At 72.0% G+C, this 55,131-nt stretch carries 58 protein-coding genes (2 of these 58 running past the window's edge); 26 read left to right on the top strand and 32 right to left on the bottom strand.

The genetic code is table 11. The features are described 5' to 3' along the window. Positions 1–551, bottom strand: the 5' portion of a protein-coding gene (locus NAG42_RS11955; RefSeq protein ID WP_250030285.1) for an LLM class F420-dependent oxidoreductase. The gene continues 319 nt to the left of window position 1, outside the view; only the first 551 of its 870 coding nucleotides appear in the window; it begins with the start codon at positions 549–551; the stop codon falls past the left edge of the window. Positions 552–636: 85 nt separating this feature from the next. On the opposite strand from NAG42_RS11955, the gene NAG42_RS11950 reads away from it, so the two are divergent. Further along, positions 637–3,576 (top strand): FtsX-like permease family protein, encoded by a 2,940-nt coding sequence (locus NAG42_RS11950; protein WP_250030284.1) that lies wholly within the window; start codon positions 637–639, stop codon positions 3,574–3,576. Then, a complete protein-coding gene (locus NAG42_RS11945) occupies positions 3,573–6,572 on the top strand; it encodes an FtsX-like permease family protein (RefSeq protein WP_250030283.1) in 3,000 nt (999 codons plus the stop codon). Before NAG42_RS11950 ends, NAG42_RS11945 begins: the two co-directional genes overlap by 4 nt. Positions 6,573–7,024: 452 nt before the next feature. On the opposite strand, the gene NAG42_RS11940 is transcribed toward NAG42_RS11945, so the two are convergent. After that, positions 7,025–8,062 (bottom strand): hypothetical protein, encoded by a 1,038-nt coding sequence (locus NAG42_RS11940; RefSeq protein WP_250030282.1) that lies wholly within the window; start codon positions 8,060–8,062, stop codon positions 7,025–7,027. Next, on the bottom strand, positions 8,059–8,421 hold the full coding sequence (locus tag NAG42_RS11935; protein ID WP_250030281.1) for a PadR family transcriptional regulator: 363 nt from the start codon (positions 8,419–8,421) through the stop codon (positions 8,059–8,061). Before NAG42_RS11935 ends, NAG42_RS11940 begins: the two co-directional genes overlap by 4 nt. A gap of 89 nt (positions 8,422–8,510) precedes the next feature. On the opposite strand from NAG42_RS11935, the gene NAG42_RS11930 reads away from it, so the two are divergent. Further along, positions 8,511–9,440, top strand: a complete 930-nt coding sequence (locus tag NAG42_RS11930) for an aminoglycoside phosphotransferase family protein (RefSeq protein ID WP_250030280.1) — start codon at positions 8,511–8,513, stop codon at positions 9,438–9,440. A 66-nt stretch (positions 9,441–9,506) separates the two neighbouring features. Here NAG42_RS11930 and NAG42_RS11925 read toward each other — a convergent pair whose 3' ends face one another. Further along, entirely contained in the window at positions 9,507–9,917 is a 411-nt protein-coding gene (locus NAG42_RS11925; RefSeq protein WP_250030279.1) for a DoxX family protein, read from the bottom strand. Positions 9,918–9,990: 73 nt separating this feature from the next. Here NAG42_RS11925 and NAG42_RS44870 point away from each other — a divergent pair, with 73 nt between their 5' ends. Both NAG42_RS44870 and NAG42_RS11915 read left to right on the top strand, forming a co-directional pair. Beyond that, on the top strand, positions 9,991–10,713 hold the full coding sequence (locus NAG42_RS44870; protein WP_250030278.1) for a CPBP family intramembrane glutamic endopeptidase: 723 nt from the start codon (positions 9,991–9,993) through the stop codon (positions 10,711–10,713). Between the two features lie 85 nt (positions 10,714–10,798). After that, entirely contained in the window at positions 10,799–11,308 is a 510-nt protein-coding gene (locus NAG42_RS11915) for a protealysin inhibitor emfourin (protein WP_250030277.1), read from the top strand. A 78-nt stretch (positions 11,309–11,386) separates the two neighbouring features. On the opposite strand, the gene NAG42_RS11910 is transcribed toward NAG42_RS11915, so the two are convergent. The 3 genes from NAG42_RS11910 to NAG42_RS11900 form a co-directional block, all read right to left on the bottom strand. Beyond that, positions 11,387–12,274: a P1 family peptidase gene (locus NAG42_RS11910; protein ID WP_250030276.1), complete on the bottom strand. Its 888-nt coding sequence runs from the start codon at positions 12,272–12,274 to the stop codon at positions 11,387–11,389. A gap of 213 nt (positions 12,275–12,487) precedes the next feature. Further along, the gene (locus tag NAG42_RS11905) at positions 12,488–13,123 is read right to left on the bottom strand and encodes an SRPBCC family protein (RefSeq protein WP_250030275.1); all 636 of its coding nucleotides are present in this window, start codon (positions 13,121–13,123) and stop codon (positions 12,488–12,490) included. Continuing rightward, positions 13,116–13,472, bottom strand: coding sequence for an ArsR/SmtB family transcription factor (locus NAG42_RS11900; RefSeq protein WP_250030274.1), 357 nt, complete (start codon positions 13,470–13,472; stop codon positions 13,116–13,118). Before NAG42_RS11900 ends, NAG42_RS11905 begins: the two co-directional genes overlap by 8 nt. A gap of 84 nt (positions 13,473–13,556) precedes the next feature. On the opposite strand from NAG42_RS11900, the gene NAG42_RS11895 reads away from it, so the two are divergent. From NAG42_RS11895 to NAG42_RS11885, 4 genes are all read left to right on the top strand, one after another. After that, positions 13,557–14,459 carry an alpha/beta fold hydrolase gene (locus NAG42_RS11895; protein ID WP_250030273.1) on the top strand — a complete coding sequence of 301 codons (903 nt, stop codon included), beginning with the start codon at positions 13,557–13,559 and terminating at the stop codon, positions 14,457–14,459. Positions 14,460–14,541: 82 nt separating this feature from the next. Beyond that, positions 14,542–15,927, top strand: coding sequence for an OFA family MFS transporter (locus NAG42_RS11890; protein ID WP_308201143.1), 1,386 nt, complete (start codon positions 14,542–14,544; stop codon positions 15,925–15,927). Continuing rightward, positions 15,924–16,022, top strand: coding sequence for an MFS transporter small subunit (locus NAG42_RS45485; RefSeq protein ID WP_438872391.1), 99 nt, complete (start codon positions 15,924–15,926; stop codon positions 16,020–16,022). Before NAG42_RS11890 ends, NAG42_RS45485 begins: the two co-directional genes overlap by 4 nt. A 73-nt stretch (positions 16,023–16,095) precedes the next feature. Continuing rightward, positions 16,096–16,506 (top strand): hypothetical protein, encoded by a 411-nt coding sequence (locus NAG42_RS11885; protein ID WP_250030271.1) that lies wholly within the window; start codon positions 16,096–16,098, stop codon positions 16,504–16,506. Between the two features lie 3 nt (positions 16,507–16,509). Here the strand turns inward: NAG42_RS11885 and NAG42_RS11880 are convergent, their stop codons facing one another. Beyond that, a complete protein-coding gene (locus tag NAG42_RS11880; protein ID WP_250030270.1) occupies positions 16,510–16,941 on the bottom strand; it encodes a cytidine/deoxycytidylate deaminase family protein in 432 nt (143 codons plus the stop codon). 77 nt (positions 16,942–17,018) lie between these two features. Between NAG42_RS11880 and NAG42_RS11875 the strand changes: the two genes are divergently transcribed. Continuing rightward, a complete protein-coding gene (locus NAG42_RS11875; RefSeq protein WP_250030269.1) occupies positions 17,019–18,152 on the top strand; it encodes an epoxide hydrolase family protein in 1,134 nt (377 codons plus the stop codon). Positions 18,153–18,324: 172 nt separating this feature from the next. Here NAG42_RS11875 and NAG42_RS11870 read toward each other — a convergent pair whose 3' ends face one another. The 4 genes from NAG42_RS11870 to NAG42_RS11855 all read right to left on the bottom strand — a co-directional run bounded on the left by NAG42_RS11870 (position 18,325) and on the right by NAG42_RS11855 (position 22,961). Then, positions 18,325–18,951 carry a threonine ammonia-lyase gene (locus NAG42_RS11870; RefSeq protein WP_308201142.1) on the bottom strand — a complete coding sequence of 209 codons (627 nt, stop codon included), beginning with the start codon at positions 18,949–18,951 and terminating at the stop codon, positions 18,325–18,327. 362 nt (positions 18,952–19,313) lie between these two features. Next, positions 19,314–20,897 carry a hypothetical protein gene (locus NAG42_RS11865; protein ID WP_250030267.1) on the bottom strand — a complete coding sequence of 528 codons (1,584 nt, stop codon included), beginning with the start codon at positions 20,895–20,897 and terminating at the stop codon, positions 19,314–19,316. A gap of 66 nt (positions 20,898–20,963) precedes the next feature. Then, positions 20,964–22,103 carry a hypothetical protein gene (locus NAG42_RS11860; RefSeq protein ID WP_250030266.1) on the bottom strand — a complete coding sequence of 380 codons (1,140 nt, stop codon included), beginning with the start codon at positions 22,101–22,103 and terminating at the stop codon, positions 20,964–20,966. Between the two features lie 228 nt (positions 22,104–22,331). After that, positions 22,332–22,961 carry a TetR/AcrR family transcriptional regulator gene (locus tag NAG42_RS11855; RefSeq protein WP_250030265.1) on the bottom strand — a complete coding sequence of 210 codons (630 nt, stop codon included), beginning with the start codon at positions 22,959–22,961 and terminating at the stop codon, positions 22,332–22,334. A gap of 90 nt (positions 22,962–23,051) precedes the next feature. Here NAG42_RS11855 and NAG42_RS11850 point away from each other — a divergent pair, with 90 nt between their 5' ends. The 3 genes from NAG42_RS11850 to NAG42_RS11840 all read left to right on the top strand — a co-directional run bounded on the left by NAG42_RS11850 (position 23,052) and on the right by NAG42_RS11840 (position 26,072). Further along, positions 23,052–24,029 (top strand): SDR family NAD(P)-dependent oxidoreductase, encoded by a 978-nt coding sequence (locus NAG42_RS11850; protein WP_250030264.1) that lies wholly within the window; start codon positions 23,052–23,054, stop codon positions 24,027–24,029. A gap of 185 nt (positions 24,030–24,214) precedes the next feature. Continuing rightward, the gene (locus tag NAG42_RS11845) at positions 24,215–25,636 is read left to right on the top strand and encodes a tetratricopeptide repeat protein (protein WP_250030263.1); all 1,422 of its coding nucleotides are present in this window, start codon (positions 24,215–24,217) and stop codon (positions 25,634–25,636) included. 151 nt (positions 25,637–25,787) lie between these two features. After that, positions 25,788–26,072 (top strand): hypothetical protein, encoded by a 285-nt coding sequence (locus NAG42_RS11840; RefSeq protein ID WP_250030262.1) that lies wholly within the window; start codon positions 25,788–25,790, stop codon positions 26,070–26,072. A 7-nt stretch (positions 26,073–26,079) separates the two neighbouring features. Here the strand turns inward: NAG42_RS11840 and NAG42_RS11835 are convergent, their stop codons facing one another. The 6 genes from NAG42_RS11835 to NAG42_RS11810 are packed head-to-tail and all read right to left on the bottom strand — an operon-like array spanning position 26,080 to position 28,991. Next, positions 26,080–26,835: a sulfite exporter TauE/SafE family protein gene (locus tag NAG42_RS11835; RefSeq protein WP_250030261.1), complete on the bottom strand. Its 756-nt coding sequence runs from the start codon at positions 26,833–26,835 to the stop codon at positions 26,080–26,082. Further along, complete coding sequence (locus NAG42_RS11830; protein WP_250030260.1) at positions 26,832–27,326, bottom strand: LURP-one-related/scramblase family protein; 495 nt, start codon at positions 27,324–27,326, stop codon at positions 26,832–26,834. The genes NAG42_RS11835 and NAG42_RS11830 overlap by 4 nt, the downstream gene beginning before the upstream one ends. 11 nt (positions 27,327–27,337) lie before the next feature. After that, entirely contained in the window at positions 27,338–27,514 is a 177-nt protein-coding gene (locus NAG42_RS11825; RefSeq protein ID WP_250030259.1) for a glycosyl hydrolase-related protein, read from the bottom strand. Beyond that, positions 27,511–28,047: a glycoside hydrolase family 38 C-terminal domain-containing protein gene (locus NAG42_RS11820; protein WP_250030258.1), complete on the bottom strand. Its 537-nt coding sequence runs from the start codon at positions 28,045–28,047 to the stop codon at positions 27,511–27,513. The genes NAG42_RS11825 and NAG42_RS11820 overlap by 4 nt, the downstream gene beginning before the upstream one ends. A 15-nt stretch (positions 28,048–28,062) precedes the next feature. Further along, positions 28,063–28,815: a glycoside hydrolase family 38 N-terminal domain-containing protein gene (locus tag NAG42_RS11815; RefSeq protein WP_250030257.1), complete on the bottom strand. Its 753-nt coding sequence runs from the start codon at positions 28,813–28,815 to the stop codon at positions 28,063–28,065. Then, positions 28,812–28,991: a hypothetical protein gene (locus NAG42_RS11810; RefSeq protein WP_250030256.1), complete on the bottom strand. Its 180-nt coding sequence runs from the start codon at positions 28,989–28,991 to the stop codon at positions 28,812–28,814. The genes NAG42_RS11815 and NAG42_RS11810 overlap by 4 nt, the downstream gene beginning before the upstream one ends. A 182-nt stretch (positions 28,992–29,173) precedes the next feature. Between NAG42_RS11810 and NAG42_RS11805 the strand changes: the two genes are divergently transcribed. Next, positions 29,174–29,746, top strand: coding sequence for an NADPH-dependent FMN reductase (locus NAG42_RS11805; protein ID WP_250030255.1), 573 nt, complete (start codon positions 29,174–29,176; stop codon positions 29,744–29,746). Here the strand turns inward: NAG42_RS11805 and NAG42_RS11800 are convergent. After that, positions 29,721–31,574 (bottom strand): AfsR/SARP family transcriptional regulator, encoded by a 1,854-nt coding sequence (locus NAG42_RS11800; protein WP_250030254.1) that lies wholly within the window; start codon positions 31,572–31,574, stop codon positions 29,721–29,723. The two genes, NAG42_RS11805 and NAG42_RS11800, sit on opposite strands and share 26 nt — an antisense overlap. Before the next feature lie 50 nt (positions 31,575–31,624). On the opposite strand from NAG42_RS11800, the gene NAG42_RS11795 reads away from it, so the two are divergent. The 4 genes from NAG42_RS11795 (at position 31,625) to NAG42_RS11780 (ending at position 35,336) form a co-directional block, all read left to right on the top strand. After that, positions 31,625–32,482 carry an alpha/beta fold hydrolase gene (locus tag NAG42_RS11795; RefSeq protein WP_250030253.1) on the top strand — a complete coding sequence of 286 codons (858 nt, stop codon included), beginning with the start codon at positions 31,625–31,627 and terminating at the stop codon, positions 32,480–32,482. 28 nt (positions 32,483–32,510) lie between these two features. After that, positions 32,511–33,011 carry an RICIN domain-containing protein gene (locus NAG42_RS11790; RefSeq protein WP_250030252.1) on the top strand — a complete coding sequence of 167 codons (501 nt, stop codon included), beginning with the start codon at positions 32,511–32,513 and terminating at the stop codon, positions 33,009–33,011. 68 nt (positions 33,012–33,079) lie between these two features. After that, positions 33,080–34,342 carry a hypothetical protein gene (locus tag NAG42_RS11785; RefSeq protein WP_250030251.1) on the top strand — a complete coding sequence of 421 codons (1,263 nt, stop codon included), beginning with the start codon at positions 33,080–33,082 and terminating at the stop codon, positions 34,340–34,342. Between the two features lie 7 nt (positions 34,343–34,349). Further along, complete coding sequence (locus NAG42_RS11780; RefSeq protein ID WP_250030250.1) at positions 34,350–35,336, top strand: TIGR03617 family F420-dependent LLM class oxidoreductase; 987 nt, start codon at positions 34,350–34,352, stop codon at positions 35,334–35,336. On the opposite strand, the gene NAG42_RS11775 is transcribed toward NAG42_RS11780, so the two are convergent. Next, positions 35,308–36,222, bottom strand: a complete 915-nt coding sequence (locus tag NAG42_RS11775; protein ID WP_250030249.1) for an alpha/beta hydrolase family protein — start codon at positions 36,220–36,222, stop codon at positions 35,308–35,310. The genes NAG42_RS11780 and NAG42_RS11775 overlap by 29 nt on opposite strands. Before the next feature lie 71 nt (positions 36,223–36,293). Next, positions 36,294–36,590, bottom strand: coding sequence for a DUF427 domain-containing protein (locus NAG42_RS44865; RefSeq protein ID WP_250030248.1), 297 nt, complete (start codon positions 36,588–36,590; stop codon positions 36,294–36,296). A 356-nt stretch (positions 36,591–36,946) separates the two neighbouring features. Here NAG42_RS44865 and NAG42_RS11765 point away from each other — a divergent pair, with 356 nt between their 5' ends. The 4 genes from NAG42_RS11765 to NAG42_RS11750 all read left to right on the top strand — a co-directional run bounded on the left by NAG42_RS11765 (position 36,947) and on the right by NAG42_RS11750 (position 39,081). Beyond that, positions 36,947–37,309 carry a hypothetical protein gene (locus NAG42_RS11765; RefSeq protein WP_250030247.1) on the top strand — a complete coding sequence of 121 codons (363 nt, stop codon included), beginning with the start codon at positions 36,947–36,949 and terminating at the stop codon, positions 37,307–37,309. 73 nt (positions 37,310–37,382) lie between these two features. Then, a complete protein-coding gene (locus tag NAG42_RS11760; protein ID WP_250030246.1) occupies positions 37,383–37,850 on the top strand; it encodes an aminoacyl-tRNA deacylase in 468 nt (155 codons plus the stop codon). A gap of 30 nt (positions 37,851–37,880) precedes the next feature. Further along, positions 37,881–38,231 (top strand): UBP-type zinc finger domain-containing protein, encoded by a 351-nt coding sequence (locus NAG42_RS44860; protein WP_250030245.1) that lies wholly within the window; start codon positions 37,881–37,883, stop codon positions 38,229–38,231. A 31-nt stretch (positions 38,232–38,262) separates the two neighbouring features. Further along, positions 38,263–39,081 (top strand): metallophosphoesterase, encoded by an 819-nt coding sequence (locus NAG42_RS11750; RefSeq protein ID WP_250030244.1) that lies wholly within the window; start codon positions 38,263–38,265, stop codon positions 39,079–39,081. 495 nt (positions 39,082–39,576) lie between these two features. Here NAG42_RS11750 and NAG42_RS11745 read toward each other — a convergent pair whose 3' ends face one another. Beyond that, positions 39,577–40,539: a DMT family transporter gene (locus tag NAG42_RS11745; RefSeq protein WP_250030243.1), complete on the bottom strand. Its 963-nt coding sequence runs from the start codon at positions 40,537–40,539 to the stop codon at positions 39,577–39,579. Here NAG42_RS11745 and NAG42_RS11740 point away from each other — a divergent pair. Further along, on the top strand, positions 40,538–41,938 hold the full coding sequence (locus NAG42_RS11740; RefSeq protein ID WP_250030242.1) for an aminotransferase-like domain-containing protein: 1,401 nt from the start codon (positions 40,538–40,540) through the stop codon (positions 41,936–41,938). The two genes, NAG42_RS11745 and NAG42_RS11740, sit on opposite strands and share 2 nt — an antisense overlap. Here the strand turns inward: NAG42_RS11740 and NAG42_RS11735 are convergent. The 8 genes from NAG42_RS11735 to NAG42_RS11700 all read right to left on the bottom strand — a co-directional run bounded on the left by NAG42_RS11735 (position 41,901) and on the right by NAG42_RS11700 (position 50,252). Further along, positions 41,901–42,380: a VOC family protein gene (locus NAG42_RS11735; RefSeq protein WP_250030241.1), complete on the bottom strand. Its 480-nt coding sequence runs from the start codon at positions 42,378–42,380 to the stop codon at positions 41,901–41,903. The two genes, NAG42_RS11740 and NAG42_RS11735, sit on opposite strands and share 38 nt — an antisense overlap. Before the next feature lie 20 nt (positions 42,381–42,400). Further along, positions 42,401–43,168, bottom strand: a complete 768-nt coding sequence (locus tag NAG42_RS11730; RefSeq protein ID WP_250030240.1) for a cyclic-phosphate processing receiver domain-containing protein — start codon at positions 43,166–43,168, stop codon at positions 42,401–42,403. Continuing rightward, positions 43,165–44,355, bottom strand: coding sequence for a glycosyltransferase (locus NAG42_RS44855; RefSeq protein WP_250030239.1), 1,191 nt, complete (start codon positions 44,353–44,355; stop codon positions 43,165–43,167). Before NAG42_RS44855 ends, NAG42_RS11730 begins: the two co-directional genes overlap by 4 nt. A gap of 24 nt (positions 44,356–44,379) precedes the next feature. Further along, the gene (locus NAG42_RS11720; protein ID WP_250030238.1) at positions 44,380–45,099 is read right to left on the bottom strand and encodes a lysophospholipid acyltransferase family protein; all 720 of its coding nucleotides are present in this window, start codon (positions 45,097–45,099) and stop codon (positions 44,380–44,382) included. A gap of 20 nt (positions 45,100–45,119) precedes the next feature. Beyond that, entirely contained in the window at positions 45,120–46,031 is a 912-nt protein-coding gene (locus tag NAG42_RS11715; protein ID WP_250030237.1) for a phosphotransferase family protein, read from the bottom strand. An 11-nt stretch (positions 46,032–46,042) separates the two neighbouring features. Next, positions 46,043–46,945, bottom strand: coding sequence for an acetyltransferase (locus NAG42_RS11710; protein WP_250030236.1), 903 nt, complete (start codon positions 46,943–46,945; stop codon positions 46,043–46,045). Positions 46,946–47,076: 131 nt separating this feature from the next. Continuing rightward, positions 47,077–49,401 (bottom strand): arylsulfatase, encoded by a 2,325-nt coding sequence (locus tag NAG42_RS11705; RefSeq protein ID WP_250030235.1) that lies wholly within the window; start codon positions 49,399–49,401, stop codon positions 47,077–47,079. A 23-nt stretch (positions 49,402–49,424) separates the two neighbouring features. Then, positions 49,425–50,252, bottom strand: a complete 828-nt coding sequence (locus tag NAG42_RS11700; protein WP_250030234.1) for a YhjD/YihY/BrkB family envelope integrity protein — start codon at positions 50,250–50,252, stop codon at positions 49,425–49,427. Positions 50,253–50,371: 119 nt separating this feature from the next. Between NAG42_RS11700 and NAG42_RS11695 the strand changes: the two genes are divergently transcribed. Next, positions 50,372–50,938: an HdeD family acid-resistance protein gene (locus NAG42_RS11695; protein ID WP_250030233.1), complete on the top strand. Its 567-nt coding sequence runs from the start codon at positions 50,372–50,374 to the stop codon at positions 50,936–50,938. A gap of 25 nt (positions 50,939–50,963) precedes the next feature. Continuing rightward, positions 50,964–51,998 (top strand): AI-2E family transporter, encoded by a 1,035-nt coding sequence (locus NAG42_RS11690; RefSeq protein WP_250030232.1) that lies wholly within the window; start codon positions 50,964–50,966, stop codon positions 51,996–51,998. Positions 51,999–52,095: 97 nt separating this feature from the next. Here NAG42_RS11690 and NAG42_RS11685 read toward each other — a convergent pair whose 3' ends face one another. Then, positions 52,096–52,287 (bottom strand): hypothetical protein, encoded by a 192-nt coding sequence (locus NAG42_RS11685; RefSeq protein WP_250030231.1) that lies wholly within the window; start codon positions 52,285–52,287, stop codon positions 52,096–52,098. Beyond that, positions 52,284–53,615 carry a hypothetical protein gene (locus NAG42_RS11680; protein ID WP_250030230.1) on the bottom strand — a complete coding sequence of 444 codons (1,332 nt, stop codon included), beginning with the start codon at positions 53,613–53,615 and terminating at the stop codon, positions 52,284–52,286. Before NAG42_RS11680 ends, NAG42_RS11685 begins: the two co-directional genes overlap by 4 nt. A 109-nt stretch (positions 53,616–53,724) precedes the next feature. Here NAG42_RS11680 and NAG42_RS11675 point away from each other — a divergent pair, with 109 nt between their 5' ends. Beyond that, positions 53,725–55,131: the 5' portion of a SulP family inorganic anion transporter gene (locus tag NAG42_RS11675; RefSeq protein ID WP_250030229.1), read on the top strand. The gene runs 234 nt beyond the window's last position; the window shows 1,407 of its 1,641 coding nt (coding positions 1–1,407); its start codon is at positions 53,725–53,727; its stop codon lies off the right edge, out of view.

Raw genomic sequence — 55,131 nt, 5'->3', positions numbered from 1 at the left:
CCTCCGCCCAGCCAGAACTGCGGGCGCCGCCGCGGCTGGTTGATCGGGGCGTCGATCGAGTAGTGCTTGCCCTGGAAGACCGGGCGGTCCTCGGTCCACATCCGATGGATGATCTCGACGGCCTCGCGGAACTCGCCCATCCGCTGCGGCACGTCCTTCCACTCGTAGCCGTACGCCTTCCACTCGTGCTCGTACCAGCCGGCGCCGAGCCCGGCGATGAGCCGGCCGTTCGAGGCCACGTCGACGGTCGACGCGATCTTGGCGTAGAGGGAGGGCTGGCGGTAGCCGTTGCAGCCGACCATCTGGCCGATCCGCACCCGGCTGGTGTCGCGGGCCAGCGTCGAGGTGGCCGTCCAGCACTCGAAGACCGAGTTGTCGGTGGGCTCGGGCACGGTGTGGAAGTGGTCGTAGAGCCAGACGGCATCCCACGGGCCGGCGTCGGCCACCCGCGCGACCTGGGTCATCGCCTCGTACTGCTCGACCGGGTCGGCGATCTCGACCAGGTCCATCTTCCAGCCCTGGGGCACGAACACCCCGAAACGTACGCTCATGGACCTCAACCTAATCGACGCTTGGCAAAAGCGACCGGCGGTACGAGAGTGTCCGGGTACTGAACAAACGGGGGAACGGGAACGGATGTACTACATCGCCTTGGGCGCTGTCCGCCGGCGCGCCGGCCCGGCGCTGCTCGTCGCCGTGCTCGCGGCGCTGCTGGCGACGGCCGGCAGCTGCGCGGCGTGGTACGGACTGACCGTGTCGTCCCGCTCGGCCGGCAACGAGGTGACCTCGGCACCGGTCGAGGAACGCGTCATCCTGGCCCGCCAGGCCGGCGAGAGCACGGACGACCCGCGCGGCGCCCTCGACGCCTTCGGGGCGACCGCCCGCGGCCTGCTGCCCGTTCCCGGCGCCACCCCCGTGCTCGGCGCGGTGGCCGGCGGCACCTATCTCTACCCGGGAAAAGGCGGGGCGTCGACCGGCATGCCGATCGCCTACCGCGACGGGTTCTGCGAGCACGTCCGGCTCACCGGCACCTGCCCGGCGGCCGCCGACGAGGCCGCGATCAGCGCTGACAGCGCGAACCGCCTGAAACTCGGGCCCGGCGACACGTTCCGGGTGCGGGCCGCCACGTCACTGCCCCCGCTGACGTTCCGCGTGGCCGCCGTCTATCAGCCCGCCGATCCGGGCGGTCCCTATTGGAGCGACAAGCTGTTTAGGGCCCAGGGCTCGCTCGATCCGCTGTTCACCTCGCTCGACACCTTCCGCGATCCGGCGGTGACCCGGCGGATCCACGCCTGGGACGTCGAGGTCCCGCTGCCGTTGCTGCGCGGCGACGGGGCGTACGACCTGAACGGGCTCGTCAACCACGCCGCCCCCCGCTTCGCCGGGCAGCAGCTCGAGCTGATCGCCCCCACCGGCAAGCTGGTCGACCGGGTGCGCGCGGAGCGCATCGCCGTGGCCCGGGGCGTGGCCGTCGCGCTGGGGCTGGTCGCCGTCCTCGCCTGGTTCGCCGTCGGCCTGGCCGGTCGCTACACCGGCCGGGAGCGGCGCGCCGACGCCGGACTGCTCAAGCTGCGCGGCAGCACCGCCCGCGGCATCCTGCGCCTGGCCGGCGGGCAGCACCTGCTGCCGCTGGCCGGTGGCGGCCTGGTGGGCTGGGTGGCCGGCTTCCTGATCGCCTGGCCGCTGGGTCGCGGCCTTCCGGTCCGGGTCGAGCTGTGGACCGCCCTGCTGCTGTCCGCCGGTCTGGTCGTCGTCCTGCTCGGCGTCGCGTTGCTCGTCCTGCTCGCGGTCGACGCGCTGCAGCAGCGCGCCCCGGTCGCGGCCCTGCTGCGGCGGGTGCCGTCGGCCCGGCGTGACTGGCGGTCCGGCGTCGTCGACCTGGCCCTGATCGCGCTGGCCGCCGGTGCGGTCTATCAGACCCGGGCCGGCGGCAGCGGGCTCGGCATCGTGGCGCCCGCGCTGGTCGCGCTGGCCGTCGGCCTGTTGCTGGCCCGGGTGCTGCGCCGGGTGGCCGACCGGGTGGGCGCGGTGGCGCTGCGCGCCGGCCGGGTGCGGCTCGGGCTGACCGCCGTACGGGTCTCTCGCCAGCCCGGCACCGACCGGGTGTTCGCCCTGGTGGTCGTGGCGGTGGCGCTGATGGCGCTGACCCTGGGCGGCTTCGCGGCGGGCCGCACCGAGCGGGCCGAGCGGGCCGACGTCGAGCTGGGCGCGGCCCGGGTGCTGACCGTCTCGGCGGCGTCGCGCACCGAGCTGCTCTCGGCCGTGCGCCGGGCCGATCCGGCCGGCCGCTACGCGATGGCCGTCGTCGTCGACCGGGGCGGCAGCCCGCCGGTGCTGGCCGTGGACAGCAGCCGTCTCGCCGCGGTGGCGACCTGGCGTCCCGAATACGGCCCGATCGACGCGTTGTCGTCGCGGGCGCCGGCGCTGCTCCCGCTCGTCACCGGCAACCGGGTGACCGTGGCGGTGACCAGTCAGCGGCGCACCACCACTCTGCTCGGCGCGATCCTGCAGCACGAGGGCACCGGCGAGGGCATCCGGGTGGAGTTCAAGGGCATCCGCCGGGGCGCGCAGTCGGTCTCGGCCGCCGTGCCCGCCTGTGCCGTCGCGCCCGGCTGCCGGCTGGTCGGGTGGGAGCTGTTCACCCCCGAGGGCTCGGACGCCGGCTCGGTCACCATCCGCTCGCTCACCCAGCAGAACCCGTCCGGCTCGGTGCTCGACGCGGCCGGGCTCGGCGACGTCGACCACTGGCGCGGCGACTTCAGCACCGCGGCCGTCCGCATCGCCACCGGTCCCGGCGGCCTCACCCTGAACACCGCCCCGGCCGGCGGCACCAAGGTGGCGGTGATCGACTCGCCGCTGCCCCTGCCGGTCGTGCTGTCCGGGCCGCCGCCGGCCAACTGGGACTTCGAGGACGCGGCGCTGGGCCGCTTCGGTGACGCGGCCACCCCCGTACGCGTCGCGGCCGTCGCCCAGGTGCTGCCGGTGATCGGCGCCGGCGCCGTGCTGACCGACCTGGACGCCTCGCGCCGTATCGCCGGCGACAGCGACCAGGGCGGCACCCTGCAGGTGTGGCTGACCCGCGACGCGCCCGCCCCGGTCGTCGACGCGATCGGCCTGCCGGTGCTCGACGACCGCACCGCCACCGCCCGGGTGGCCGAGCTGGCCGCCGACAGCTCCGTCGTGACCGCCCCGTTCGGCCTGTTCGGCGCGGCCATCGCCGCCCTGATCGCGGCGGCCCTGCTGGCGGTGGCGGCCGCCGTCGATCGCGAGCCACAGCTCGAATATCTGCGCGCGCTGCGCCACCAGGGCCTGCCCCGCTCGGTCGCGCTGACCACCGCGTACGCCGGAGCGGGCTCGGTGGCGCTGGCCGGCCTGCTCGGCGGGCTGGCCGCCGCCCTGATCGCCCGGCCGATCGCCGGGGTCACCGCGCCGCCGTTCCCGGACGGCTGGGGCGTCATCCCGCCCCCGGGCGCGCTGGGGCCGCCGGCCCTGGCCGTCGCCGCCGCGGTCGTCCTGGTCGTGCTCGGCCTGACGACGTGGCTGTCGGCCCGGCGCCTGAGCGGGGAGCTCTCGTGATCGGCCTGGTGCTGGCCATGGTGTGGGCCCGCCGCGGGCAGGCGCTCACCGTGGCCCTGCTGGCGCTCTTCGGCGTCACCGCCGCCGTGGCCGCTCCGGCCTATCTGCGCGCGGCCGACCGGGCCGTGGCCGCCGGTCAGGTCGAGACGGCCACCCCGCGCGAGCTGTCCCTGGACATCCGCGCCTACCAGTCCGACCCCCGCAAGGAGCAGGCGGGCGCCGACCCGACCGGCCCCGACCTGGAGCGCAGCGGAGACCTGCTGCTCGGCCTGCCCGGTTACCGATACGTGTATTCGGCCGAGTACTCCACCATCGGCCTCGAGCCCTCGATCGCGTACGCCACCCGCTTCGCCTATCGGCAGGACGTGTGCGCCTACCTGACGATGGTGGCGGGCCGGTGCCTGGTCGGCGAGTCCGACATCGTCCTGCCCGAGGCGACCGCCCGGCGCCTGAAGCTCGCTCCGGGCGACTCCGTCCAGCTGTCCTTCGCGGTCCGCATCGTGCCGCGCGGCGAGCCGTCGTTCTACGCGTCCAACGGCACGCCCAAGCGGTTCCTGGTCACCGGCCTCTATCAGGTGCCCGACCCCGACGACGTCTACTGGGGATCCCGCGGCTTCTTCCCGCGCTCCGCCGACCTGCCGGCCGGGGCCGAGCAGCCCACTTTCGTCACCAGCGCCACGGTGGACGCGATGGACCACGGCGGTGTCGACGCCGGACTTGACGCGTTCCCGACGGCGGGCGCGCTGGCCGTCGACAAACTTCCCGCCGTACGCTCCGGCCTGGCCGCCGTGCAGACCGGGGTGACCTCGCTCGGCGGCGGCGTCGAGTTGCGCAGCGAGTTGCCCGGCCTGCTGGCGCGGATCGACTCGGGCCGCGCCGCCGGGCACCGGATCGTGCCGGTGCTGGCCGTGGCGCTGGTGCTGCTGGCCTGCCTGACCATCTTCCTGGCGGTCGGCTACGGCACCGAGGGCCGCCGGCCCGAGCTCGCCGTCGTGGCGCTGCGCGGCGCCCGCTGGGGCCAGCGCTGGTGGCTGGCCACCGGCGAGAACGTGGTGGCGATCCTGCTCGGCGCGCTGGCCGGCTGCCTGGCCGGGCAGCTGCTGGTCAACGGGTTCGCCGCCTACCGCTTCCCCGGCGTCGGAGCCGACCCGGGTCTCGACTCGCTGCGCTGGGCGCCGGTCGCGGCCGCGGCGGCGGTGCTGACCGCGTTGCTGGCCGAGCGGCGTCAGGTGGCCACCCCGGTCGCCGAACTGCTGCGCCGGGCACCGTCGGTGCCCAACAGCGCACGGGCGATCGCCGTCGAACTGGTCGTGGTCGTCCTGGCCGTGGTGGCCGTCGTGCAGCTGTCCTCGTCGCTGCGCGGAGTGGGGACCGCCGCGGCGGCGCTCGTGCTGGTGGCCGGCTCGCTGGTCGCCGCGCGGCTGCTGATCCCGCTCGTCACGGTGCTGGCCCGCCGGGCCCTGCGGCGCGGCCGGCTGGGGGTCGCGCTGGCCGGCCTGCAGCTGTCCCGCCGCCCCGGCGCGGTACGGCTGTTCGCGCTGCTCACCGCGGCGGTGGCGGTGATCGGCTACGCGGCCGCGGCGGTCGACGTGGCCGCCCGCGGCCGGGGCGCCGAGGCCGTCCTCGGCACCGGCGCCACCCGGGTGCTGGAGCTGGCCCCCACCGGCCGGCAGAACCTGCTGGCCGCGGTCCGCGCGGCCGACCCACAAGGCTCGTTCGCGATGGCCGCGGTGCGGTTCCCGGCCGATCCCGGTGCTCCCACGGTGGTCGGCGTCGACACCACCCGGCTGGCCGCGGTGGCGGCCTGGCCGTCGACCGGCCCGTCGGCCGGGGACGTCGCCCGGCAGCTGCACCCCGGGGCCGCGCCACCGGTCGACGTGGACGGGGCCGAGGTCACGTTCGACATCTCGGCGCGGTTCCCGGCGGGCAAGGCGGTGGCGGTGACCGCGGTGCTGTCACCCCGCGACGGCGGGAACGACGAGATGGCCGAGCTCGGCGTGCTGCGCAACGGCCGGCACACGTACGAGCAGAGCACGTCAGGCTGCGCCCGGGGCTGCACCCTCAACTCGCTGCGGATAGTCGGCGGCCAGGGCACGCTGGACGTGGCCGGCGTCCTGGTCGTGCACAGCATCAACGGCGTCCCGTCGGACGTCCTCAACGACCCGGCGCCGTGGCGGGCGTCGGAGGGCGGCCGGATCGGCGCGTCCCCCGACGGCCTCGAGATCGAGGTGACGTCACTCAACGGGTTGCCGTCCGGCATGTTCGTGCAGCCGGCGTCGGCGCCGTACCCGTTGCCGGTGGCGGTGGCCGGCCTCCCGGACCCGCCGTCGGTGGCGGGCCTGGACGCCCGGGCGACCCCGGTGACCGTACGGGTGGCCATCCCCGCCGTGCCCGGCGCCGGCTCCCCGGCGGTGCTGACCGACCTCGACTACGCCGACCGCGTGGCCACCGACGGCGCGGCCAGCAGCAACGCGATGGTCTGGCTGAACGACCGGGCCCCCGGCGACGTGATCGACCGCCTGACCTCCCACGGCGTCACCGTGACGGCCGACGTCACCGCGGCCGACGTGCGGGCCCGGCTCGACACCCAAGGCCCCGCGGTCGCCCTGTGGTTCTATGTGATCGTCGCCGCCCTGGCCACCGCCCTGGCCGCGGGCGCGCTGGTCCTCGCGGCCGCCGTCGACCGCGACCGCCGGGTCGAGGACCTCTCCGCCCTGCGGAGCCAGGGCCTGACCCGCTCGGCCCTGCGCCAGGCGACCCTGTGGACCTATCCGGTGCTGGTCGTGGCCGCGGTGGTGGCCGGCATGGGCGTCTCCGTCCTGGGCTGGTGGCTGACCGGCTGGGCGCTGCCCCTGGCCGGCCTCGACCCACCCGCCCTGCCCTTGGCCGCCTGGCCCCGCCCGCTCACCCTGCTCCTGACCGCCGTGGCCGCCACCGCCCTCCTGGCCGGCGCCGCCATCCTGGCCGGCCGCCGAACCCTGCGCCGCATCGCCTAGCGCGGTCCCGAGCTCAGAACGGCTGCGGCACCGGAGCCTGCACCCCTTCACCGCCTGACCGGTAGCAGCAGCCGTCGCTCTGGCCGCAGATCCCAGGCCAGCCGCCTCAGCAGCGGGCCGCGCCCTGGCTCGGGTGTCCGTCAGCCGCAGCCGACGTACCACTCCTCGCTACCGCCTTACGCGACGAAGCAGGAGTCGATGGGCTCGGGCAACTCTGGATACCCAGCCCGACGAGAAGCGCAAGAAGCTGCCGTAGGTCCTCGCAGGCGTCGGCTTCGTTCTAGTGCTGTGCAGGGGCGGCACGGTGATCATCCGCCTGCGAGCCCGTCGGTCACCCTGACCTACGGGGCTCCTGCCGATGGACGCAGAGTCAAGCAGGCAGTAGTGGCTCTGGGTGAATTTCGCTCGGTGGACGCGACGATCCACAGACTGAAGGGACGGGGCCGCATCTCCTAGCCTGGCCGGTCGCCGGCGTCGGGGCGATCCAGCAACCGGCTCAGGCACATGCTGTCTCCGTGGGCGGTGGCCTGCTCGGCGAGCCGGTGCAGGTGCTGACTGCGCAGTGCCGCCCGACGCTGGGCTTGCTTGGCCCGCAGGTGGACTGCGGTGACCAGTGCGGCGACGGCCGCGATCAGCGACAGCAGGGTCCAGGCGACGACGACCTGCCGGCTGAGGAACGACAAGCGTGGGCTGAGGTCGAGTCCCATGCCGAGCAGCAGCACCGGCCCGACGAACAACACCGCCGGCCACCAGGCGCGCCGATCGCGCTGCGCGGTGAAGAACACGCCCATGACGATCACCGAGATGATCAGGATCAGCACCGCGACGGAGAGCGCCTCGCGCCCGATATGGTGCTCGGCCGCGACCAGCGCCGCCGGCGCGGCCGCCGTGACGGCCGGAGCGAGGACGACGGCGGTGTCCCGCAGACCGCGGCGGTTGTCCGCGGCCAGGGCGAGGAGGCCGAGCCCGATCTGCGGCACGAGCAGGAACAGGGGCGGGTGAAACGCGGTCAGCTCCGGGGGAGGGACCACCGACACCGCCACGGCGACCCCCGCCGTCACGGTGGTCGCGGCGGCGACCGCCCATCGCCCGAGCCCGGCCAGCGCGGCCACCGGCGTGAGCAGCCAAGCGACCCAGGCGAAGACACCGATCGTGTGGAACGGTCCCACCCTCTGCGGACCGAAGTAGTCCTGGTCGGCATGAACCTCGGTGGTGATCAGCCAGATCCCGGCCAGCACGGTCGCCGTCATCAGAGCGAGGGTGCCGGCCGGAGGCAGCGCGTCGGCGAGGCCGAGAGCATGGCGGGCTCGCAGGTGCCGGCGCAGCCCGCCGACCATCAGATCGACGGCGTCACCGGGCCGTGGCCGGCGCTGCCCGGGCGCGGCGAGATCCACGTATGTGTCGATGATCTCGGCACCGCGGCCGGCGCGGTCGGCAGCTGGGTACCACCGCAGAAGCTTGGTGTAGCGCTCACGCAGCACGTCGGTCATGCGGCACCACCGGCGAGCTTCGCACCGGAAGGCCCGGTCACCGGACGGCGCGCCAGGCGGGTGGTGGCCGCCTCGACGGCCCGGCGCATGCGCTCCGTCTCGGCCCGCAGCAACGCGGTGCCCCGATCGGTGAGCCGGTAATACTTCCGGGCCCGGCCGTCGACGATCTCCGTGTGGTCCACCGTCACCAGCCCGTCGTCGGCGAGCCGGTCGAGGGAGCCGTAGAGCGTGCCCGGCCGGAGCGACAGGCGACCCTGCGACAGCTCGCTCACCTCGAGGATCAGACCGTAGCCATGCAGCGGTGCCCTGGCCAGAGCAGTCAGGATCAGGAACGTCGGCTCCTGGAGCGGCGTCTTCATGCGGCCACTGTATCGACGCGACCATATCTTCGCAACGAAGGTATCGTGGCGAGCGAAGGGATGGCGCGCGGGGACTAGCGTTGCGCCGCATGACGCACGTCGAGGTCGAGATCACCGCCGAGCTGGTCCGGGAGCTGGTGCGTGACCAGCACCCCGACCTGGCCGACCGGCCGATCCGGCTGGGTGCGCTCGGCTGGTCCAACCAACTGTGGCGCCTGGGCGACGACCTGGCCGTGCGGCTTCCCTGGGTGGTCGGCGACAACGACGAGGCGCTGCTCAAGGAGTACGCCTGGCTGCCCGCGCACGCCCCGGGCCTCCCGCTGCCGGTGCCCGTCCCGCAGCGCATCGGTCAGCCGTCCGCCCGGTTCCCGCGGCCCTGGCTCATCACCACCTGGCTCCCGGGCACCCCGGCCGACCAGGCCCCCGTGACGCGGGGCAAGGACGCGGCGGAATCGTTGGCCGCCTTCCTGACCGCTCTTCACCAGCCTGCTCCGGCCGGGGCGCCCGCGGGCCGCGATCGTGGCGGTCCCTTGGCCGACCGGGCCGGCCAGTTCGCGGCGGGGGTGGCCCGCACGACTGAGCGCGGCCTGATCGCTGACCCGGACGCCGTACGCGCGGTCTGGCACGACGCGGTCACGGCGCCACCGTGGACCGGCCCGCCGCTCTGGATCCACGCCGACCTGCACCCGGCCAACGTCCTGACCACCGACGGCACCCTGAGCGGCGTGATCGACTTCGGCGACCTCTGCGCGGGTGACCCGGCCTACGACCTCTCCGCCGCCTGGGTCCTGCTGCCGGACGGTGCCGTCGACGATTTCTACGCCGCCTACCAGCCGACCGTGGACGCCGCCACCCGGCGGCGGGCCCGGGGCTGGGCGATGGCGCGCGCTCTGAGTGGCCTCATCATCGGCGACAACGGCGTCCACGGCCGCCCCGGCGGCAAGCCCACCTGGGCCCCGCCCGCCCGAGCCGCCCTGCGACGCCTGATCTCAACCGCGTCGCCGGCCTGCGACGTCTGATCGCACGCGCGTCGCCGGCCTGCGACGCATGATCTCAGGCGCGTCGCCGGCCTGCGACGTCTGATCTCAGGCGCGTCGCCGGCGTAGGGAACGCAGGGTGGCGACGGCGTCGGTCGTGGCCAGCGCCCAGACGACGAGGAGCGGCTGGAAGAGCAACCGGATCGCGCGGGCGGCGTCGGTGTCGAGACCGAACGCGTCCCGGTGCTCGGTGAGCTGGGCGATGTTGCCGGGCAGGACGGCGACGAAGAAGGCGGCCACGACGGCGCCGGCGATGCCGCGGGCGGGTTGCCTCCAGGTGACCAGCAGGGCCACCGCGAGGCACAGCTCGACCACACCGGACGCGATCACCACGACGTTCTCGTCGATCGGCAGCCAGGACGGCACTTGGGCCTGGAAATCCGTACGGGCGAAAGTCAGATGGGCCGTGCCGGTGAACAAGAGCAGCACGCCCAGCACGATCTGGCCCGTGCGCCGCATGGCCGCCTCTTCTCCTCGATCCCGACTGCCCAAGCTACGGGATCCCGGGCGGCATCCGGGGTAAGGGGAGTCGGTGACCAACACCCCGGCCTGGCTGGCCCGCGCCCGACGGGCCGTGGGTCCCTCGCTGATCGACCAGGTCGAACGCGACCACCACCAGCCCGACCGGGAGTTCCACCGGCGCCGCGTCGTCGTCGCGATCACCCTGGTGGCCGGCGCCGTCCTGCTCGGGTTCTCGCTGGCCGTACGCCCCGGCGACGACATCTTCTATCTGCTGACCGTGCTGGTCGCGCTGACCTGGGTCGGCGGGGCGCTGCTGTCCGGGCCGCTGCACCTGGGCCGCATCTCGTTCCGCGACAAGCTGCGGCGCCCGATCGTCACCCCGATCGTCACCGGGCTCGTGCTGGGCGCCGTCTTCGTGGCCCGCTCGCTGGTCGTCCGCGAGCTGCCGCCGCTGCGCGAGCAGGTCAACAGCGTCCTGGCCCACGCCCGCTACGGCGCCATCGTGCCGATCGTGGCGGTCACGCTGCTCAACGGCGTGGCCGAGGAGGTCTTCTTCCGCGGCGCCCTGTTCGCGGCGATCGGCCGGCGCCACGCCGTGCTCATCTCCACCGTCGTCTACGCCGCCGCCACGGTCGCGACCGGCAAACCCATGCTGGTCTTCGCCGCGTTCCTGCTCGGCCTGATCCTGGCCCTGCAACGCCGCGCCTCCGGCGGCATCATGGCGCCCATCCTGACCCACATCACCTGGTCGGCCACGATGGTGTTCGTGCTGCCGGCCTTGATCCACCAGTAGTGGTCGTGCGTGTCTTCGGCGATCGCCATGGCGTTGTTGTGGGTGAGTGACGACAACAACCAGCGCCGACGCGGGGGAACACCCAGTGCAACGAAAGAACATGCTGGCGTCGGCCGCGACCTGCGTGGTCGCTGCCTCCACCTACGCCATTTCCGCGGCCGCCGCGCCGCAGCCGGCCGCCGCCGCCCCGCCGGTGCCGGCCGTCGCCACCGCGCCGGTGCCGGCCGTCGCCACCGCGCCGGTGGTCGCCGCCGCGCCGGTGCCGGCCCTCGCGGTCACGCTGGAACGCTCGGGTGGTTTCGCGGGAAGACAGGATCTGTTCGCGGTCGACCGCTCGACCGCCGGCAGCCAACGGGTGCTGCGAATGACGGCAAGCCCCGAGTTCAAGCGACTGCGCCCCGCCTACCAGCCCAAGAACTCTTGCTGCGACCGCTACTTCTACCGAGTCACCGTCACCTACCGCGGCGGTCACCACAAGGCGGTCTCCACCGTGCAGGGTGCCACCGCCCCGCCCATCCTGTGGAAAGTCATCACCGAGGTCGAACGTCTGACGACCGCAGCCCCCGCAGCGGCCCGCCACCGCGGGACCCCTTGAGGGCGGCTGTCCCGCCGGCCGCCGAGGCGACGTAGGTCATCGAGCCGGCCCAGTACGGGCTGTCGTTCACCGGCCGGTCTATCGCGACAGAGGGGTGGGCCCGGAGCCGGGGGCCGGGGATGAGGCACGGATCGCCGCGGTCATGGTTTCCGCGGTGACAGCTCGCAAGTGCTCCAGGTCCACCGGCGTGCTCAGCTCGCCGGTGGCCAGGGCGACCACGGCGTCGCCGTCGTAGCGGGTGTGGGCCGGGTTCAGGGCCCGGGCGAAACCGGTGTGGGCACTCTGGGCCAGCCAGTTGCAGCCCACCTTGTCCAGCTTGGCGTCGGTCAGCACCACGGCGATCGTCGTGTTGGCGGTGGGGAACGGGGGAGCGGCGGGCGCGGGCGGAATCTCGCCGGGGGCGATCAGCGGGCGGCCGTCCGGGCCGATGACGTCGCCCCAGGCGTTCACCGCGGCCAGTGCCACCACCGTCGCTTCGCCGGCTGACGCCTGCGCCAGGCCCAGGCCGCCGGGGTCCAGGCGTTCCCGCCACTTGCCGGTGGCGGCGCCGGTGCCGGCCCCGACCGGACCAGTGGTGAAGGGCACGCCGTCCAAGGCGGCCTGAGCGGCCAGGCGGCCTCCCTCGGCGAAATCGGGCCGGACGAGCGCCGCCACCGAGGCGTCGAACAGCGACAGGCCGACCACGATCGGGACCGGCCCGGCCGGGGTGGGCAGCCCGATCCCGTGCGCGCGCAGCAGCTGCATCACGCCGTCGCCGGCGGCCAGGCCGAAGGCGGAACCGCCGGACAGCACCACCGCGTCCACCCGGTCGACCAGGCGGGTGGGCTCCAGCAGGGCGAACTCGCGGCTGGCCGGGGCACCGCCACGGATCTCGCCCGAGGCGACCGTGCCGGGCGGCGGCAGGATCACCGTCACTCCGGTGGTCTCCGAGGTCCAGTGGCCGGCCCGGGCGTTGAGCAGTGTCATGCCTTCCAGTATCGAGCGCGTGCAGTATGCGAGGTCGACATGCCTTGCACCGCCCGGCGATGTCGGAAAGAGACGGCATCAGCGCGAGGAGCAGTACGCGGTGCGCCCGGAGCCGGGCGCACCGCCGTCGTTCCGCTCCGGCCCGACCGGATCGTGCTCGGCCGGGCGGACGCTCAGGCTGCCTGGCCGGATCGTGCTCGGCCGGGCGGACGCTCAGGCCGCCTGGCCGGTGTAGAAGCCGAACGTGCGCTCACCCGCGGCCCGGGCCGCCTCGGGGTCGGTGCCGTCGGCGATCGAGGCCTGGACCCAGGCGTCGCTGGCCTGGCGGTAGAAGGACTTGCCCTCCGGGGTCTCGTGCCAGGTGGCCATCGATGCCGGGTCGGGGGCGGTCGACGGGTCGGCCAGGTGGTTGGCCAGGCCGTAGAGGGCGCCGTCCCAGCCCACCCCGGTGGCGCCGGGGCCGAACTGGTCCCACCACTCGTCGGCGACGTGGGCGACGTGCTCCAGCTCGAAGCGGGTGCTGTCGCCCTCGGGGGTCAGGCGCACCTCGATCCAGCTCACCTGGTCGGCGAACTCCCAGGTGGCGGAGTATCCGCTGGGCGGGTCGCACCGGTTGATCGTGCCGCCCGCGTTGCCGATCAGCTGGTAGCGGCCGCCCTCCTTGAGCTCGCCCTCGACCGGCAGGAACCAGCGGGCGATGCGCTCGGGGTTGGTCACCACATCCCACAGGTCCTCGATGCCGGTGTCGTAGACCTGGCTGATCGTCTGGACGCGCGCCTCGCCCGCCTCGAGCGTGCGGCGGCCCTGCTGGCGGCGCACGGTGCTGATCTGGGTATCGACGTCAAGCATGGCGTTCCCCTTCTGGTGAATTGAGTCGTCGCTGCCGTTTGCCCCGAGCCACCTCGGTCTCCATGGCGGCCAGGCGTGGAGCCCAGAACCGCCGAAACCGCGCGAGCCAGGCGTCGGCCTCGCGCAGCGCGGTGTCGTCGACCGCGTAGAGGCGGCGGGCTCCCTGCGGGCGCACGGTCGCGAAGCCGTTGTCGCGCAGCACCCGCAGGTGCTGGGAGACCGCCGGCTGCGAGATCCCGAACTCGGCCCGGATCACGTCGGTGACGGCCCCGGAGCTCTGCTCACCCTCGGCGAGCAACTCCAGGATCCGGCGCCGGACGGGATCTCCGAGTACATCGAACGCGTGCACGAGACGTACGGTATCAGCTGACCCTTATATAAGCGAGCGCTGAAACTGGTGGTTCCGCCGATGGCCGTTCCGGGGCGATGCGGCATGCTGATCGAGAACGCGCTGGGGAAGGGGAATCACGTGCCGGACGTGCGGGCCAACGGGATCGATCTGCGGTATGAGACGGCGGGGAGCCCGGACGACCCGGACCTGCTGCTCATCATGGGTCTGGGTGCACAGCTCATCGACTGGCCGGCGGGCTTCGTCGACGAGCTGGCCGGGCACGGCTTCCACGTCGTGCGCTTCGACAACCGCGACGCGGGACTGTCCACGGCGTTCGACGACCTGCCCCCGCCCGACCTGGCCGCGATCTTCGGCGGTGACCTGGCCACGGCGCCCTACCTGCTCAGCGATCTGGCCGCCGACACCGCGGCCTTGATCAAGGAGCTCGCTCTCGAGCCGGTGCACGTGGTCGGTGTCTCGATGGGCGGCATGGTCGCCCAGCAGTTGACGATCGACCACCCCGACCTGGTGGCCAGCCTCTGCTCGATCATGTCGATGACCGGCGACCGGGCGGTCGGCCAGGCGACGCCGGAGGCCGCGGCCGCCCTGATGCGGCCGCCCGCCACGACCCGCGAGGAGATCATCGCCGGGTCGATCGCCACATCCCGGGTCATCGGCTCGCCCGGCTATCCCACGGCCGAGGCCGAGGTGCAGCGGCGGGCCACCGCGAAATTCGAGCGCAGCTACGGCCCGGCCGGCGTCCGCCGGCAGTACGCGGCGATCGTCGCCTCGCCCGACCGGACAGCCGCGCTGGCCTCGGTCACCGTGCCCACGCTGGTCATCCACGGCGAGGACGACCCGCTGATCAACGTGAGCGGCGGACGGGCCACGGCGGCCGCCGTCCCCGGCGCCGAGCTGCTGGTCATCCCCGGGATGGGGCACGATCTGCCGCAGCCGCTCTGGCCCACGATCATCGACGCGATCGTCGCCAACACCCGGCGCTGAGTCTCCGGTTGCCGCCCCGGGCCGGAGGGTCGATCATGAAGATCGATACCCTCCACCGGGGTTGGGAGGCGCCACCTTGTCCCTGCTCACCAGGCTCGACCGCGCACATTCCGTGGCGCCGCCCGGCTTCAGCCGCTGGCTGATCCCGCCCGCGGCCCTGTCGGTGCACCTCTGCATCGGCCAGGTCTACGCGACGAGCGTCTACAAGAACTCCTTCGTCTCACACTTCGACGCCAGCCAAACCTCCATCGGCATCATCTTCAGCATCGCGATCGTGATGCTGGGTCTGTCGGCGGCGGTCGGCGGCACCTGGGTCGAGCGCAACGGCCCGCGCAAGGCGATGTTCGTGTCGGCCTGCTTCTGGGCGGCCGGCTTCCTGATCAGCGCGCTCGGCATCAGCACCAAGCAGCTGTGGCTGGTCTACCTCGGCTACGGCGTGGTCGGCGGCATCGGTCTCGGCATCGGCTACATCTCGCCGGTGTCGACGCTGATCAAGTGGTTCCCCGACCGGCCCGGCCTGGCCACCGGTCTGGCCATCATGGGCTTCGGCGGCGGCGCGCTGATCGCCAGCCCGGCCTCGCGGCAACTGCTCTCGTTCTACGACGACAGCTACGACCCCAACGTGGCCACCTCGGTCGCCTCGGGCAGCTCGCTGGTCGCGCTGTTCCTGACGCTCGGCATCGCCTACTTCTTGATCATGATGTTCGGCGTGGCCAACATGCGGGTGCCGGCCGACGACTGGAAGCCCGACGGCTGGGACCCGGCCTCGGTCAAGGCGAAGCCGCTGGTCACCACGGCCAGTGTCTCGGCCGCCAACGCCATCCGCACCCGCGCCTTCTGGCTGCTCTGGATCGTGCTGTTCTGCAACGTGACCGCCGGCATCGGCATCCTCGAGCAGGCCAGCCCGATGATCCAGGACTTCTTCCGTACGGAGGGGATCTCCAGCGTCAGCGTCGCGGCGGCCGGTGGTTTCGTCGGCGTGCTGTCGCTGTTCAACATGGCCGGCCGGTTCGCCTGGTCGACCACCTCCGACCTGATCGGCCGCAAGCCCATCTACATGGTCTACCTGGGCGGCGGCGTCATCCTCTACCTGTTGCTGGCCACGGTCGGCGACGCCGCCACGGCGCTGTTCGTCCTGCTGGCCGGGGTCATCCTGTCGTTCTACGGCGGTGGTTTCGCGACCGTCCCGGCCTACCTGCGCGATCTTTTCGGAACGTTCCAGGTGGGCGCCATCCACGGCCGTCTGCTGACCGCCTGGTCGGCCGCCGGAGTGGCCGGGCCGCTGATCATCAACGGCTTCCTGGACGCCCAGGGCAAGCCGGGCACGCTGACCAGCTCGGCCTACCAGCCGGCCCTGTTCACCATGGTCGGCATCCTGGTCATCGGCTTCGTGGCCAACCTGTTGATCCGGCCGGTCCCGGAGCGTTACCACGAGCCGGCCACGCGTGCGAAGGAGGTCGCGGCATGAGCGCCCGTCTCGTCCTGTCCTGGCTGCTGGTGGCCGTCCTGCTGGGCTACGGCATCATCCAGACCGCGATCACCGCGGCCAAGCTCTTCCAGTAGTCCGCGTCACCCCGCTGCCCGGGTCCGCCACGGCGACCCGGGCAGCGTTGCGGATCGATGTCACGGTTGATCCATGAACTTCCTCGGTCCCCATCCGCTGTGTGCCGAGTGCCGCCGGGTCAACGGCGGGCTCCTGGCGGTCGGCCATCGGCAGGTGCACGTCCGGGCGTACGGGAAAGGGGCCTGCGTCGATCGGGGACTGGCCGGGCTGTTCGCCGTGCTGTGGGCGGTCTGCGACACCCGGAGCTGCTGCGAGGACTCCGGTGGCGAGGCCTATGTGGTGCCGACCGAGGACACTTTCGACGCCGCCGATCGGATGCTGAGGCGCCTCGGTCTCTGGCCCAGGACCGGCGACGGTGCCCTGTGGTTCACCAGGCCGGCCTGGTTCGAGGACGCCGGCCTGGTCAGGCGGGCGCTCGACGGCCGCGAGTCCCGGTGGATAGTGACGGACCGGCGGTTCCAGGCCCTGCGGCGACCGGACTGAGGGTCAGAGCAGGTGGGTGTTCGCGGCCCGGGCCCGTTCCGCGAAGGCGGGCAACTCGACCACCTGGACGCCGGCGGCGGTCAGCAGGGCCACGCCCTCGCACGTCACGAACAGATCGGGCTCGCGCCAGGCGATCACCACGCGCGGGATGCCGGCCGCGATGATCAGGTTGGTGCAGGTGGCGGCGGGCCGGCTGGAGCGTTTCGAGCACGGTTCGAGGCTGCTGTAGAGAGTCGTGCCGCCGAGGTCGTCACCCGCCCGGAGCAGCGCCGACTCCTCGGCGTGGACCAGCGGGTCGACATCACGCGACCAGCCGCGGGCGAGCTCGGTGCCGTGCCCGTCCACGATCACGGCCCCCACCGCGAACGCCGTCGACGAACGCGGCGACCGATGAGCCAGCTCCACCGCACGGCTCATCCACCGCTCGTCATCCATTCCGCTCCCGTCACCCCTCATTGCGGACAGGCCACACGATAAACCCCCACCCTTTCCGTACCCGGTAGCCTGCGCGCATGTCGCTGCGGTTCGAACCCTTCCAGGCGTACGTGGGGGAAGCTGACCTGGCCGACCTGCGCGCCCGGCTCGCCCGCACCCGCTGGCCCGAACCGGCCCCGGCGACCCAGGGCATCCCGCTCGAGGTGGTGGCCGAGCTGTGCCGCCACTGGGCGACGGACTACCGCTGGCGGGCGGCCGAGGACCGGTTGAACGCCTACCCGCAGTACCTCGTCGAGCTGGACGGGGTGAAAGTCCATGTGCTGCACGCCCGCTCGCGCGAACCGGGCGCCCTGCCGCTGATCCTGACCCACGGATGGCCCGGCTCGGTGCTCGAGCTGGTCGGGCTGGCCGGCCCGCTGACCGACCCGGTCGGCCACGGTGGCTCCGCCGAGGACGCGTTCGACGTGGTGATCCCGTCCCTTCCCGGGTACGGGTTCAGCGGCCGGCCCACCGAGCCGGGCTGGGGAGTCGAGCGCATCGCCGCCGCCTGGGCGCAGCTGATGGCCGGCCTGGGCTACCAGCGGTACGGCGCGGCCGGCAGCGACTGGGGGACCAGCGTCTCCAGCATGCTCGGTGTGCTCGACGCCTCGCATGTGGCGGGCCTGCACCTCGTACCGCCGCTGGCCGGACCGGACCCGGACGCCGAACTCACCGCCGCCGAAGGCGAGGCCCTGGCCCGGATGCGCGAACGCGGGCGAACGTCGTCGGCCTACTCGGAGGTGCACCGCACGGCGCCGCAGACCATCGGGTACGCGTTGCTGGACTCGCCGGCCGGGCTGTGCGCGTGGCTGGGGGAGAAGCTGCTGGCCTGGGCCGATACTCCGCTGACCCACGACCAGATCCTCGACCAGGTCACGCTCTATTGGCTGACCGGCACCGCGGCGTCGTCGGCCCGGCTCTACGCCGAAAGCATCTCGACGGTGTCGGGCTGGATCACCGGAGCCACCGCCGACCCGGTGCGGGTCCCGGTCGGCGCGTCCCTCTTCCCGGCCGAGGTCCCCCACCCGTCCCGCCGGTGGGCCGAGCGCCGCTACCCCGACATCCGTTACTGGGCCGAACACGACCGGGGTGGGCATTTCCCGGCCCTCGAGGTGCCCGACCTGCTGGTGGACGACTTGCGGGCCTTCTTCCGCCCGCTGCGCCACGCTTGACGGGCATCACCATTTCCGCGAGCCACCCCTTCGATCGCCGGGAACTGTTCGCGCATCTCACTCAGCGCGACGCGCCCTCAGCCTTCGGCTCGCTGCCCGCTCATGACGCCGGGGGCTGGGACGTCACTCGGTGTGAAGCAGCCCCGTGCCGGATGGATTGAGCCGGGGTCTGTCAGGGGGTGACCCAACGGTGGTAGACGTCCAGGTCGACGTTGCCTCCACAGATGATCGTGACCACGTGGCGGCCGGCGAAGCGGTCCGGGTCTTCGAGGACGGCGGCGATGCCGAGAGCGGCCGACGGTTCGACGACCAGACCGGCATACTCCAGCAGCAGCCGCATCCCCGTGACGATCGATGCCTCACGCACGAGGACCGCGTCGTCGGCCACCTGGAGAAGGTCGTCCAGCACCGCGGGGATGGGATACCGGCCGGCCACGCCGTCGGCGATGGTGTCCACCGAGTCGGTGGTGACGACCCTGCGCGCGCGCCAGGACAGCGTCAAGGCCGGTGCGCCGAGCGGTTGCACGCAGACCACCTCGACCCCGGGTGCCAGGGCTTTCAGGACATGGCCGACTCCGGTGGCCAGGGCACCGCCGCCGAGGGCGATCAGGACGACGTCGCCGGCGGCCAGAGCGCCGGCCAACTCCAGGCCGATGGTCGCCGCACCCTCGCAGGTCTCGATGTCAAGGCTGTCCTCGACCAACCGGACGCCGCGCTGACGCGCGATGGCCGCCGCCCGTTCGCGGGCCACCTCGAAGTCGCCGTCCACCAGCTCGAGACGCGCCCCGAAGGACCGAATCCGGTCAATCTACCCGGCCATCGAGTCACCTCAGCAGTGTCGATCAATCCGGCGAGGGGTAGCGCGGAAGACCTACTCGGGGCTGTCCCCGAGTCGGCGGGTGTTCGGGCGGTCCCACACCGGACGGTTGTCACCCGCTCGGCCAGAGTTTCCCGGCAGGTCGTGCGGATGCAGTCGCCGGTACTGCTTACGCTGCTGCTGGTCGCGCCGTCTGCGCCGGCGCTGCAGCGCTTCAACAATGAGGTCGAGAAGGGTCCGCTGCGGGCGTCCGCGCTTCGGCATGACGATCAGTGTTCCACCATGGTGACGCACGTCCTCATCAGGTGGCCCGTCATGAACGTCAGCATCTGGCGCTGTCGCGGCTAACGCTGGGTCGCGCTCAGGGCTTCGAACTCGGCTCGTTCCGCGTCGGTCAGCTCGATGTCGAGATGCGAGAGCTGAACTCGCAGCACCGACATCGTGTCGGCGGGCCTTCCTTCATCGAGGTCGGCTCGGAACGACATGACGAGCCAGGCCGGCAACCGGTCGGCCAGGCGGTCCACCAGCTTCGTCATCCGGCTTACGAGAGCAGCGCGTTGAGCGATCTGGCCCGCGGTCGCCACCTTCAGTTGTTCGAGGTCGGGCAGCTCGGGATGAGTGCCGAGGTTCGCGCGTCGGCGAATCGTGGCGAGCATGTCCTGAACGTCGGTGTAGGCCAGAGCGACGTGGTCGGGAGCCGCGAGGATGTCGGCGCAGGGACGTTCTATCCGTACCCGTAGCTTGTTGCCGCCGCGCCGGGCCGAGATCCGTGCCGGATGCTCCACCACGAGGTCGTACCAGACCTCAAGGACATCGTCCGACGCCGCGGACCACCAGGTGAGCCACTGCGGCTCGCTCAGCTCATCGAGGAGAAGATGCAGTGCCGTGTCGTAGACGTCGGGCACGGCGTCGTCGGTCGCCCCGCCCACCACGACGATCCGCGGCACCGACTCCGGGGAGTTGGCGCCTTCACCACGGACATTCACCACGGGCAGGGGCACGACCGCGGTGACACACGGTCCCTCGTCAGGATCGATCTGCACTGTCGTGCTGCCGTGCCAGCGCAGCGTGGCAGCGGCCCGGCGGAAGACGGATGCGGCTCCGGCGGTGACCATCTCGGCCGAGCAGGCGACCAACGTGTCGTCCGCGACCCGCCGGATCTCCACGACGCCTCGACCCCAACCGTCGTCGGTGATGGTGAAGACCGGGCGGGCGAGATATTTACGTCCCGGTGACGTCTTCGCCGGTCCGACCCACCGGAACCGCAGATCGTGGGCAACGACGTGGGCGCGGGCGGCCTCGAGCGCTTCGGGGTCCCATCCCCGGGCTTGAGCCATTCGCAGCGCAGCGGCGTGCATCACGTCCAGCACCAGGGCCGCCCGGGCCGGCGCCGGCAGCGCTGCCACCCCGTCGGGCAGGTATACCCCGGCCATCTCGAATCCTTCGGCAGGCTCGGTGAACACGATCACCTCGACGTCGGTGCGTCCGGGTTCGTGGTCGAAACAGTGCAGCCGCAGCTGGGAGTGTCGCGCCTGGACCCGCGTCGGGCGTACGCCCTCGCTGTACAACTCGCCGATTCCCCGAGCGCTGCGCACGAACGCGTCCTCGTCCGGATCCTCAATCCACGGCGCGTCCACAAAGCCGGTCTGCGGCCAAAATTCGACCGTACGCAACATCGCCACCTCGACAGCCAACCCTTCCGCACACCGAATACATGCCCCTTTCCCGCTCAACGCTGCGATCCGCTTTGCCGCTACGCGCTCGAAGACCAAAGGCAATCGTGCCGGGCGACGACAACGGTTGCCTGCGCTCCAGTTCGCCGTCAGCAACGCCGGTGACCACGTCAAGGCCGCGCTCAAGGCCGACGGGCCGCGCGCCCGGGAGTTGACCGCCGTCCTGATCGAAGCCCGACGCCAGTATTCCAGCATTCGGCCGGAATGACCTTCGTGGCCTGGTGCGCAGGCATCCGCTCGTGCCGATGTCCGGGCAACGGGTCAAACCTGTCGTGGCCGGCCTGACCTCAGAGCGCGTTCCGCTTTTCTCTCGACCTGGCGCCGGCCGAATTTGTTGACCAAGGCGAGATAGCAGAGGGCCGGCGTGTGGGGAGCCAGCATGTTTCGGTCCCACTCCTCGCCGATGAATCGGAAGACCGAGTCCGGATCGAACGGGATGAGCTTGAGTTCCGTGTTCTCGAACTTGTCGGCTACGCCGCGGCTTCGTTTGGCAATGACCTCACTGCCCTTCATCGAGCGAAGGGTGCCGACGAAGAGTGCTCCCCACTGATGCATGTCGGTGTCCAGTGATATGGCCAGGAGCTCCAGCAGATATTCCCGCTCATCGACACCGAGCTCCTCCCGTATGCCGCGCCGCATGACCCGATAGATGTCCGGGGGATTCCGGCCGTCGGGGTCCAGGTCGCGGGACATCGCCTCGTTCGCCGACGAGTTCCACACTCCCGGTCTCGAGCCCACATGATTGCTCCGGCGCGCAACGATCAGCTGATCATCGGCGGAGATCAGGGCCACATTGGTCCCGAAACTCGACGACATGAAGGGCGGAACGTCTTCGTAATCTCGGTCTCCGATGTATTTGCCTCGTAAGGTGCTGCCATCGGAGAGGTGGCGTTCGTGGTCCTTGGTGGCCAGGAAGGTGAAATAGTCCGATTCCTGTAGTTGCAGACAGATCTCTGGGCGCTCTTCGTCGATGGTGCGGCTGATGGTGAGCCCTTTGACGGCATAATTCTTGCCGTTCCAGAATCGCTGTCTTCCCTCGGCCTCGAGCCGGTCCTGTTCTTTACCGATCTCGTGCGCCCATGCGGCAACCTCATCAGGGACCTCGACGAAGCGGGGTTCGATGCGGACGCTCACGCGCTGTTCGTCTATCACCTGCTCGCCGTCGCCCTCGACGATGAGGAGTGGGGTGTCGACGTGTCCTATGGAGAAAGTCGGAGAGGCCTCTTCTTGTTCGCGTCCCACCGCGACGACGAATTTCGCCTTGATGCGGCGGAATCGGCGGCCGAAGTATTTCCTGACGTTCAGTAGCGTGTCCTCGAACATGACCGAGACGAGAACTCCGAGGATGGCGCCGACGAAAAGGCCCAGCGGACCCGATGACACGGATTGCAGCAGATCCACGAAGAGTTCCCCAATTATCCCTCGGCGTCGACATGATGGTAACCTCTGCGCGCAACGTCGGACAATCGCTTCTTTCCATGCCGATCCCGGCCGATCGCATCGACCACGGTGGAGTCGGCGTCCTCCTCACAAGAGTGACTATCCACCCGACGGAATTCGACCCTGGGCGCCCTGTCAGCTCCAGTTGAACGACTCCTGCCGCATGGAATGTGCGGGTGAGCGTCGCTGTCAGGATCGTGGCGCTCTGGTGCCTGTGGAGACCTGTTTGCCGACATCGGCTCCGGGCAGGAACAAGTCGATGGCAATGGTCATTCGTTCGACGAATTCTGTCCGCGTGGCCACCTCGTGCTTGATGCCGGCGGCGGTGCTCCTGAGTGTCCAGGCCATGTCGCCCGCCATGCTGGGCCGGGCCGGTAGGGCGTCGGCCAGAGCGTGCGTCAGCATCTCGAGGAAGCGCTCGGGGTAGGCCGTGACGATCTGGCCCAGCAGGGCGGGATTCGTGTCGATCAGGACGGCGACCTCGCTCGACAAGGCGCCGACATAGCGACCGGTCCACAGGTCGAAAGCCTCGATCAGCCGGTCGCGGATCGGGCGCTCGAAGTCACTCAGCACCTGGCCCGCCATCTCGAGGTCACGGTCGAGGGCGTGGACGACGGCGGCCCGGAACAGATTTTCCTTGGAGGAAAACAAGAAATAGAGCCCGGGACGGGAGATGTCCGCGGCGCGAGCCACATCATCCATCGACGTCTTCCGGTATCCGAAGCGCGCGAAGGTGCCGAGGGCGACCGTCAGGACGTGCTCCCGCCGAGCGCTGTCGCGCTGCCCTCCGGAAGCCTCGGCCGTCTGTGCGTCACTCATGGAGCCAGCCTAGCAGGCCACTGAACCAACTAAACAATCTAAGTATGATGCGTATAGTGGCGGCGACTGGTCCATTGCTCAGGAGGCATCATGACGACCGCTCAACCACTGATCACGACCGGTTTCCACGCCGCCAGCACCGCCGACGACGTAGTGCGGGGCGTCAACCTCACCGGAGTGCGGGCCGTCGTCACCGGCGCCTCGTCGGGAATCGGCGTGGAGACGGCCCGCTCCCTCGCGCGGGCTGGCGCTGAGGTCACCCTGGCCGTGCGCGACGTCGAGGCGGGCACGAGGGTGGCCCGGGACATTCAAGAGTCCACCGGCAACCACCACCTCCACGTGCGGGCCCTCGACCTCGCCGACCGGGGTTCGATCGCGGCGTTCACCGAGCGCTGGACCGGGCCGCTGCATCTGCTGATCAACAATGCCGGCGTGATTCTCAGTGATCTGCGCCGGACCCCGGAAGGGTGGGAGCACCAGTTCGCGGTCAACCACCTCGGCCACTTCGCTCTGACCCTCGGCCTCCACGGCTTTCTCGCCAAGGGCGCCCGCGAGCGCGGTGGGGCCCGGGTCGTCGGGGTCAGCTCAACGGCACACATGAGGTCGCCGGTCGTCTTCGACGACCTCCACTTCGAGCGACGCGCTTATGATCCGCAGGCCGCGTACGCCCAGTCCAAGACCGCCAACTCCCTGTTCGCGGTCGAGGCGACCCGCCTCTGGGCCGCCGACGGCATCGTCGCCAACACGGTCAACCCCGGAGGCGTCGCAACCGGGCTGCAGCGGGACTTCACCCAGCAGCAGAAGGACTATCTGGCGGCGGCCGAAGCGGCGGGCGCCTTCACCTACAAGACCGTGCAGCAGGGCGCCGCCACCACTCTGGTCGCGGCGGTCGCGCCCGAGTTCGCCCACACCGGCGGCCACTATCTCGATGACGGTCGCGAGGCCAACACGGTCCCCGACGACGCCGACCTGTTCACCAACAGCCACGGCGTCAAGGAGTGGGCGCTCGATCCCGACGCCGCGAAAAGGCTGTGGGCGGTGTCGCTGGAGATGATCCACCACGCTTAGCGGCGACAATGCGACTGTCTGCTCCAGGTCGGGCGGTTGATGGTGTCCGGTGTCAGTCGGCCCGGTGCGGTCACAGAGGCTGGTCGGAACCCGTTGCCGAAGGGGCGATCCGGGGTTCTCCGCCGCCGATTCTCAGCTTTGCCGCTGCGTGGCCGATCGTGGACGCCGTGGATGGCCGAGCCGCGATGACGCCGCCTTCGACTGCGGTTCCGGCGGCGCTTGTCGAGGAGTGGGTGGCGGCCGCCGACGAGGTGGACGCCTTCGAGGTGGCGTTGTCACTCGCCGCGAAAGTCAGCCGCGACGATGAGGCCGAGCTGGATCGGGCCCGGCTTCTGTTGATGGTGGGCCGGCCGGGGGAGGCTCTGGCGGTCCTGGCCCGGCAGCACTTCGTGGAACTCCCGGCCGAACCCGGAGCTTCGTGGCCGTACCTGTTGTTGGCTGCCTGCCGAGCGGCGGTGGGCGACGATGACGCGTACCGCCGGCTGTTGTCCGTCGTGGCGATGGTGCCGGGCCGGTGGGAACCGCTGTATCTCGTCGGGGCCGCGGCTGAGCAGCGTGGCGACTACGGCACGGCGGATCAGGCGTGGACGGCATTGGTGCAGGTTCACCACGTCGTCACGCGGTTCACGCTGGCGCGTTTCCTGGCCGGCGTTCTGGCTCGGCGGGATCGCGACGATTCCCGGGCGACCCTGCGGGCAGTGGTCGAGGAGTTCCTCGTACGGGATCCCGACCTGCGCACCAATCCGCGGCCGATCCTCGCGGCCGCCGAGAACCTGCGACGTCGCGGGGATCACGCGGGTTCCGCGCTGCTGCTGCGGGCCGCCGGTAGCCGCTTGCCGGGTGTTGACGCGCTGCAGGCCACCACGATCCGGCGTCCGGCTCCGCTGCGGTGGATGCACGTGCCCCTGCTCGCGGTGGCGGCGGCCATCGCGGTCTGGTGCGACCTGCCGCCTCTCGTCCTCGCCGGGTTGGTGCCGGTGCTGGTGGTGCGAGGCATCGCCGCCAGGTCGAGGGTGCGGGGTTTCTCCGCCGCGGACAGCGCGGCCTGGCGCGCGGCGCTGCGATGGCGGCAGGGACCCACGGCTCGGTCGGTGGACACCGAACAGATGCTCGTCGGCGGTCTGGTGGCGGCGATCGTCTGCACCGCCTCCGTGCCGATCGCCGGCGCCTTCGCCGGAGCAGTGGCCGGCCGACCGGCGGCGATCGCCCGCACCGTGCAGTATGCGGCGGTCAGCGGTCTCGTCTTCGCCGCGTTGAGTGTTCTGCTCACCGGCGCCGGTCTCGGACTGCTCGCCCTGGCCCGCCGGCACAACTGGCGTACCGAGCGGCGCGCGCGCCAGGCCTCGGATCGGTACCGCCTGTCCGACGCCGGTGACTGCCGATGCTGGCGGACGACGGCTCTGACCGGAAGCTACGCCGCCGCCTACCTCGGACGGCACCTGACCCCAGCGATGCCGGGCTCCGCGCTGGGCCGCTGCCCGTCCACCGGCGCGCTCTGGCTGGCCACGACCGACGAGGAGAATGGACAACTGCTGCTGTTGCGCGGCGCCGACCGCCCAGCCTCCGACCCTTCCGCGCAACCGAAGACCGCCAACGGCTACCTCTGACCGGTTTGCGGACCCGCCCCCGGAGCGCACCGCGGCCGGTAGCACGGGCCGCCGATCGGAAGGTGCCTAGGATGCGTGTGTGCCCAACCTCTAAGTGGCCGCTGACCAGGCTTGGCGGGCTTGTCTCGGAGTCCTGCCCGAAACCGAGGAGGTGACGGGTGACGAGTTCGTGCGGGAGTTGCGGTTCCCGGTCTCCGATGTCGAGGAAGTCCAGATCACCTGGGACGTCACCGATGACAGTGTCCGGGTCCGTCACCGTCGGGACGGCCGGGTCGTGTGCGACCTGTTCCGCGAGATGGCGACCCTGCTGACGGTGGCCGGAACGGGGCCGGGCGCGGAAGTCATTGTCGAGTACGGCTCCGACGGCTGGTCCGGACGCGCCCGCATCCAGGTTCTTCCCGCGGTCGTCATCGAGGACACGCTGCTGCGGTCCTGAGACGCACTCACGTCAGGAACAGCGCGACGGCGACCACCACCGCGAAGGCCACGATCGTCCAGCGGAGGACCTCGGAGGGCAGGTGGCGGGCTATCTTGGCGCCGGCGAAGCCGCCTATGACGGTGGCTGGGGCCAGGACGGCGACCACCGCCCAGTTGACCGGGCCGAAGACGCTGTAGGTCAGGACTGTGGTCGCGCCGACCACGGCCGAGAAGACGTTCTTCAGGGCGCCTATCCGGCGGAGCGGCTCATCGAGCACCAGGGCCAGCGCGGCGATCAGCAGCAGGCCCATCGCGGCGTTGAAGTAGCCGCCGTAGAGGCCGCACAGAAAGACCGCGACCTGCACCAGCACCGTCACCTTGCGCGGCGAGTTGTCACGCGGGTGGCCGGCCAGCGTGCGCAATCTGCCTTGGAACGCCATCATCGCGGCCGCGAGCAGCAGCAGGAACGGCACGACCACGTCGAAGACGCCGCGTGGGGTGAACAGCAGCAGCGCGCTGCCGCTCAGGGCACCGACCACGATCGTCGGGATGATGGTCAGGATGCGGCGGCCCTGGCCGGTCAGGTCGGGGCGGCTGCCGACGGCGCTCGCCGCGTAGCCGGGGGCGACCGAGAGCGCGTTGCTGACGTTCGCGGCCACGCCCGGCAGCCCGAGGGCGACGAGCAGCGGGAAGGTGATCAGCGACCCGCCGCCGGCGATCGCGTTGACCGTGCCGGCGGTCAGGCCACCGCCCAGCAGGGCGAGGATCTCCCAGACGCTCAATTGTCGTCGTCGCTCTTGTCCCGGTCGAGAGCCAGATCGAGGGCGAGCACACTGCCGATGATCAGCAGCGGCTCGATGCCCGCCGCGACCCGGACGGCGTAGGTGTCGCGGATGGTCAGCCAGCGCTTGGAGACCGCGGCCACCTCTTCGCCGCCGCGCTCGATGACGTATTCGTGGTCGAGCAGGTTGCCCTTCATCTCCAGGTCGTCGGGCCCGGGCACGTCGATGGTGAACTTCTCGCGGAACGGCGTGAACAGCTTCTTGCGGACCTCGGCCGCCTTCTCGCCACCGATCCGGATCTCGTACGTGGGTCGCATCGCGACCAGGTGCCGGTGCAGCGTCGCGACCTCCTGCCCGGCCGGGTCCTCGATCACCACCTTGTTGCGGACGCTCAGCACCTTGCCGTCGACGTGAAACAGCTTGGTGCCGTGCTCGTCGAGCACATCGAAGTCGTCGCCGATCGAGAAGAACCGCTCCCTGATGACATACATGGGGTGATTCTTCATGATTCGCGGGTGAGTCGCAGGGTGGTGATCTGGAACGGGCCGAGCGACAGCCGGTCGCCGGCCGGGCGGGGATCGCGGTCCAGCAGATCGACCTCGGTGACCGTCGTCGCGAAGTCCGCCCGGAGAACGCCGGTGGCGCGGCCACCCCGTGTCTCGTGCAGCCGGACGATCACGTCCCCCGACCGGTCGTCGGCCGCCGCCCGCGTGGCCGTGTCGTCCCCGGCCACCACGGCGAAACGGAACGTGTGCCGCCCCCGGTCGGTCGCCGGTCCGGGTAGCGCGGCGCCCGCAGCAGCGTCGGCCGGAGGTCGGTGCCCCCGGGGATCCGGCGCACGTCACAGCCGTACGTCGAGTCGTTGACCACCCCGACCCCGAGCCCCGGCTCGGCCACGTGCACCCACCGGTGCGAGCAGACCTCGTACTGCGCCTCGTCGGCCAGGGTGTTGTCGTGGGCCGGCCGCTCGATCGAGCCGTACTGGGTCTCGTACCGCGCTCGCAGGGTGTGCACCGCTACCGGCATCGAGGGCTTGAGCAGATGCTCGCTCTCCTGCCAGTCGGCGTCGACGGTGATCTCCAGCCGGGGCGTGTCCGGGAGCATCGCGTACGTCGTGCGGAACGTCGACGCCCCATGCCGGTGCACGACCGAGACACCGTCCTCAGTGGTCTCGACGACCGCGAACCCCAGAGCCACCGGGTTCCGCAGCACGTGCCGGTCGACATCTCAGGCATCCCAGCGCACCGGTTCGTCCCGGAAGAGCCGCAGCACGCCGAGCGGCCCCGCGGCGAGCTCGCGCCCGTTCCGCAGGTCGGTCAGCGAGCTCACGTGCCCGTCGGCGTCGAGCGAGGCGCGCAGGATTCCGTTGTCCAGCACGCCCGCACCCGGCGGCACCGCGCGCCGGTCCCGCACGACCTCCCACCCCGGCTCGCCGCCGGTCGGCGCCAGCGCCCGCAACTGCTTCTCCAGCCGGGCATACGTCTCCCGCGCCTCGCGGTGGACCCACGAGATCGACGACCCGGGCAGGATGTCGTGGAACTGGTGCAGCAGCACGGTGCGCCACGCCTCGTCGAGCTCGTCGTACGGATAGGGCACCCCATCGCGTACGGCGGAAGTGGCCCGCAGATATTCGACCGACCGCAGCAGCGCCTCGGCCCGGCGGTTGCCCTGCTTCATCGCGATCTGCGAGGTGAGCGTGCCCCGGTGCAACTCGAGGTAGAGCTCGCCGGCCCACACCGGCGCGCCGCCCACCGGCACGATGCGGCCCTCGGCGACCCGCTGCCGCACCCGCTCGAACAACTCGGGGTGGTCCCCTTGCACCCAGGCGTACTGCTGGGCCGACGACATCGCGTACACGAGCTCGGGGTCGGTCTCCATCAGCGTGAGCACGTTGGCCGGCGTGCGGGCCACTTTGCGGCGGGTCTCGCGCAACGGCCACAACCAGGCCGAGTCGATGTGCGCGTGCCCGACGGCGGTCATGTGGTGCGCGCCGGCCTGCCCGGCCCGGTCAGCCGCACCCACCCGTTGCGCGGGTGAAGGGCCTTCACCGGTACGCCGTCCGGCCGGTACACGAGCCCCTCGCAGTGCCCGCCCACCGAGTGGTCGAAGCAGCCCAGGTCGAGCACCAGCTCCACCGGCCGGTCGCTCGCGGGCACGCTCCCGCGTCACCCCGCCAGTTCGGCCGGGCGAAGCACGGGGTTACTCCTCGTCTGCGCGGGAACTGTCCCGGAGGGATGCATAGCGATGTGATGTATCCGACTCGGCGGGGCCGGAAGAACTGGGCCCCGATATTGTTGCGGACGCAAGTAAACACCGTACGGGAAGAGGGAAACGCGTCGTGAGTGAGCTCAATCTGCTGGTGGTTGTCGGGAGCACGCGGCCGGGACGGGTCGGCCCGAAGGTCGCCGAGTGGTTCGTCGACGCGGCCAAGGCGCACGGCGGTTTCCAGGTGTCCGTGGCCGACCTGGCCGAGGAGAACCTGCCGCTGCTCGACGAGCCCCACCACCCGCGCCTGCAGAACTACCAGCACGACCACACCAAGCGCTGGAGCGAGAAGGTCGCCGCGGCCGACGCCATCGTCTTCGTGATCCCCGAATACAACTACGGCCTGGGTGCCGCCTTCAAGAACGCTCTCGACTACCTGCACGCCGAGTGGAACTACAAGGCCGCCAGCGTGGTCAGCTACGGCGGTGTCTCGGCCGGCACCCGTTCCGCCCTGCAGCTGCAGAGCTCCGCGTACGCCCTGAAGCTCTTCATGATCCCCGAGTCGGTGAACATCCCGTTCGTCCACAGCCTCATCCAGGAGGGCGAGCTGCGGCCCACCGAGATCATGACCGCCGCCGCCACCAACGCCCTCAACGAGCTGGCCAAGGTGGCCGAGGCCCTCAAGCCGCTGCGCGCCGCACAGTAGCCAGCAGGTCGTCGATCGGCCCGGCGTCGAGGACGCCGCTGCCCGCGGCGAGCTGGCCGGCCGCCGGAGCGAGCGCCGTGAGCGTCCGCGCCGCCGCGGCCGGGTCACCGACAGCCACCGCGGCCCGGCCGATCAGGCACCACAGCGCTTCGGACAACAGATCGGCGGGCGGGTCCGGGACACCACGCAGGGCGTCTCGGGCCTGCTCCGTCCGGCCCTCGGCCAGCAGGACGTGCGGTTGCGCCCACGGCGTATAGGGGCCGTAGCCGAGCGTGTGATCGGGGCGGTCCAGGCTGAGCAGGGCCAGGGCGAGCAAGCCGTGCTCCAGGCCGGGCATCCCGGTGCCGGCGAGATGGTCGGCGGCGGCCCGGTAGGCCGACGGGGTGGCCTGGCGCATCGCGCGGTACCACTCGGTGAAGACCGTGGCCAGCGGCAGCTCGTGCTCGGCGGCCAGACGGTCGGCGGCCGCGGCATGGGTGTCGGCGGCGGGGAAGTCGGCCAGCGCCGAGCGGGACTGCACGCGGATCAGGTGGCCCAGGACCTCGTACGTCGGGAGCTTGTGCCCGGCCGCGAGCGTGATCAGCTCGACGCCGATCCCGTCGCGCTCGGGGGCCAGGCCGCAGCGGTGGAAGGTCTGCATGAACAGGCCGTTCAGGGCGAACGCCAGCAGGCGCGGGTCGTCCAGGTCGCGGGCCGCGGCAACCGCCTCGCCGGGCGTCGGGCCGGCCGTCGCTCCGCGGGTCTCCAGCGCGATCGTGGCCAGCAGCCGTACCCGGGCGGCGCCCCGCGCGGACGGCAGGGCCCGGCGGGCGGCGGCGACGATCTTCCCCGCGCGGGCCGGGTCGTCCGAGCGCGTCCAGATGGCCGGCACGTCGTAGGCGCCGATCACCCGTGCGATCAGGGCCGGGTCGCCCAGCTCCTCGGCCGCGGCGATCGTCGCCATGCGGTGCCGTCCGGCTGCCTCCAGGCCGCCGCCGCCCCCGGTGACCGCGAGATCGCGGAGCAGGCCCACCGTGGAGTCGAGGCGGGCCCGGGCGCCGACGTTGCGTTCGTAGTCGGCGGCCGCGTCGGCCAGGACGGAACGCACCGGGATGTCCTGCCGGAGGATGCTCGCCTCCAGCTCGCGCAGAGCCGGACCGGGGTCGAGTCCGAGCCGGTCGACCAACTGCTCGCGGGCCCGGCGCAGCACGGCCAGCGCGTCGCCCTGCCGGCCGGTGCGGTAGAGGCTCAGGGCCAGCAACCGCCACCCCTCCTCGCGCCACGGGTGCTCGGCCACGTGGGCGTCGAGGTCGGGAACGGCCTCGGCCGGTGCACGCGACGCGGCGAGCAGTTCGACCGCCCGCAACCGCAGCTCGGTCAGGCGGGCGCGCTCGGCCCGGGCCCAGGGCGCCTCGGGGAAGTCGGCGTAGGCCGGGCCGCGCCACCAGCTCAGGGCCTCGGCGAGTGCTGCGGGCGTCGCCATCGCCTGCTCGAAACGCCAGGCGTCCACGGTGTCGGGTGCGGCTCGCAGCGCGTAGCCCGGGCCCTCGGTGATCAACAGGGCCGGGGGAGTGCGGGGGCGGCGATCGGGCTCGAGCGCGCGGCGCAGGGCCGCGACGAACGTGCGTACGGCGGAAACGGCACCCTCGGGCGGGGCGGTCCAGAGATCGTCGACCAGGTGACCGACCGGGACGACGCGGCCGCGGGCGACGATCAGGCGGGCCAGCACGGCCCGGTGCATCGGGCCCCTCAGCGCGATCGGCTCGCCGGCCGGATCCCAGGCAGTCACCGGGCCGAGCACTCCGAAGCCCAGCACTCCGAAGCCCAGCACCCCGAAGCGGACCGTCACCCGCACACCGTACTCATCCGCTGCTCATCCGTGCTCCGCAGACTCGCAGCATGTCCCAGCAACGAGTACGAGTCGACGACGATGTAGAGCTGTTCGTGCGGGTGGAAGGCAGCGGCAGCCCGATCGTGCTGCTGCACGGGTTTCCGCAGACCCATCTGATGTGGCGGCACGTGGTGGCCGACCTCGCCCAGGACCACACCGTGATCACCCCGGACCTGCGGGGTTACGGCGCCAGCGACAAGCCGGCCGAGGCCGGGCCGGACACCTACGCCAAGCGGACCATGGCCCGCGACGTCGTGCGGCTGGCCCACGAGCTCGGGTACGACCGGTTCGCGCTGGCCGGGCACGATCGGGGCGCCCTGGTGGCGATCCGGGCCGGGCTCGACCACCCGCAGCACGTCACCCACCTGGCGTCGCTGGACGTCCTGCCGACGCTGGACATGTGGGAGGTCATGCACGGTGTGTCGGCCGCGGTCGGGTTCCACCTCTACCTGATGGCCCAGCCGCCGGGGCTGCCCGAGCGCATGATCGCCGCGTCGGCCGACGAGTTCTTCGGGCACTTCCTCGACCTGTGGATCCAGGACCCGGCGGCCATCCCGGCCGAGGTGCGGGCGGCCTACCTGGACGCGTGCCGGGGTGCGGTGCCGTCGATCGTGGCCGACTACCGGGCGTCGGCCGGCATCGACGTCGAGCACGACCGGGCCGACCGGGCCGCCGGCCACGTCCTGAGCATGCCGGTGACCGTTCTCCAGCAGGACTGGGGTTCGATGCTCGGCTTCGACGCGGCCGCGCTGTGGCGGGCCTGGGCGCCGGACCTGCAGCACATCCCGGTGACCTCCGGGCACTTCATGGCCGAGGAGGCGCCGGCCGAGGTGGTCAAGGCGCTGCGGGAACTGCTACGCCGATAGAAGCGGACAAATCGGGTAAAGTGCCGGCATGCTGCGCCGTGCTCTCGCTCTCGCCCTGGCCGCCCTGGTGGTCGTCCCGGCTGTCCCGGCCCAGGCCGCGCCGGCCCCGATCGACCTCGTGGGCCTCGACTTCCACGTGATCAACGCGGGCAGCCGGTGGTGCCTCACGTCGGAGCTGACCGAGCTGCCGTGCGCGCCGACCGATCCCTACCGGTGGCGGTTCCGGCCGGCCGGCGTCGCGGGCACCCTCGAGCTGCTCAGCGTCAAGACCGGGCGGTGCCTGAGCATGCCGGGCGGCACGCGGGTCGAGGGGGCCCGCGCGGGGCTCGAGCCGTGCGCGGCGACCCCGGCCCGGCGGTGGGTGCTGCGGGACTCGACGGGCGAGACGGCCAAGCTGGTCAACACGAACAGCGAGAAGTGCCTGCGGATCGAGAGCGGCGTCGCGGTGCAGGGGTCGTGCGCCGGCACGGCCGGGTCGCGGCGCTGGACCGTACGGGTCCTCAGCATGCCGATTCCCGGCCTGGCCTGACGCTTCCGTTCGACCGGGGTGGATGCCATCGTGGTGACCGATGGACCTCCCCGGCCGAACGGAGAGCGATGCGCCGTGCCACGAGCCTGTACCTCGCCCTCCTGGCGGTGGGGATGCTCACCCTCACCGCGGCCGTCGTCGTCTCGCGGCCGGCCGCACCCTCGGCGATCGCCGCCCGCGGTCATCCCGCGCCGGTCACCCCCTACGACCAGGCCGTGGCCACCCTCGCGGCGCAGTCCCAAGCACTGCTGAGCGGGGACGAGCAGGCCTGGCTGGCCGCCGTCGACGCGCCGCTGCGCAAGCGGTACCGCAGCATGTTCCGCTCGCTGCGGGCCCTCGAGGCGACCCGGTTCGACTACCGGCCGGGCATCGGGCGGCCGGTCAAGGGTGACCCGGCCGCGCTGGCCATCCGGACCGAGATCTCCTATTGCCTCGGCGTCGACATGTGCCCCGGCGAGCCCGGGAGCAAGTGGCAGCAACCGCCCCGCATCGAGCAACGGCTCACCATGCGCCCGGTCGCCGACCGGTACGTGATCAGCGCCGTCGCGCCCGGCCCGAGCGATGATCCCCGCCGCCCCGCCCCCTGGGAGAACGGCGAGCTGGTGGCCCTGCGCGGCACCCGCGTGACCCTGATCGCCGCGCCCGCCCAGCGCCGCCACCTGGCCGAGGTGCTGCCCGTCGCCGAGGCGGCGGCCCAGGTCGACGACCGGTTCGCGGCCCTGATCGGCACGCCGCAGGCGCGCTACCGCATCTACCTGGCCGGCGAGGCGCAGTGGCGCAGCTGGTACGGCGGCGAGGACGACAACTGGGCGATCGGCCTGGCCATCCCGCTCAACATGTACGGCATCGACGTCATGCTGCGGATGACCGAGCTCGACGACAACCCGGTCATGCTGCGCGTCGCCCTGCAGCACGAGCTCGGCCACGTCGTGACCCTCTCCGGCGCCTACCGGGCCGACGCCGCCGAGGACACCTGGCTCAGCGAGGGCATCGCCGAATACATCGGCTGGTCGCCCCTGCGAGCCAACCGCACCCTGCGCCGCTACAGCGTGCGGTGGGCGCTCAACGGCGGCGCGCCGCAGAAGTCGATGATCCCGGCGCAGCCCGGCCCGGACGCGCCGTCACGGGCCGGCGACGCCTTCTACGGGCTGAGCCACCTGGCCGCCGACTGCATGGCCCGCAAGTACGGCGACGAGAAGCTGTTCGCCTTCGTCCGGCTGGTCCTGATCCAGGACAACGACTACGACCAGGCCGCCCGGGAGGCGTACGGCGTGCCGTTCCGGACGGTCGACCGGGCGTGCCGGACGTGGATCCGGCAGCAGGTGCTATAGCTGTCCCATGCTGGTTGACTTCGCCGCCGACGTCGCGGCCACCCCGATGCTCGTCGAGTCGGCCGCGGTGGCCGCCGAGAAGGACGGGTACGACGGGTTCGGCGCGGCCGAGACCAAGCACGACGTGTTCCCCGCGCTCGCGCTGGCCGCCCGGGCCACCTCCCGCATCACGCTGCAGTCGGCCATCGCGGTGGCGTTCGCCCGCAACCCGATGAGCGTGGCCGTGCTGGCCAACGACCTTCAGCTGATCAGTGAGGGCCGGTTCCAGCTGGGGCTCGGCTCGCAGGTGCAGCCGCACATCGAGCGGCGTTTCGCGATGCCGTGGAGCAAGCCGGCCGCGCGCATGGAGGAGTTCCTCGGCGCGATCCGGGCCGTCTGGCGAGCCTGGGGCGGGGAGCGGCTGGCGTTCCGGGGCGAGTTCTACCGGCACACGCTGATGACCGACTTCTTCAATCCGGGCCCGAACCCGTACGGAAATCCGCCGATCCTGCTGGCAGCGGTGGGGGAGCGGATGACCCGGACGGCCGGACGAGCCGCCGACGGGCTGCTCGTGCACCCGCTGACCAGCGCGGCCTATCTGACCGAGCGCACCCGGCCGGCGTTGCGCGTGGCCCGCGACGGCGACCTGGACGACTTCACGGTCTGCTTGTCGGCCATGGTCGTGCTGGGCGCCGACGAGGCCGCGCGGTCGCGGGCCGAGCAGGCGGTGAAGGGGCAGATCGCGTTCTACGCCTCGACGCCCGCCTACCGGCCGGTGCTCGAACTGCACGGCTGGGGTGAGCTGGCCGACCAGCTCAACGGCCTGTCGCGGCGGCAGGCCTGGGCCGAGATGACGGCGCTGATCAGCGACGAGGTGCTCGACACGTTCGCGGTGACCGGCGACGTGGGTGCGGGGTTGCGCTCGCGCTTCGGCGGGCTGGTCGACCGGATCTCGCTCTACACGCCGTACGAGATCGATCCGGCCCTCATCGCGCAGGTGCGGCGGCAGCTGTGAGCTCGTCCTCGAGCGTGGCGACGCCGCCGAGAGCGGCCGGGCCGGCCAGCGCGGGTTCGCCGCCGTAAAAGCTCCAGCGCAGGAAGGCGGCGGTGGTGCCGGCGACGGCCGGGAGCTCGCCGCCGGTGATCTGGTGGCCGCCGTCGGTGATCGTCAGCAGGGAGCGTGACCAGGGGATCGCCGCGTAGACCGTGCGGGCGGCGTCGTACTTCACGGAGGTGTCCCGGCGACCGTGGACCAGGAGCATGGCCGCGGCCGGACCGGTGAACGGCGTACCCAGGAAGTCGGTGCCGGCGATCAGGATGCCGGCCTTGAGCCGGTCGTCGCGGTGCGCGCTGAACAGGCCCGACGTGGTGATGGCGCCGCCCGAGTGCCCGGCCGCGGCGATCCGCGACGCGTCGATGCTCTCCTCGTCCCGCTCGAGCATGCGGGTGATCACTTCCGACGCGTCCTCGGGCTGGTCGACCAGGTCGTACGCGGTGTACTGGGACGTGCCCAGCGCGGTGTGCGGATAGCGCGGGGCGGCCACGACGAACCCGGCCTGAGCCCAGCGGGCCAGCAGGCTCGCGTAGTCGTCGGGCTGCGAGCGCAGGCCGTGGCTGAAGAGCACGAGCGGGTAGGGGCCGGGGCCGACCGGTGCCCAGACCTGGGTCGGCAGCGCCCGGCCGTCCCGGGCGAACGAGTAGTCGCGCCGGGCGACCTGCCGGACGGCGGCCGGTGGGTGGCTCGCGCTCGGGTGGTACGGGGTGACTTCGCGCGGGGCCAGCGTCGAGGCGCTCGTCGACGACAGCACGGTCCGCTCGCTCGCCGAGGCCACGCCGGTCTTCACCGCGAGCCCACCGGCCACGGCCGCCGACGCGCTGAGCAACAGGGTTCGTCTCCGCATGAGGATCACCGTGCCCGCGGAGTCTGTGCGGAACCTTGGTGTTCGCCGAGCGGCGGCCGTGAGGTGGCTCGTTACGCCGTGATCTCGATCGAGTCGACGCGGTCGGGGTAGAACGCGACGTGGTCCTTGATCTGGGCCACGGCGTCACGCGGGTTCTCGTACACCCACAGCGCGTCGACGGCCTGGTCGCCGCCGGCCGGGATCGAGTAGTACGTCGCGTCGCCCTTGTAGGGGCAGTAGGTCGAGGTCGGCGTGCGCTCGAGCAGCGACTGGTCGACGTCGCTCATCGGGATGTACGCCACGGCCGGGTAGGTCGACTCCTGCAAGGTCAGCGCGTTGCGGGTGTCGGCCACCACCTTGCCGCCCACCTTGACCACGATGTGGCCGGCGTGATGGTGATGGTGATGGGGTGGTCGGGTCCGGGCACGAGCTCGGGGCGGTTCTTGGTCATGGCTCCTCCAACTGTCGGTTCCCGAAGGCACAATCCGCTCTCGGGCATCTCCATTCCCCCTGCCCCTGGCGCATACCGCTGTCGCCACGTCAGCCGCGCCACGGTATTCGAGACACATATCCGACCTGACCTCCACCGAACGGGCGAAAGGCCGCCAATGTCGCATGCCGGGCTGTCTCCCCGTGATGGATTGGCAGGGAACTTATCGGCTCGAGGGAAGGGTGAACCATGAAAGCCGCAACGCGGATTCTGACACTCGTTGGACTGAGCCTGATGACGGGCGCGACGCTCGGGGCCGGTCCGGCCATGGCGTCGACATCCGCACCAGACACTTCGGTCCGGGCGGCCACGACGACGGCTGAGCAGCCGCGCCGCGACCGTGACTGGGTGGAGGGCTACTACGACTCCCGGCGCGACTGCGAGCGCGCCGGACAGCGGGGCGAGTGGCGCGACCGGTGGGACGACTACGACTGCGACCTGGTCCGGTTCGGTCGCCACCGCGGCGACTGGCAGCTGGAGGTCTCGAAGTCGCGGGACTGGCGCGACGACCGTGGCCGCGGCCGTGACCACGACGACCACGACAACGACAACGACGACCACGGCGACCACCGCGGCGACGACAACCGCCGCCGCTGAGTCCACGCGAAGCCAGGCCACACCCGCACCGGGTGTGGCCTGACCGCGTTCCGGCCGGCGCTACGGTGATCACATGTCGACGAATCCGGCTGAGGCCGCCGCCGCGTCACTGGGCCTGCCGTCCAAGCTGCTGCGCCACGGGCCGGTGAGCAGCGTCGCCGAGGCCGCGCAGGCGCAGGGCGTCGAGGTTCGTGACCTGGTGAAGACGCTGGTCGTGCGGCGTGCGGACGACGACTACGTGTTCGTGCTGGTGCCCGGCGACCGGTCGATCTCGTGGCCCAAGCTGCGGGCGCTGCTCGGGGTCAACCGGCTCTCGATGCCCGACGCGGCGACCGCCAAGGCGGCCACCGGATACGAGCGCGGCACGATCACCCCGTTCGGGGCGAGCACGGCCTGGCCGGTGATCGCGGATTCCCGTACGGAGGGCCGCACGATCAACCTCGGGGCGGGCGAACGCGGCGTGGGCCTGCAGGTGCCGGCCGACGAGGCCGTGCGCGCGCTCGGCGGCACCTTCGCCGATGTGACGGACGATGCGGTCTGATCTCCCCGGAGCTGGGGTAGGTTTTTCGGCGTGACGAGCGAAAACCCGATCCAGCCCGACGTTCCCCCCTCAGGCACCGGCTGCGTCGAGTGCCTCGACGCCGGCGGTTGGTGGTTCCACCTGCGGCGTTGCGCGCAGTGCGGCCACATCGGCTGTTGCGACACCTCACCGTCGCAGCACGCCACCGCCCACTTCCGCGAGACCGGTCACCCGGTCATCCAGTCCTTCGAGCCGGGCGAGGACTGGTTCTGGGATTTCTCCACCGAGGAGGCCGGCTCGGGCCCGGTGCTGGCGCCCGCGCACAGCCGCCCGGCCGACCAGACCGTCCCCGGCCCCTCCGGCGCCGTCCCGTCCGACTGGCGCACCAAGCTCAACCGATAATCGATTGCCGGGATCCTCTAGCGTCCGTCGCATGAGGATCCTGCATCTGTCGGACACCCATCTGATCCGGTCGTCCGGGCTCAACGCCGACGGCTTCGACCCCCGCGAGTCGCTGCGGCAGATCCTGCACGACTGCGCGGGGCAGGCCGGGCTCGACGCCGTGCTCGTCACGGGCGACCTGGCCGACGACGGTTCCCCCGAGGCGTACGCGTCGGTCCGCGACCTGGTCGGCGGGTTCGCCGCCGAGCGGGACATCCCGGCGCTCTACACCACCGGCAACCACGACGAGCGCAAGGCGTTCGAGGCCGCCCTCGGGCCGGTGACGACGGTGACCACGATCAAGGGCCACCGCATCGTCACTCTCGACACGCTGGTGCCCGGCAAGGGGTACGGCCGGCTGGACGACGAGCAACTGGCCTGGCTCCGCTCGGTGCTGGCCACGCCGGCCGAGCACGGCACGGTGCTGGCGTTCCACCATCCGCCGATCGCCCTCGACGTCGAGGTGCAGCACGCGCTGGGCCTGCTCAACCCGGAAGCCCTGGCCGCCGCCATCCGCGGCACCGACGTGCGGCTCATCCTGACCGGCCACTTCCACCTGCAGCTGTTCGGCCTGCTCGAGGGCGTGCCGGTCTGGGTCACGCCCGGCGTGGTCACCCGGGTCGACCTGACCGCGCCGGCCGGCACCGAGCGCGCGGCCCGTGGGGCCTCGGCCACCCTGGTCGAGCTCGGCGGCCCGCAGTCGCCGTTGCTGCACGTGCTGCACGCCCGCGACCCGCACGCGGGCCGGACCGCCTACGAGCTGGACGCCGAAGGGCTGGCCGACGTGATCGCCCGTCTCGGGAGGCCGTGACATGACCGCCCCTGTGGAGCAGTTCCTGCGGTCCCGGGGGGCCGCCGGCATCGCGCACCCCGGCGGCACCCTGGAGTACGCGGACCCGGTGGAGATCACCCGCCTGGACCATCTCGTGCTGACGGTCCGTGACATCACCGCGACCCTGGTATTCCGCCGTCCTCGGCCTGACACCGGTGGTCTTCGGCGACGGCCGGCAGGGCCTGACGTCCGGCAAACCTCCATCAGGCCGGCCACGAGTGGCAACCCCACGCCCGGACGCCGGCCCCCGGGTCGGCCGACCTGTGCCTGATCAGCGCGGTGCCGCTGGCCGCCTTCATCCGGAAGCTGGGGATCTGGAACCTTCCAGTCGAGCTCGGCCCGGTCGCCCGCACCGGCGCTACCGGCCCGATCACCAGCGTTTATCTGCGCGACCCGGACGGCAACCTGGTGGAGGTCGGCAACTACGACGCCGGGTCATCGGGGACCGGTGCTGTCGACCGGGGGCGCTCGACGTCAGCCGGCCGGGCTGCTCGATGGCTGTTTCTCCGGTGGGGAAGGCCGGTGCGGCGTGACTGCCGGGGCGGGCCGGGTGCGCTGGGTCAGGACGACGCAGGCCAGGACGACCAGGGCGGCGGCCAGCGAAGCGGGTGTGACGGTCTCACCCAGGAGCAGGGCGGACCAGAGCAGCGTCAGCACCGGCTGGGCCAGCTGGATCTGGCCGACTCGGGCCACGCCGCCCCGCGCGAGGCCGGCATACCAGGCGAAGAAGCCCAGGAACATGGAGACGGCCGTCAAGTAGGTGAACGCCGCCCAGGACCGGCCGTCGGCCTGCGGGGGGTGGGCCGCGGCGGTGACCACGGTGATCGGGAGGGTGACGGGCAGCGAGAGCAGCAGGGCCCAGCCGATGGTGCGAGCACCGCCCAGCTCGCGGGCCAGGGCACCGCCTTCGGCGTAGCCCAGCCCGCACAGAATGACCGCGGCCAGCAGGAACACGTCGGCGAGCGACAGCCGGCCGCGCGCCGCGCCGGTGAGGACGACGAACGTCAGGACGGACAGCAGCCCCGTGCCGCCGGCCAGCCAGAAGGCGGGCGGCGGGCGCTCGCCGGCCCGCAGCACGGCGAAGACGGCGGTCATGGCGGGCAGCACGGTGATGACCACGGCGCCGTGGGCGGACGTCTGGGTGGTGAGGGCCAGCGACGTGAACAGCGGGAAGCCGACAACCACGCCGAGCGCGACGATCGACAACCGCCGCCACTGGTCACGGGTCGGCCGGGGTGGGTGGGTGAGCCACAAGTAGGCGAGGGCCAGGATGGCGGCCCCGACCGCCCGGCCGAACGCCACGAACCACGGGTCGAGCTCCTGCACGGCCACCCGCGTGGCCGGCAGCGACATGCTGAACGCCAGCACGCCGAGCGCGCCCAGCGCCAGTCCTCGTGTTACCGCGTTCGGCTCAGTAGCGCTACTCTGCTCTTTCATGAATGACGGTAACGCGGCGGCGCGTGTTATCCAAGATCTGCGGACGTCGGTGGGCGCGGCCGCGGCGGGGTCGCGGCTTCCTTCCGTACGGGTCCTGACCGCGCGTCATCAGGCGTCGCCGGTGACGGTCGCGGCCGCGATCCGGGCGCTCGTCAACGAAGGGCTCGTGGAGACACGGCCGGGGCAGGGCACTTTCGTGGCGCCGCGCGCGGCCCCGCCCGACCGGGCGCCGGACCTGTCGTGGCAGACCGTCGCGCTCGGCTCCCGGCGATCGGGCGAGGCCGAGCTGCAAGCGTTACTGGCCACCCCACCTCCGGGAGCGATCCCGCTCTCCGGGGGCTACCTCGAGCCGGAGCTGCAGCCGACCGCCGCGCTCGGTGCCGCCCTGGCCCGGGTGGCGCGGCAACCCGCGGCCTGGCAGCGCGGGCCGGCGGAGGGGCGGGCCGACCTGCGGGCGTGGTTCGCGCGCGACGTCGGGCTCCGGGCCGACGACATGGTGATCTGCGCGGGCGGGCAGGCGGCGCTCTCCTCGGCTCTGCGCGCCCTGGCCGGCCCCGGGGACACGCTGCTGGTCGAGTCGCCGACCTACCTCGGTGCGCTCGCGGCGGCCCGGGCGGCGGGGCTCCGGGTGGTGCCGGTGCCGGCCGATGCCGACGGGGTGCGGCCCGATCAGCTGGCGGCGGCCTTCGGGCGTACGGGGGCACGGCTCTTCTACTGCCAGCCGCTGCATGCCAACCCGACCGGCGCCACGCTGGCCACCTCGCGCCGGGCCGCGGTCCTCACCGCCGTCCGGGAAGCGGGGGCCTTTGTGATCGAGGACGACTATGCGCGGGATCTGACCATCGACGGCGATCCGCCCCGGCCGCTGGCCACCGAGGACACCGACGGGCACGTGATCTATCTGCGGTCGCTGACCAAATCCGCGGCGCCCGGGCTGCGGATCGCGGCGATCGGCGCGCGCGGGCAGGCCGGTGCGCGCTTGCGGGCCGTACGGTTGCTCGACGAGCTCTTTGTGGCCGGGCCGCTGCAGCAGGCCGCGCTGGAGTTCGTCACCTCGCCCGGCTGGGATCGTCATCGCCGCGCACTGCGGACGGCGTTGCGGGCGCGGCGGGAGGCGTTGCTGACCGCGCTGCGGCGGCACCTGGCGCTCGACATCGGGCGCGTGCCCCGAGGCGGACTGCACCTGTGGATACGTCTGGAAGAGGGCGCCGACGACGTGGCGGTGGCCGCCGCGGCAGCGGCCGGGGGAGTCGTCGTCTTCCCGGGACGTCCCTGGTTCGCGGCCGAGGCGCCCGCGCCCCATCTGCGGCTGACCTATGCGGCGGCCCCGCCCGACCTGATGGACGAGGCCGTCCGCCGGCTCAGCGCAGCGATCGCAGCGTCGCGTCCAGGGTCGTGAATACGGTGTCCGAGCCCTCGTCGTCCCAGTGCGGCACGGGATCGGGCTGACCGGGCGCGGGCGCATAGAGCCACCACAGGTTCTGCCACGGATCGAGCAGCCGGCCGAGGGTCGTCTCGCCGTAGAAGGGTGTCGCCCCAGTGACCACGGTGGCACCACGCTCGGTCGCGCGGTCGAGCACCGCGGCCACATCCTCGACCCACACCTGCAGCATCCCGGGCCGCAGCGGCCAGCCCTCCTGCCGATCCACGATCATCAGGTCGACCGCCCCGAGCCGCAGCTCCGAGTGGATCAGCTTGCCGTCGGGCATCTCGCTGTGCGCCTCGGGTGTCTCCTTGACGTCGAACACCTCGGACACAAAGGTGATCAGCCCGGCGGCGTTGTCCACCAATACGAACGGGTTGAGGACGGCGCCCGTGGTGGGCGTGTGCAGAATCGTCATGGCCCCAGCAGATCAGCCACTCAGGTCAGTTCCTGACCGCTGGGACCGGTCCGCACCTCGTAGGCCCATTCGCGCAGGGCGCGCGTCATGTCCTGGGCGGGGCCGGTCGTCTTCCCCGCCGGGATGACGATCTGCCCGATGTCGGGGCGATCTCCCGCGTACGCCTGCTCCTGAAGCCATTCGACGACCGGCCAGGCCGTCTCGCCGTCGAGGTCGTGATCGAGCCACAGCTCGTCGATGTGCCGGCCCCGCAACGTTTCCAGCAGGGTGATCGCGGCGGCGCTCGACCGGGCTCGACGGGCCGGCCGGCCGTCGACGAACTTGTGCACCGGGTCGATCAGGACGACCAGCCGGGGGCCGTGGTGGGTCCACCCGACGGAGCCGAAGGCCAGCCACACACTGCCGGCGAAGAGGAGCAGGCCGGCCAGCCCGAGCAGCCCCTGTGGCGAACCACGCTCACCGCTGAGCTCGCCGAAATCGGTGACAAAATCCAGCGGATCGGCGGCGTTGTACCAGATTCGCGGGGTGGCGCCCACGGGCAGGCACACCTCGTAGCAGGTGATCTCGGCCTGATGGGTCACTCCCTCGGCCTGATAGCGCAGGAGCATGCTCCGGGAGCCGCGGTCGACGGGGTGCTCGAAAACGTAGGCCGGTGCGGGGACGCCGGTGCGGCGCAGCTCCCGCTCCCAGTCCTCGAGGTCGAAGTAGGTGTCGATCGGCAGGAAGACCAGGGCGGCGCCGACCACCGAGCCGGCCGCGGCGGCCCATCGGGCGGGGTGATGCTTCACGGGCAGAATCGTGACAGGTGGTCGTGACCGGCGTGCCGGTGGTAGAGGTCGACGAGTCGGCGGAGATAGACGGACGGCGGATATCCGGCGGTGGCGGTCAAGCCGTCGCGGATGACCGCATTCCGTAGTCCGTCGTCGTCGAGCATCCGGCACAGGGCCGCGGCCAGCGCGGGCGGCGTGGGTGCGCAGGTGAACCGGGGCGGGCCGTCTCCCGGTCGCCGGGCCAGTCCCGGGTCGGCCACCACGACGGGCAGGCCGTGAGCCTCGGCCTCGGTGATCACCAGGCTCTGCGTGTCGGTGGTGGACGCGAAGGCGAGCACGTCGGCGGCGCGATAGAACGCGGCGACTTCGTGCTGCGGCACCGGCGGCAGCACATCGACGCACCCGGCCAGCCCCAACGCGGTCACCCGTCGCACCAGCCGCGCCCGGCCTTGGTGCGCCCCGAGCACGATGAGGCGGGCGTCCGGCTTCGCAGCATGAACCAGAGCGAAGGCGCGCAGAAGCAGTTCCGGATTCTTCTCGGCCGTCACCCGCCCGACCGACAACACAACGGTGCGCGCGGCAGGTTTTTTGTGGGGTGGTGGCGGTGGATCGGCCGGGGGCAGCGGGGTGGGAAGTATGCAGATCTCCGGGCCGGCGTTGCCGAACGTGGCGAAACCGTCGGCGGTCTTGGCCGAGGGAGCTATCGCCGCGGCCATGCGGGTGAACATGCCGTGGCCCAGGAGCGCGAGCCGGCGTTGGCGGACGCCGCCCCGGTGGGCGAGCTCGGCATACTCCTTCGGGGACCAGCCCAGGCGGAGCTGGAGCGCGCACCACGCGGCTCCGATCGGGATCTCCGGGTAGATGTCGGCGTAGGCGAGCAGGTCGGTGTGCCAGGTGGCGATCAGCGGGACCTGCCGGCGGGCCGCCAGCCGGAAGCCGGCCATCCCCAGCGGACCGGTGGTGTGCACATGGACGACGTCGGCCGGACGGCACTGTGGCCACGGCGTGCTGATGCGAAGCTGCCGGCCCGGGACGGTGAGCGACCGGACCGATCCCGGGCTCGGCTGCAGGGTCCACAGTGGTCCCGGATGGTAGAAGTCGACCGTGTGCCCGGCCTCGCGCAACAACGAGACGGTCAGTGCCGCCGAGTGGGCCACCCCGTCCGGCCGGCCCGGGTGGCTGTCGCAGAAGTGCGCGATCCTCACGGGCCGCCATCGTAGTGACGGGCGTCAATTGTCTTTCAGGGCCTCGGCGATCGAGTGGCGGGCCGCGTCGCGCAGGGTGGCCACATCGGGGAAGTCGGCCGGGTCGAGGGCCGGCAGCACTCGTACCCGGGCGTCGATGTGGTCGCGCAGGATGAGGCCGTGGCGGGGCAGGGCCGCCCGGGTGCCGTGGACGGCGATCGGAATCACCGGCACGTGGTGGCGGGTGGCCAGCTCGAAAGCACCGTCCTTGAAGGGCTGCAAGGAGCCGTCGGGGGTGCGGCGGCCCTCGGGGAAGATCATGATCGGGGAGCCGGCGGCCAGCAGGCGGTCGCAGTGCTCCATCATCCGGCGGACCGAGGCGCCGCTGCCCCGGACCAGCGGGACGTAGTCGTTGAGCCGCATGTTCCAGCCGATCAGCGGCACCCGGAAGATCTCCTGCTTCGACACCCACTTGAACGGCCGGAACAGCGCGAACAACACCAGGATGTCGATCAGCGACGCGTGATTGGCCACCAGCACCGCCGCGCCGTGCCACGGCAGCTGATCGCGTCCCCGGACCCGCAACCGCCACAGCGGGTTGACGTAGACGTAGAACGACGCCCACGCCGACGAATACAGGTGCAGCACCACCCGCCGCCGGTCGAACGGCACCGTCACCAGCCGGACGACGACCGCTCCGACGAAGAACACCACGCAGGTGAGCCCGATGAACGCCCAGTACGCCACCGAGAACACCCACAGCATGCGGCCATCCTAGGCTTTGGTCAGCTTTCCCCGAGCATGACCCGGATCCGGTCGACGGCCTTGCCGAAATAGCGGTGGTCGACCGGGCGGGTGAGGAAGTCGGCCAGGGCGAACAGGTCAAGGGCCTGGCTCAGGCGGCGCCAGTTCGGCGGGAGGGCGCCGCCGGCCTCCTGGAAGCCGGCCAGGAACGCGTCGGTGAAGGCCGGTGGCCGGGGGAAGCGCAGCATGTTGCCGATGTCGACCAGGGGGCTGCTGCTGAAGGCGAACTCCCAGTCGAGCACGGCCGCGACCCGCCAGCGGCCATCGGGCGTACGGGTGGCCAGAAGGTTCTTGGGGTTGTAGTCGGAGTGGACCAGGCGGCGGGAGCCCTTGAGGGTGGACAGCTCGGGTGCGGCGTCGCGGGCCCAGCGGCGTACGGCCTGCTGTTCCTCGTCGGTCAGGTGGCCGGCCGCGTTGCCCTCGGTGAGGCAGCGGTCCACCCACAGGTCCAGGCCCTCGGCCGGCTCGGCGCCGTCGGGTTCGAGCCGGCCCCCGGCAAAGAATCCGGGGGCCGCGAACTCCACGGCGCCGATGCGGGCCAGCGTGGCGCCCACGTCCCGGCCGATGCCGGCCAGATCAGTCGCGTCCAGATCGCTCACCGGCACGCCGGGCACGAAGGCCGACAGCAGGACGGGCTCGCCCGCGGCCTCACCGGTCGGGTCGGCGGCGACCACGTCGGGGACCGGGACGACTCCGGTCAGCCGCCGGGCCAGCGCCGCCTCCAGGGCGCACTTGTTGCCCCGCAGGTAGCGCCGCAGCACGTAACGCTCGCCACCGGTCATGGTGAGGACCGTGTTGTCGTTGCTGTATCCGCCGGTCAGCGCGCGCGACTCGATGATGCGCTGGCCGGGCCGCGCGATTCCTTCGACCCAGGCCGTGATTGCAGGCTCCACGAGCCGCGACCCTACGCCCCGGCGGGCTCGAACGTCAGCCGGGCCCGGACCGGGCGGAAACCGGCCCGTTTCACCTCGGCCAGCACATCGGACCGGTCGGCGTCGACGTCGGCCACCACCTCCTCGGCGCCGCCGGCCACCAGCACGTCGAGCGCGGCGGCGATCAGCGCGGATCGGGCCGCCGCCGACCGCGGGCCGGGCCGGACACCCAGATAGCCGAGCATGGGCCAGCACGCCTGCCCCGCCGTGCCCAGCAGTCCGAGGGGCTCGTCCCCGTCGTGGGCGACATGCCAGGCGGTGGCCTCTCCGGCGAGCCAGGGACGTGGGTCGCGGGCCAGGTCGAGGCCTGCCACGGCTCGGGCCGTCTCGCTCCCGGTCAGCACGTCGGGGGTGGCGATCCGGTCCACGAGCCCGTCGATCTCGGCCGGCCCCGAAGCCGGCCGCACGAGCGGATCCGGTGCCCGCTGGTCGGCCGGACCGCCGGGTGTCCAGCGCAGCCGGAGCCGCTCGCCCCGCGGAACGAGCCCGGCCGACTCGGCCGCCGCCAGGGCCGGGGCGATCGCCGAGACGACCGACGGGGACGTGTGCCAGCCGGCCGGCAACGCCGCGTAATAGGGGCGCGGGCCGCCCAGCGCCTCGTGGGCCGCCGACAGCAGCGAGGCCCCCACCCGCGGGGTGTCGATCAGGTCGAAACGCTCGAGCCAGGGACCGCCCACGGAGCCGGGCGGCAGCACCCACGCGGCCCGGCCCACCACCCGGCCGTCGCGCAGGGCGACCCAGGTGCGGGAGGGGTGGAAGCCTCCGCCGGCCAGACCCTCGGCGTACGAGATCTGGGGCAGCGGCAGGGGATCGGGCAGGGAGTCGAACAGCGACTCCTCGCCGTCGACGAGCGGGCGGAAGACGACGGAACTCATGGCGGGACCTCCAGGGCGCGTGCTGCGTGCGCCCCGGATCAGATCCGCGGGGACGCCGGGCCGCGGAAGGGGCGCGAAACGTGGGACACGATGCGACCTCCTTCCGGGCTCGTAGGCGTGCCGACAACCTATCAGTCGCGGGCCATCGCGGCGGCGAAGGCTCGCTCGACGTCGATGTAGACGTCATCGGCGATGTTGACCTCGACCTTGACGATGCGGCCGCCGGTGAACGGGAACTGCGGTGTGTATTCCTTGCTCACCGAGTCACCGGAATCGCGCCCGATCGACAGGCCCTCGCCGGCGATCGCGAAGTGTCCCGGCTGGGTGCGCAGCGGTCCCTCCGCCACCACCTGGTCGCCGACGTAGAGCTTGGCGCCGCCGTGCGTCTCGTGCCGTTCGCCCACCTTCTCCTTGACGAACTCCATGCCCAGCACCTGACGGCCGGGCTCCAGCTCTCGCGCGGAGATCAATTGCTGCTCCGGGGGGATGCCGATGAAGTTGTAGACGTACCAGAGCCGGCGGTCCTTGAGGAACAACGCGTGGCCGCCGAAGCGAGCTCCCTGAGCGAAGATGACGCCGTGCGCGTCCGGATCGGTGATGTCCACGTCGGCCAGGATCTTGAACGAGCGGCCGCGCGTGTTCGCCGCTGCGAACTCGGGGACCTCCAGCGTGCCGGGGTAGTAGGCATACGTGCCGCCGGGCGGGACCAGTGCCTCGGGCTGGGCGGCGACCAGTTCGGCCACCGTACGGTCGTCGAGCGGCAGCACGTCGTACTTGCCGGCTTCGGCGTACCACAGATCGACCAGCTCGCGGACCTTGTCGGGGTGGGTGGCGGCGAGGTCGTGCGCCTCCGAGCGGTCCTCGTCGGTGTGGAAGAGCTGCCAGTTGTCGTTCTCGAAGTCGCCGCGGCCGATCATCGGCCCGTGCTCGGCGACCGCCTTCCAGCCGTCGCTCCACAGCCCGCGCGAGCCGAGCATCTCGTAGTACTGGACCTGCTTGGTGGTCGGGGCGTCCGCGGCATCGAAGCTGTACTTCATCGAGACCCCGGGCAGGGGCGTCTGCTCGTAGCCCAGCACCGTCGACGGGAACTCGACGCCGCAGCACTCCAGGATGGTCGGCACGATGTCCACCGCGTGGTGGTACTGGTGGCGGACCTCGCCCCGCGCCCGGATACCGGCCGGCCAGTGGATGACCAGCGGGTCGCTGACACCGCCCTGATAGGTGTAGCGCTTGAACATGCGGAACGGCGTGGAGAACGCGGCCGCCCACCCGGTGGGGTAGTGGTTGTAGGTGGACGGGCTGCCCAGCTGGTCGATCATCTCCAGGTTCGACTCGGCGTCGTCGGGCCAGGCGTTGAAGAAGCGGTTCTCGTTGACCGACCCGCTCGGCGACCCCTCGCCCGAGGCGCCGTTGTCCGCGCAGTAGACGATGATCGTGTTGTCGAGCTGACCCGACTCCTCCAGGTAGTCGACGATCCGGCCGACCTGGTGGTCGGTGTACTCCGAGAAACCCGCGTACACCTCGGCCATCCGGGCGAACAGGCGCTTCTCGTCGTCGCTCAGCTCCTCCCATGGGCGGACCTTGTCGGCGTCGATCACCGAGCCGTCCGGCATCGGGTTGAGCGGCGTCAGCTCGGTGCCGTCGGGGAAGATGCCGCGCTCGATCATCCGGGGCAGAACCCATTCCCGGTACGCCCCGTAGCCGTCGTCGAACTTGCCGCGATAGCGATCGATGAACTCCTGCGGCGCGTGGTGCGGGGCGTGGTTGGCGCCGGGGCAGAACCACAGGAACCATGGCTTTCCCGGTGCCGACTGAGTGGCGTCGGCGACATAGCCGATCGCCTTGTCGGCCAGGTCCTTGGAGAGGTGGTGACCGTCCTCCGGGGCGTACGGCTGGTCGATCGCGTGGTTGTCCTCGACCAGCGTCGGATACCACTGGTTGGTCTCCCCGCCGATGAAGCCGTAGAACCGGTCGAACCCGCGGGCGAGCGGCCAGCCGCGCTTGCTCCCGCCCATCGCCCACTCGTCCACCGGCACGTTGTGGTTCTTGCCGACCCAGAAGGTGTTCCAGCCGCGCTGACGCAGGACCTCGGCCATGGCCGCGTTCTCCATCGGGATGTGCCCGGTGTGCCCCGGGAAGCCCTGGGCGCCCTCGGCGATCTGCGCGAAGCCGTTCTGGTGGTGGTTGCGCCCGGTCAGCAGGCACGACCGGGTCGGCGAGCACAGCGCCGTCGTGTGCCACTGCGAATAGGTCAGCCCGTTGGCGGCCAACCGGCTCAGCGTCGGCATCTCGATCCGGCCACCGTAGGGCTCCCAGGCGGCCAGCCCGGTGTCGTCGTAGAGCACGATCAGGACGTTGGGGGCGCCCTCAGGCGCCGTCTCGGCCAGGAACGGGGCCCAGTCCGGTGTGGAGTCCCGCACGTCGAGACTGACCTTCCCGGCGAACTGCTTCGGCATGACGTACCTCCTTGGTGGCAGCCTCACGCGCTGGTGGTGGCGCGGTCCCCATCCACGGCGGGTGAGCTTTCCCCGCGGATCAGCCGGCCGAGCCGGCCCGGGTCGGTCGCGATGACCTGGCCCGCCGCCGCGGTGCCGAGGTACACGAAAGACACGATGTAGAGCCAGCCGATGTAGGTGAAGGCGACGCCGATGCTGCCGAACCGAGCCTCGCTGACCTCCAGTGAGTGCGGCAGATAGACGGCACTGACCGGTCGCAGCGCCTGCATCGCGATCGCGAAGAGCAGGGCGCCCGGCAACAGGTGCCGGGCCGGGATCCGCCGGGCGGTCAGCATCCACGGCAGGAAGAGGGCGATCGCGACGTCGGCGAACGGCGTGGTGAGCGGCGCCGCGCGGGTCAGCACCTGCACGCCGATCAGACCGGCGGCCAGCACGACCACGGCCAGCAGCCAGCGCCATGCGTCGCGGGGGTTGCTGCGGGGACGGGGCAGATCCCAGATCACCGCGTACGTCCGGACGAAGGCTCGCGCCAACCCGGTGGTCGACACCAGCACCACCAGGCCACCCACGATCCCGAAGGCGCCGAAGCCCCCGCCCACCGCCTCGCTGAGCACCTCCCGCGTCTGCACCGGCACGTCGATGAGCTCGGCGATCCGCTCGTCGAAGCCGGAACCGAGCAACGCGGCCATCATGATGAGCAGCGGGAAGATCGACGTGAACAGCTGGGCCGCCAGCGTCATGGCCCGGTCGAAGATCTCCAGGTGCACGACGGCCCGGACGGTGCCCAGAATGATCCGGCCCGGCCATCGCTCCGTCGCCCACGCCACCGCGGCCCGCACCCGGCTGCTCATGCCGCCACCCTGCGCGCCGCGACCCGGCGCGACATCACCCATCCGGGGTGAGGCGATCCCGGGCTCGCCGGACGACGCTCGGGGACGATCCGAGGCGTACGCACTCCGGGAGGCTCACCATGACTTTGACGTCGCAGACCATCGCCGGTGAAGAGGCGCCCGCATCACCCTTCCCCTGGTGGACCTCGCTGCTGCTGGGCGCGTTCAGCGTGATCTTCGGGATCGTGGTGCTGGCCTGGCCCGGCCTGTCGCTGCGCGTGATGGCCGCGCTGGTCGGCATCTGGCTGTTGCTCGCCGGGTTGTTCCGCATCGTCGGCGCCTTCCTGCCGGTCGGCCGGGGCCTGGCCCGTAGCGTGCTGTCCGGCCTGGTCGGCATGATCCTGGTGGTGGCCGGCGTGATCTGCCTGCGCAACATCGTCACCGCGCTCGGCGTGCTGGCCGCCATCGTCGCGCTGACCTGGTTGCTCGGCGGCATCGCGACGTTCGTGATGGGACTGCAGGAGACCGGCGGTGCCCGCGCCTTGCTGCTGGTCGTCGGTGGCCTGTCGGTCATCGCCGGGCTGGTCTTCGTCTTCACGCCGGGTCTGTCGCTCGGGGTGATGATCGTGCTGACCGGCGTCAGCGGCATCGTGGTCGGCCTGTCCGAGATCGCGCTGGGCTTCCGCCTGCGCACCGTCACCGCCTGACGTCGTCGGGGGAAGGGTGGTCCCCGTGACCGGCGAGAGCATGAACCGGGCCCTGGCCCGGACCGGCCGGGCGGCCTGGATGGTCACCGGCATCGTCGTCGTCGCCGTGGCCGGCCTCCTGGCGCTGATCCTCCTGCTGCCCTACCTGTCGCCGCTGATCGTCGCCGTGGTGCTCGGCGCGGTGCTGCTGCCGTTGGTCAACCGGGCGAAGCGGCGCGGACTCGCGGCGATCCTGGCCGCGCTGGCCGTGCCGGTGCTGCTGATCGCGGTGGAGGTGGTGACGGTGCTGGCCCTGCGCGGTGACGCCACCCAATGGGCCGACGCGGCGCGGCAGGCCGCCACCGAGGTGCGCGACGCGACCGGCGCCGACCCGGTGACCCCGTTGTTCGACGCGTCGCAGCGGCACGAGCTGCTGCTGGGGGCGGCCGGCCTGGCCTTCGACGGGGTGGCCGCGGTGTTCGGCCTGCTGGTCGGCGCCCTGCTCGCCGTCTATGTCCTCTTCTTCCTGCTCAAGGACGCCCCTGCGCTGGGCGAGGGCCTGGTGCGCCGGATGCCGGTGCCGGCCGCCACCGGACGCGAGATGCTGCGTGTCGCGGTTCTGCAGATGCGCCGCTACGTCGTCGGCACCACGGTGGTGGCGGCGATGGACACGGTCGTCATCACGGCCGGCGCGGCGATCCTGCGGCTGCCCCTGCTGGGGGTGATCGCTCTGGTCACCTTTGTCGCGGCCTTCATCCCGTACATCGGAGCTTGGCTCTCGGCCATCTTCGTCGTGATCGTGGCGCTGGGCTCCGGCGGGCCCGAGACGGCGGCCTGGATGCTGGTGATCGTCCTGATCACCCAGAACGTCCTGGAGGGCGTGCTGCGGCCCTACGCGTTCGGGGTCGCCCTGGACATGCATCCGCTGGCCGTCCTCGCGGTCACCGTGGCCGGCGGTGCGCTGGGCGGCGTGGTCGGGGTCTTCATCGCCCCGCCGGTCGCCGCGATCCTGCTGGCCTGGCACCGGATGCGGTCACCGGCCCGCGACCGGCAGACTGTCCCGCTCGTCCCGGCGGGGTGACCAGCGGCGGGCTGCGGGCCCGCCGACCAGCGGCGGGCTACGGGCCCGCCGCTGTCGGCGCCTGATCGTCAGCGTGGCGGGCGGCCGGAATCGACGGTCACCGGGCGTCTGTGCTCACCGGAGTCAACGCCGGCGCCGGAGTGCCGTCGTGCTTTCCGCCGGCCCGTCGCTTCCGGCGCAGGCCGGCGATCAGAGCGGCCATCGCACCGGCCACCCCGACAGCGGCCGCGGCCACGGCCACCGGACGGCGGCGGGAAGGCCGCTTCTTGCGCAGCATCGGCATCTTCATGCGAGGGTTCCTCCTTCGGTGGGCACCGGCGGGCGCGGGGTGCGGCCGCCGATCAGTTCGATGAGCAACAGGACGGCCAGCGCGACCACGGCGATGCCGAGCACCACGCGGGCGTCGGGATAGTCCCAGAACACCAGGACCAGCCCGGCGACGGCGGCGACCACGACCCGCAGCCAGCGTTTGTGAGCGCGCACGAACGGGCCGACCGGCCCGGTGCGCAGACCGAGCCGCCAGGCACCCGAGCGGACGGCGGAGAACCCGCGGCCGGCGACGCGGCGACCGGCGACCGCGGCGGCCGACGGCCCCGAGGCGTACGCGACCAGGGCCGTCACCAGCGCGACCGCCAGCACCGCCCGCAGGCCGGTGCGCAGGAAGCGGACAAGGGTGTCGAAGACGACGGTGGCCGCGTCGCGCGGCAGCACGGTCGACGGGATGGCGTTCAGGTACGCCGAGCGGCCCAGCGCCAGAGCGAGGCCGAGCAGCAGCATCCCACCGGCGACCCCGAGCGCGGCCCCGGCGACCGCCCGGCGCCGGTCGCGGGCCAGCAGCACGCCCACGGTCAGCAGGACCAGCACGGCCACCGGCAGCGCGACTCTCATCCGGTCGATCAGGTCGAACGCACCTTGGGCGCGCTCCACCCCGGACGACTCCAGAATGGTGAACTGCACGTCGATCGCCGGGATCCGCTCGGCCAGCGTGAAGCCCTCGGCGATCAGTCGTTGCTTGACCGCCTCGACGAACGGCTGCAGCCGCAGGCTCACGGTGTCGTCCTCGACCACGAGAGTGCCGTCGCGCTCACCGGTGAGGGCGGCGACGAGCTGGGTGTGCGCGGCCCGGTTGGCCTCGGTCCAGATCTGCGCGAACTGGTCGCTGCCCACCAGCTGGGCGATGCGGTCGTGGGTGAAGTCGCGCACGCCGTTGGCGATCGGCGGGGCGAGCGCGTGCAGGGTCGTGCCGGCCACCTGGGCGCCACGGTCCTCCAGCGCGTCGGCGGCCTGATCGGTCAGACCGCGGACGTCGAGCCGGGCGAAGATCTCGTCGGTGATCCGATCGGTCACCGCCCGCTGGATCGCCGGATCCTCGGCCAGCGGCGCCACCGTGGCCACGTACCGGTCGGTTTCCTGCACCTGATTGCCCAGCCAGATCGCGGCCACCGCGACCGGGGCGAGCAGCGAACCGAGGGCGAGCAGCAGCACGGCGAAAACCACGCGCACCGCACCCCCAGGCGTGCGCCGGCTGTGGCGCCGCAGGGTCGCCACCTCGGCCCGCAGTTGGTCGAGCTCCGACCGCTCCTCGGCGGAGAGCGGGACCGGCACCGTCTGCTCCATCATCACCCCCGGTTCGCTGACGATGCCCAGTGTCGGCCGACCGGGGCGTCACGGTCCTCACCCGTACGGGATGGTGCCCGGCCGTCCGGACCCGGGCGACGATCTCGGCATGAGGCTGCGGTTCCCGAGCTGGCGTGTCGCGCGCCGGGACCTGCTGGCCGGGCTGCCGAACGCGGTGGCCAGCGTGCCCGATGGCATGGCGGCCGGGGTGCTGGCCGGGGTCAGTCCGGTGCACGGCCTGTACGCGAGCGCGTTCGGCCCGATCGCGGGCGGGCTGACCACCGGCACCCGGCTGATGATGGTCACCACCACCAGTGCCGCCGCCCTCGCCGCGGGCAACGCCGTGGCCGGGGTCGCACCGGCCGACCGGCCCGGCGCCCTGGCGCTGCTGACCCTCGTGGCGGGCCTGATGATGGTGGCCGCCGGGTTGTTGCGCCTGGGCCGCTTCACCCGTTTCGTCGCCCACTCGGTGATGACCGGTCTGCTGACCGGGATAGCCGTCACCATCGTGCTCGGTCAGGTGCCCGCGCTCACCGGCGCCGAGGTCGACGCGGACACCTCGATCGGTTCCGCCCTCGCCGTGCTGCTGCACCCCGGACGGGTCAGCCTGCCCGCGCTGCTGGTCGGTCTGGGCGCGCTCGCGCTCATGCTGGCCGGCGCGCTTGTACGCCGTCCCACCCTGGGCGCCCTGGCCGCGTTGCTCGTGCCGACCGTGGTGGTGGCGCTGGCCGACCTCGACGTGGCCACCGTCGCCGACAGCGGTGACATCCCGGCCGGACTGCCCGCACCGGCGCTCCCCGATTTCACGGCTTTCTCGCCGTCGCTGCTCGCCGGGGCCGCCGCCGTGGCGCTGATCGTCCTGGTGCAGGGCGTGGGCGTCGCGGAGTCGGCGCCCAATGCGGACGGCTCCCGGCCCGGCGCGGACCGGGACTTCCTCGGCCAGGGCGCCGGAAATCTGCTGTCCGCGTTGTTCCGCGGCCAGCCGGTCGGCGGATCGGTGGGGCAGACCGCGCTGAACGTGACCGCCGGGGCCCGCACCCGCTGGGCCGCGGTCTTCGCCGGTGGCTGGATGCTGGTCATCCTGGCCCTCTTCGCCGGTCTGGTCGGGCGGGTGGCCCAGCCCACGCTCGCCGCCATCCTGATCTTCGCGGCGGCCGGCTCGCTGAGCCCGGCGAAGGTCGGCGGAGTGGTGCGCACCGGGCTCATCCCGCGGATCGCCGTGGTGGCCACCTTTCTCGCGACCCTATTTCTGCCGGTGGCGGCCGCGGTCGGCGTCGGGGTCGTGCTGTCGCTCATCCTGCAGCTCAACCGGGACGCCCTCGATCTGACGATCGTCGAGCTGGTGCCCGACGGCGATCACCGGCTGATCGAACGGCCGGCACCGGCTCAACCGGCGAGCGACGCGGTGACGCTCCTCGATGTCTATGGCAGCCTGCTGTACGCCGGTGCGCGAACCCTGCAAGCTCGGCTGCCCGACCCCACGGGCACCCGGCGGCCGGCCGTGGTGCTGCGGATG

It is taken from the genome of Paractinoplanes maris, from assembly GCF_023544465.1.
GTDB classification, from domain to species: domain Bacteria; phylum Actinomycetota; class Actinomycetes; order Mycobacteriales; family Micromonosporaceae; genus Actinoplanes; species Actinoplanes maris.
Note: the sequence above shows the minus strand (reverse complement) of the source record. Positions and strands in the feature narration are given on the sequence as shown.

Coding starts and splice junctions, on each gene's coding strand:
- NAG42_RS11950 (WP_250030284.1), top strand. CDS start 637: ATGTACTACATCGCCTTGGGCGCTGTCCGCCGGCGCGCCGGCCCGGCG.
- NAG42_RS11940 (WP_250030282.1), bottom strand. CDS start 8,062: ATGACCGACGTGCTGCGTGAGCGCTACACCAAGCTTCTGCGGTGGTAC.
- NAG42_RS11935 (WP_250030281.1), bottom strand. CDS start 8,421: ATGAAGACGCCGCTCCAGGAGCCGACGTTCCTGATCCTGACTGCTCTG.
- NAG42_RS11930 (WP_250030280.1), top strand. CDS start 8,511: ATGACGCACGTCGAGGTCGAGATCACCGCCGAGCTGGTCCGGGAGCTG.
- NAG42_RS11925 (WP_250030279.1), bottom strand. CDS start 9,917: ATGCGGCGCACGGGCCAGATCGTGCTGGGCGTGCTGCTCTTGTTCACC.
- NAG42_RS11910 (WP_250030276.1), bottom strand. CDS start 12,274: ATGACACTGCTCAACGCCCGGGCCGGCCACTGGACCTCGGAGACCACC.
- NAG42_RS11905 (WP_250030275.1), bottom strand. CDS start 13,123: ATGCTTGACGTCGATACCCAGATCAGCACCGTGCGCCGCCAGCAGGGC.
- NAG42_RS11895 (WP_250030273.1), top strand. CDS start 13,557: ATGCTGATCGAGAACGCGCTGGGGAAGGGGAATCACGTGCCGGACGTG.
- NAG42_RS45485 (WP_438872391.1), top strand. CDS start 15,924: ATGAGCGCCCGTCTCGTCCTGTCCTGGCTGCTGGTGGCCGTCCTGCTG.
- NAG42_RS11885 (WP_250030271.1), top strand. CDS start 16,096: ATGAACTTCCTCGGTCCCCATCCGCTGTGTGCCGAGTGCCGCCGGGTC.
- NAG42_RS11880 (WP_250030270.1), bottom strand. CDS start 16,941: ATGGATGACGAGCGGTGGATGAGCCGTGCGGTGGAGCTGGCTCATCGG.
- NAG42_RS11875 (WP_250030269.1), top strand. CDS start 17,019: ATGTCGCTGCGGTTCGAACCCTTCCAGGCGTACGTGGGGGAAGCTGAC.
- NAG42_RS11865 (WP_250030267.1), bottom strand. CDS start 20,897: ATGCTGGAATACTGGCGTCGGGCTTCGATCAGGACGGCGGTCAACTCC.
- NAG42_RS11855 (WP_250030265.1), bottom strand. CDS start 22,961: ATGAGTGACGCACAGACGGCCGAGGCTTCCGGAGGGCAGCGCGACAGC.
- NAG42_RS11850 (WP_250030264.1), top strand. CDS start 23,052: ATGACGACCGCTCAACCACTGATCACGACCGGTTTCCACGCCGCCAGC.
- NAG42_RS11845 (WP_250030263.1), top strand. CDS start 24,215: ATGACGCCGCCTTCGACTGCGGTTCCGGCGGCGCTTGTCGAGGAGTGG.
- NAG42_RS11830 (WP_250030260.1), bottom strand. CDS start 27,326: ATGTATGTCATCAGGGAGCGGTTCTTCTCGATCGGCGACGACTTCGAT.
- NAG42_RS11815 (WP_250030257.1), bottom strand. CDS start 28,815: ATGACCGCCGTCGGGCACGCGCACATCGACTCGGCCTGGTTGTGGCCG.
- NAG42_RS11795 (WP_250030253.1), top strand. CDS start 31,625: ATGTCCCAGCAACGAGTACGAGTCGACGACGATGTAGAGCTGTTCGTG.
- NAG42_RS11790 (WP_250030252.1), top strand. CDS start 32,511: ATGCTGCGCCGTGCTCTCGCTCTCGCCCTGGCCGCCCTGGTGGTCGTC.
- NAG42_RS11785 (WP_250030251.1), top strand. CDS start 33,080: ATGCGCCGTGCCACGAGCCTGTACCTCGCCCTCCTGGCGGTGGGGATG.
- NAG42_RS11780 (WP_250030250.1), top strand. CDS start 34,350: ATGCTGGTTGACTTCGCCGCCGACGTCGCGGCCACCCCGATGCTCGTC.
- NAG42_RS11775 (WP_250030249.1), bottom strand. CDS start 36,222: ATGCGGAGACGAACCCTGTTGCTCAGCGCGTCGGCGGCCGTGGCCGGT.
- NAG42_RS11765 (WP_250030247.1), top strand. CDS start 36,947: ATGACGGGCGCGACGCTCGGGGCCGGTCCGGCCATGGCGTCGACATCC.
- NAG42_RS11760 (WP_250030246.1), top strand. CDS start 37,383: ATGTCGACGAATCCGGCTGAGGCCGCCGCCGCGTCACTGGGCCTGCCG.
- NAG42_RS11750 (WP_250030244.1), top strand. CDS start 38,263: ATGAGGATCCTGCATCTGTCGGACACCCATCTGATCCGGTCGTCCGGG.
- NAG42_RS11740 (WP_250030242.1), top strand. CDS start 40,538: ATGAATGACGGTAACGCGGCGGCGCGTGTTATCCAAGATCTGCGGACG.
- NAG42_RS11745 (WP_250030243.1), bottom strand. CDS start 40,539: ATGAAAGAGCAGAGTAGCGCTACTGAGCCGAACGCGGTAACACGAGGA.
- NAG42_RS11735 (WP_250030241.1), bottom strand. CDS start 42,380: ATGACGATTCTGCACACGCCCACCACGGGCGCCGTCCTCAACCCGTTC.
- NAG42_RS11720 (WP_250030238.1), bottom strand. CDS start 45,099: ATGCTGTGGGTGTTCTCGGTGGCGTACTGGGCGTTCATCGGGCTCACC.
- NAG42_RS11710 (WP_250030236.1), bottom strand. CDS start 46,945: ATGAGTTCCGTCGTCTTCCGCCCGCTCGTCGACGGCGAGGAGTCGCTG.
- NAG42_RS11705 (WP_250030235.1), bottom strand. CDS start 49,401: ATGCCGAAGCAGTTCGCCGGGAAGGTCAGTCTCGACGTGCGGGACTCC.
- NAG42_RS11700 (WP_250030234.1), bottom strand. CDS start 50,252: ATGAGCAGCCGGGTGCGGGCCGCGGTGGCGTGGGCGACGGAGCGATGG.
- NAG42_RS11695 (WP_250030233.1), top strand. CDS start 50,372: ATGACTTTGACGTCGCAGACCATCGCCGGTGAAGAGGCGCCCGCATCA.
- NAG42_RS11685 (WP_250030231.1), bottom strand. CDS start 52,287: ATGAAGATGCCGATGCTGCGCAAGAAGCGGCCTTCCCGCCGCCGTCCG.
- NAG42_RS11680 (WP_250030230.1), bottom strand. CDS start 53,615: ATGGAGCAGACGGTGCCGGTCCCGCTCTCCGCCGAGGAGCGGTCGGAG.